Origin of the sequence: Virgibacillus senegalensis (genome assembly GCF_000821245.2) — a bacterium.
GTDB lineage: Bacteria > Bacillota > Bacilli > Bacillales > Amphibacillaceae > Sediminibacillus > Sediminibacillus senegalensis.
Genome location: NZ_LN611425.1, coordinates 898,084 through 954,627, shown reverse-complemented (window position 1 = coordinate 954,627; position 56,544 = coordinate 898,084). Strand labels below are relative to the sequence as shown.

Genomic DNA, 56,544 nt, shown 5'->3' with positions numbered 1-56,544 from the left:
CAAACCTGTCCGGCGTGTGGTAACCAGACTTCCCGCGTTCATGATTACCGAATACAGAAAATCCAGCACTTAAAGGTATTTGAACGAACCACCTATTTGTTTTACCGCAAACGACGCTATGCCTGTTCCTGTGGTAAACGATTCGCAGAAGCCAATCCGATGGTGGACCGTTATCAGCGTCATTCAAGAGAGTGGAACCAGGCACTTGGCCTTCGGGTGATCCAGGGGATGAACTTCAAGGATACCGCTGCGCAGTTCCGTACCTCACAAGCTACAGCCATTCGCCGGTTCGATCAGGTGGCCACACCAGAACTTCAAGAGGTGGAAGAGCTTCCAGAAGTGATTGCGATTGATGAATATAAAGGCGATACCAATGCGGGGAAATACCAGGTCATCATTGGCGATGGAGAGACCGGAAATCCAATAGATATCCTGCCTGATCGATCCGTCAAAACCGTCAAGCAGTACCTTCGGGAAAAAGGGGGTAATGTCCGGAAGGTCATCATGGACATGAGCTATAGTTTTAAGTCAGCTGTCCGGAAGGCGGTGGGAAGCCCCATCATTGTGGCCGATCGTTTCCATTTTTGTCGGTATATTTATTGGGCTTTGGAAAAGGTGCGCAGGCGAGTCCAAAAGAACTTCCATGAATACGACCGGAAAAAGTGTAAACGGATGAAACATATCTTTTACAAGAAGCAGGAGGAACTAACCGAGAAGCAGCGCTGGTATCTGAACCGATACCTCGATCTATCGGATGAACTACGAGTCGCCTATAAGCTGAAAGAGGCTTTTCGCAGCTGGTTTGAAGAGGCAAAAGCAATGGGGAAAACCGATATTGGCTATGTAAAACAACGATTGTATCAGTATTATGACCGAGTGAAGCAAAGTGGTATGGAAGAATATCTACAAGCGATTGGCACCTTGAAGAATTGGCAGACAGAGATTCTGAATAGCTTTGCGCTCGATTATAGCAATGGGTTTATTGAAGGATTGAACAACCAAACGAAAGTCATCAAACGGAATGCTTTTGGGTTTCGTCGTTACGATCGCTTAAGAACGAAAGTGTTATTACATCATCAACTGAAGGAATTCAGGGGCTTTCAAGTGGGTTAAGGAGTAGGAGCAAATTTCTCCCACCCCAACATTTGACGTAGAACCAATTTTTTACGGTCTGAGGATGGATTGGCTATCCGCTTTTCTTTTAAAAAAATCGTTTGACAAAATCACTGATAAATTCTGAAAATAAGTTGTTTTTATAGTTCAAGAAATGACAGACTTCTATTTTACAGTTCGCTATACTTGCTACAAGTCCCGATTGGTAGATTGAAAGGAAGAGTGTCCGTGACAATCTATTTAGATGCTATATGGCTTTTGAACTTTATGTTGGATTGGATGATTTTAATGCTCACCAGTTATTTAACGAAAAGACAGCATAACCGTTTAAGGCTGATATTAGGTGCATTAATTGCTTCATTACTCGTTCCGTTCACTATTTTTTTCCCGGAATTCCCGCTTAGTACGTGGTGGGGAAAAGGGCTATATTCTCTACTAATTGTCTGGACTGCTTTCGGCTGGCAGAATGTCAAGTCTTTCCGTGCTAGTGTTGGCTGGTTTTACTTCGTATCGTTTGTTCTTGGCGGCAGTTTGATTGCGCTTCACTTTTTGATCGGCCAACAGGTACTTGCATCTTCCAGCGGATTGCTGACATTTAAAACAGGGTTCGGGGACCAGGTTAGCTGGCTTTTTGTTTTATTCGGTTTTCCATGTGTCTGGTGGTTTACGAAAAACCGTATGGACAAGCACGCACTTGATAAACTGCAAGTCGATCATTTGTTTTCTATCACGTTGTCTTTTCTTGGTAAGAAGGTTTTGACTACAGGTTACATGGACAGTGGGAATTCACTTGTAGACCCAATCACGAAAGAGCCGGTCATCATTTGTGAACAGTCATTGCTGCTTTATTGGTTCAGCGAAGAAGAACTTGCTGCTTTTCAGAGGGTCCAGGAAAATCTCCAGCTTGATCGGCTTCCAGAGGTCTGGGAGGATAAATTACGTTTGGTTCCGTATCAAGGAGTAGGCGGCGGGCATTCATTTATGCTTGTCTTTAGACCTGATTCCATCGACACTACTTATCAAAATAAACAAATCGTCACCAATAAGGTGCTTATTGGTATGCAGTTTGGAAGGCTTGCATCAGATGGCAGTTATCACTGCCTGCTGCATCCAGGTCTTCTTAAATATTCAGCAGCAACATCTGCTTAATAATCGTAAAAAGGAGAGGATACAGATGGGGAAATGGAAGCTGAAGTTGCAATTNTTGTCGGTATATTTATTGGGCTTTGGAAAAGGTGCGCAGGCGAGTCCAAAAGAACTTCCATGAATACGACCGGAAAAAGTGTAAACGGATGAAACATATCTTTTACAAGAAGCAGGAGGAACTAACCGAGAAGCAGCGCTGGTATCTGAACCGATACCTCGATCTATCGGATGAACTACGAGTCGCCTATAAGCTGAAAGAGGCTTTTCGCAGCTGGTTTGAAGAGGCAAAAGCAATGGGGAAAACCGATATTGGCTATGTAAAACAACGATTGTATCAGTATTATGACCGAGTGAAGCAAAGTGGTATGGAAGAATATCTACAAGCGATTGGCACCTTGAAGAATTGGCAGACAGAGATTCTGAATAGCTTTGCGCTCGATTATAGCAATGGGTTTATTGAAGGATTGAACAACCAAACGAAAGTCATCAAACGGAATGCTTTTGGGTTTCGTCGTTACGATCGCTTAAGAACGAAAGTGTTATTACATCATCAACTGAAGGAATTCAGGGGCTTTCAAGTGGGTTAAGGAGTAGGAGCAAATTTCTCCCACCCCAACATTTGACGTAGAACCAATTTTTTACGGTCTGAGGATGGATTGGCTATCCGCTTTTCTTTTAAAAAAATCGTTTGACAAAATCACTGATAAATTCTGAAAATAAGTTGTTTTTATAGTTCAAGAAATGACAGACTTCTATTTTACAGTTCGCTATACTTGCTACAAGTCCCGATTGGTAGATTGAAAGGAAGAGTGTCCGTGACAATCTATTTAGATGCTATATGGCTTTTGAACTTTATGTTGGATTGGATGATTTTAATGCTCACCAGTTATTTAACGAAAAGACAGCATAACCGTTTAAGGCTGATATTAGGTGCATTAATTGCTTCATTACTCGTTCCGTTCACTATTTTTTTCCCGGAATTCCCGCTTAGTACGTGGTGGGGAAAAGGGCTATATTCTCTACTAATTGTCTGGACTGCTTTCGGCTGGCAGAATGTCAAGTCTTTCCGTGCTAGTGTTGGCTGGTTTTACTTCGTATCGTTTGTTCTTGGCGGCAGTTTGATTGCGCTTCACTTTTTGATCGGCCAACAGGTACTTGCATCTTCCAGCGGATTGCTGACATTTAAAACAGGGTTCGGGGACCAGGTTAGCTGGCTTTTTGTTTTATTCGGTTTTCCATGTGTCTGGTGGTTTACGAAAAACCGTATGGACAAGCACGCACTTGATAAACTGCAAGTCGATCATTTGTTTTCTATCACGTTGTCTTTTCTTGGTAAGAAGGTTTTGACTACAGGTTACATGGACAGTGGGAATTCACTTGTAGACCCAATCACGAAAGAGCCGGTCATCATTTGTGAACAGTCATTGCTGCTTTATTGGTTCAGCGAAGAAGAACTTGCTGCTTTTCAGAGGGTCCAGGAAAATCTCCAGCTTGATCGGCTTCCAGAGGTCTGGGAGGATAAATTACGTTTGGTTCCGTATCAAGGAGTAGGCGGCGGGCATTCATTTATGCTTGTCTTTAGACCTGATTCCATCGACACTACTTATCAAAATAAACAAATCGTCACCAATAAGGTGCTTATTGGTATGCAGTTTGGAAGGCTTGCATCAGATGGCAGTTATCACTGCCTGCTGCATCCAGGTCTTCTTAAATATTCAGCAGCAACATCTGCTTAATAATCGTAAAAAGGAGAGGATACAGATGGGGAAATGGAAGCTGAAGTTGCAATTATGGTGGTATAAATTACTGATCAAGCTGCGAGTGAAATCCAAAGAGGTTTATTATATTGGCGGGAATGAGGCTTTGCCGCCTCCACTTAGCAAGGAAGAAGAACACGAATTGTTAAAACGCCTGCCGGTAGGGGACAAAGCTGCCAGGGCAATGTTGATTGAACGGAATTTACGACTTGTCGTTTACATTGCCAGAAAATTTGAGAACACGGGGATAAATATTGAGGATTTAATCAGTATAGGTACCATCGGATTAATAAAAGCTGTGAACACATTCAATCCGGAAAAGAAGATAAAACTAGCTACATATGCTTCCCGCTGTATTGAAAATGAGATACTCATGTACTTACGCCGGAATAATAAGTTGAAAACAGAAATCTCTTTTGACGAACCGCTCAACATTGATTGGGATGGGAATGAATTATTGTTATCCGATGTGCTTGGGACGGATGAAGATATCACTACAAAAGATCTTGATGCCAATGTAGATAAAAACTTGCTGAGAAGTGCCCTGGAGCAGTTGAATGATCGAGAGAAACAAATTATGGAATTGAGGTTCGGCTTGATCGGTGAAGAAGAAAAAACCCAAAAAGATGTGGCTGATATGCTCGGCATATCGCAGTCTTATATATCGCGACTGGAAAAAAAGATTATCAGCAGGCTAAAGAAGGAATTTAATAAAATGGTCTGAACCTTTGGGAGGGCTGGATTTAAACCGCTCCCATGAGCGAAAGCAAGCTGAGTGAACTGCATAAAAATCCTTCCCGGGGAGATACTGTTCCATGAATAGCATCTCCAACAGGGAGGGTAAGACACATGACAAGACATAAAGTAGAAATTTGCGGAGTAGACACTTCAACATTACCTGTACTAAAAAACGATGAAATGCGTATTCTTTTCAAGAAAATGCAGGCAGGTGATTTAGCTGCCAGAGAAGAATTAGTCAATGGCAATTTACGGCTTGTTTTAAGTGTCATTCAACGGTTTAATAATCGTGGCGAATATGGGGATGATTTGTTTCAAGTTGGCTGTATAGGCTTGATGAAATCTATAGATAATTTTGATTTAAGCCAAAATGTTAAATTTTCGACTTATGCAGTTCCGATGATCATCGGAGAAATCAGAAGATACTTAAGGGACAATAACCCGATTCGTGTATCCAGATCGTTGCGTGATATAGCTTATAAAGCGCTGCAAGTAAGAGAAAAATTGATCAGTAAAACATCGAAAGAACCAACACCGATGGAGATCGCCGAAGAAATGGGGATATCCCACTCAGAAATCGTCTTTGCGATGGATGCTATCCAAGACCCCGTTTCTTTATTCGAGCCGATTTATAATGATGGCGGGGATCCCATATTTGTGATGGATCAATTAAGTGATAATAAGGATAAAGACAGTACTTGGTTAGATAATCTTTCCCTGAAGGAAGGCATGCAACGGCTGAACGAGAGAGAAAAAATGATTCTTAACAAGCGGTTCTTTCAAGGGAAAACCCAAATGGAGGTAGCGGAAGAAATCGGCATTTCACAAGCCCAGGTTTCCCGACTTGAGAAAGCCGCCATACAGGAAATGAATAAAGAAATGTTTGAATGATTGATTGTGTCTGATTCAAACGCAGTTATTTATTTAAACGCAAACCCCTGCTAATGCAGGGGCTTTTACTTTTTGTATACGATTAGTAGTGACAAGGGAGTGTAAACAAGAATTTTTTGAAAAACATAGCCTTCACCTGCATATAGTAGATAGAAAAGGCAGGTGTTGATATGATCACCCTTTCGGAACTGCAAATAAAAGATGTGATTGTGGTCGAAGACGGGAAAAGATTAGGTAATATTACCGACCTTGAAATCGATGTAGACCGTGGCAAAATCACTTTTCTTGTTATCGGTTTAAAAGGAAAAATGATGGGGTTGTTCGGTAAGGAGGAAGAAGTAGTCGTTCCCTGGGAGAGTATCGTGACAATCGGCTCTGATGTTATTCTTGTGAAAAAACAGAAGCAACTGACATTATATACCGAGAAAAAGGATTAATGGCAATCATGCAGCATAAATTCTTGAAAATATGATAAAATGGATGAAAAAATAAGGAGGAATCATTATGAAAAGTACTTTCCAACGTACGGATGATTCCGCTATTTTCATCGATGGCTGGAATGACCTGGCTCCAGGATTGATGGCTGGATTTACCACAAGGCGAGGCGGAGTTAGTGTGCCACCTTTTGATACTTTCAATCTAGGTTTACACGTAACAGACGATCAGGATGCAGTAATTGCAAATAGAGAAAGATTAGCAGGACTGACTGGCTTTCCTTTAGCTAATTGGGTGAGCGCCCAGCAAGTGCATGGAACCGAAATAGCAGTTGTTACAGAAGCAGATAAAGGCAGAGGAGCAAAGTCGACATCTGATGCCATTCAAGGTGCGGATGGTTTAATAACGAATGAAACGGGTATTTTTTGTACAGCGTTCTTTGCCGATTGCGTTCCGCTATATTTCCTCGACCCTGAAACCCGCTGGATAGGGATTGCACATGCTGGCTGGAGGGGAACCGTTAATGGGATGGCTGAAGAAATGATTGCCAAGTTGGAGAAAAATGGGGTCAAGGCGGAAAACGTTTTGGCAGCAATCGGCCCTTCGATCGGGCCATCTTCCTATCAAGTCGACGACAAAGTGATTTCCCAAATACCCGACGGTCTGAAGGGTGCTGTTGTGACTAGGAAAGAAACCGGCGCATTTTTGGACTTGCAGTTATTAAATGAACGTATTTTACAGCAGGCAGGAGTGCCGACTGAAAATATTAGCAGGACCACTCTTTGTACTTTTCAAGAAAACCATTTATTCTTTTCTCATCGCAGAGACCATGGTAAAACCGGCCGGATGCTAGGATTTATCGGTTGGCAAGAGTAAGCGGAAGGGAGACAATCTTATGGATGTAGCAGCCAATTTAAACCACATTCAGCAGAATATCGAGGATGCTTGCCGGAAGGCTGGTCGTAACCGGGAAGAAATAACACTCATAGGCGTAACAAAATATGTTACAATTGAGCGGACAATGGAAGCATTGGAAGCAGGAGTCCGTAATCTAGGCGAAAACAGGCTCCAAGGGTTCTCAGAAAAATATGAAGCGATCGGTGACAAGGCCAAGTGGCACTTTATTGGATCATTGCAATCCCGTAAAGTAAAGGATATGATAAATAAGATCGACATGCTGCATTCCCTTGACAGAATTTCTCTGGCAAAAGAAATAAACAAACGGGCAGAAAAACCGATCCCTTGCTTTGTACAAATCAATACTAGCGGGGAAGCGTCAAAGCAAGGCATGGAACCGAAAGAAGCACTGTCTTTTATTGTGGAACTTGCGAAATATGACAAAATCAAGGTTGTCGGCTTGATGACAATGGCACCTTTTGTCGAAGAGGAAACGGTCATCAGGGAAACCTTTAGCAGGCTGAGACAGCTTCGGGACGAAGTGAAAGAAAAACGATACAGCCATGCACCTTGTGATTATTTGTCTATGGGAATGAGTAATGATTATCAATTGGCCATAGAAGAAGGTGCAACCCACATACGGATTGGTTCAAAGCTTGTAGGCCAAAAATAGCACGAGGTGAAAAAAATGAGTTTCAAGAATAAACTAAAGACGTTTTTTACATTGGATGATGAATACGAATATATCGAGGAAGAGGAAGAACTGGAAGTTCCTGAAGCTGCTTCCAAGCAAAAAGGACAGGGACCGAATGTGGTTAGCCTGAAAAGTGTACAGCCAGCCTCCAAGGTAGTATTGCTAGAACCACGTACATATAGTGAGGCACAGGAGATCGCCGATAATATCGTAAATCGGAGAGCAGTTGTCATTAATCTGCAACGCGTTGACCACAATCAGGCAAAACGGATTGTCGACTTTTTGAGCGGAACAGTTTATGCCGTATCGGGTGATATCCAAAAACTCGGCAGTCATACCTTTCTTTGTACACCGGATAATGTGGATGTTTCCGGTACTATTTCCGATATGTTTGAAGAAGATTTTGATAAAAGGTGGTAGACGCTATGTATCAATTGTACACTTTGCTTTTTTATGCTATTGAAATTTACAGTTTTGCCTTGATTGCGTATATCTTGATGTCCTGGTTTCCAGGGGCAAGAGAATCTTCGTTCGGAAGTTTTCTGGCAAAAATTTGTGAACCGTATCTGGAACCGTTTCGGAAAATCATCCCGCCACTTGGTATGATTGATATTTCCCCGATTGTTGCCATCCTTGTGCTGAACTTCGCAACAAGAGGGTTAGCGGTATTGTTCGGCTTGTAATTTGTATCATTCCAATAGGAACAGTTAGGTGAACCAATGGATATATATCAACATTTTCGCAAAGAAGAACAGCCTTTTATAGACCAGGTAATATCCTGGCAGGAAGAGGTAGAACGCTCTTACCAGCGTAAGGTGACCGATTTTCTCGATCCGCGCGAACAATATATCTTCGGCTCAATCATCGGCAACAATGAAGATTTCCGCTGGAGCCTGTACGGAGGAAGTTCTTCCGCTGAAAGAAAGAGGGCAATCCTGGCCCCGTTCTACGAAGAACTAGAAGAGGAAGATTTTGAATTGGTCTTGCTTGAAGCATCTTATCCCGTTAAATTTGTCCAATTAGCCCATCGGGATGTGATGGGAGCGTTTCTTTCGCTGGGAATTAAACGCAAGAAACTCGGAGATTTGATCGTGAGGGATGGGCTCATTCAAATCATCACTGCTTCAGAAATCGCTCCGTACGTCAAAATGAATCTGACAAATATCAAAAAAGCTAGTGTCAGCTTTGAAGAAAAAACGTTGGACAGCTTGATGGCGAAGGAAGAGAACTGGCAGGAAAAAAATTTGACGGTCGCTTCCTTGCGCCTGGATGTGCTGATAAAAGAAATATACAACGTTTCCAGGCAAACGGCTGCGCAATTTATTCAAAAAGGAATAGTGAAAGTCAATTTCCGGGTCGTTGACACGCCAGCTTTTTTACTCGAACAAGGTGACTTGTTATCCTTAAGGGGAAAAGGGAGAAGCCATGTGAAAGAAATCCATGGTCTTAGTAAAAAGGAAAAATGGAAAATCACTGCAGAAATATTGAAATAAACGAATATCTGTGCAGGATTTATAATGATTTTGTCGAATTTATCTGTTAAACGTTTTTGCGAACTTATTAATTTAATGAGATTATTCTATCAGACAGGAGGTGGCCGATGTGCCATTGACACCACTCGATATTCATAACAAGGAATTCACCCGTAAATTTAAAGGATATGATGAAGATGAGGTAAATGAGTTCCTGGACCAGGTTATCAAGGATTATGAAACGGTCATTCGGGAGAAAAAGGATTTAAAAGAAAGGTTAGACCAGTTAAATGAGCGATTGGGCCATTTTACAAATATTGAAGAAACATTGAACAAATCGATTTTGGTAGCACAGGAAACGGCGGAAGAAGTAAAAGGTAACGCAACGAAAGAATCAAAATTGATCATTAAAGAAGCTGAAAAAAATGCAGATCGGATTATCAACGAGGCATTGCATAAATCCCGCCGTATAGCAATGGAAGTAGAAGAGTTGAAAAAACAGGCAAAAGTATTTAGAACCCGGTTGAAAATGCTTGTCGAGGCGCAACTCGATATGGTCGAAAACGATGATTGGGATGGATTACTGACTACAGAAATTGATCCGGAAACAGAATATGAAAAAGAGGCAGTTGAAAATAATTATTAAACTTGACGTTTTCATGAATTTTACATATAATTCATAAACATAAACGCTACTATTTTTCTGGAAAATAAATTGATTGATAAATACGAAGACAGGGACAGTACAGGAAGATACAGTCTGCCATAGCGATCCGGGGGCGGTGAGAGCCCGGAGCAGCGGCTTTCTGGAACATCACCCTTAAGTATCCGCTTTGAAATGAGTAGGAGCGGACGTCTTGTTCACGTTACGAATTTGAAGTGGAAGGGTTTGTTCGAAAAATCCTTCTAAAAGGGTGGTACCGCGAGTCCTTCTCGTCCCTTCGGGATGAGAGGGGCTTTTTTTATTGTATAGAAACGTTACATTTTGCTTAGTGTTAGGCAAAAATTATACCGCTTTTTAGATTTAACTGTCGTTCGTGAATTGTCTCGACTATTTTCATATGGATTTGCTAAGTTGAACAAGGAGGAAGGAAAATGGATTATAAACAAACATTATTGATGCCGCAAACAGCTTTTCCTATGCGGGGAAACCTGCCGAACAAAGAGCCGAAAATGCAGGAAGAGTGGGACGAGAAAAAAATGTACGAAAAAGTACAACAGAGGACGGAAGGCCGGCCGTTATTCGTTTTGCATGACGGACCTCCGTATGCAAACGGGGACCTCCATATGGGTCATGCTTTAAACAAGATTTTGAAGGACTTTATCGTTCGGTACAAGTCAATGTCCGGCTATCATGCACCGTATGTCCCGGGCTGGGATACCCACGGATTGCCGATCGAACAGGCATTGGCAAAAAAGAAAGTTAATCGGAAGAAAATGACGGTGGCAGAATTCCGCCAAAAATGTGCTGAATATGCCCTGAAGCAAGTCGATAATCAACGAACACAGTTTAAACAGCTAGGGGTCAGAGGTGATTGGGAAAATCCGTATATTACCTTGAAGAAAGACTATGAAGCTGCCCAAATCAAAGTGTTCGGGGAAATGGCCCGAAAAGGGTACATTTATAAAGGCCTTAAACCGGTATATTGGTCTCCGTCTTCTGAGTCCGCCCTTGCGGAAGCAGAAATTGAGTATCAGGATAAGCGATCTGCTTCCATTTATGTGACATTCGATGTGAAAGACGGAAAAGACTTGCTTTCGGGTGACGAGAAATTCATTATTTGGACGACAACTCCATGGACGATCCCTGCTAACTTGGCCATCAGTCTTCATCCTGACTTGGACTATGCTGTCGTCAAAGTGGAGGATAACAAGTACGTCATCGCTCATGACATGCTCGAAACTGTGGCGCAAGTGCTTGAGTGGAGTGAGCCGGAAGTAGTTAACACGTTTAAAGGACGTGAAGCAGAGCGAATTGTCACTAAGCATCCGTTCTATGACAGGGATTCCCTTGTCGTTCTTGGGGAACATGTCACTACCGAAAGTGGTACTGGATGTGTTCATACCGCTCCTGGACACGGGGAAGACGACTTTTTTGTAGGAAACAGGTACGGTCTTGAGGTACTTTGTCCCGTAGATGAAAAAGGAAACTTTACCGATGAAGCACCCGGATTTGAAGGGATGTTTTATGATTCAGCTAATAAAGAAATTACGCAAAAACTAGAAGAAGTCGGGGCTTTGTTAAAGCTTGAGTTTATTACACACTCTTATCCTCATGACTGGAGAACCAAAAAACCGACGATTTTCCGTGCGACTAATCAATGGTTTGCTTCTATTAAAGACTTCCGTAATGATATCCTGGACGAGATTCAACGGATCGACTGGTATCCTGGTTGGGGAGAAACAAGACTGTACAACATGGTTCGTGACCGGGAAGACTGGTGTATATCACGCCAGAGGGCTTGGGGAGTTCCAATTCCGGTATTCTATGGGGAGGACCGTACTCCGATTATTACGGAGGAAACGATCGAGCATGTATCCAACTTGTTTAGAGAACACGGTTCAAACATTTGGTTTGAGTGGGAAGCAAAAGATCTGCTTCCGGAAGGCTATACCTCTGAGCATAGTCCAAACGGCAAATTTACAAAAGAAACAGACATTATGGATGTTTGGTTCGATTCTGGTTCTTCACATGAAGCAGTATTGGAAGGGCGGCCGGAACTGCAGCGTCCTGCTGACGTCTATCTAGAAGGTTCTGACCAGTATCGCGGTTGGTTTAACTCCTCCATTTCTACTTCAGTCGCAGTTACTGGCAAGGCACCCTATGAAGCAATTATTAGCCATGGCTTTGTCCTGGATGGTCAAGGAAGGAAGATGAGTAAATCGGTTGGTAATATCGTTGTCCCTTCAAAAATCATGAAACAATATGGGGCAGATATTTTACGATTATGGGTTGCTTCGGTCGATTATCAGGCAGATGTACGGATTTCAGATGATATCATTAAACAAACTTCTGAAGGTTATCGTAAAATCCGTAACACGTTCCGTTTTATGCTCGGCAATCTGCAGGACTTTGATCCGTCTAACGACAAAGTTCTATATGAGGATCTGGAGGAAGTAGACCGTTATATGCTGATTCAATTGCAGGAATTGATTGAAAAAGTACGGTATGCTTACGACCATTATGAATTTTCGACTATCTATAACAATATTCATAACTTCTGCTCGATTTCATTAAGTTCATTCTATTTGGACTTTGCCAAAGATGTGTTGTATATCGAAGCGGCAAATAACCATAGAAGAAGAAGCATTCAGACCGTTTACCATGAAATATTGACAGCATTGGTCAAACTTTTGTCTCCGATTATTTCACATACCGCTGACGAAGTTTGGAATTACATTCCAGGTGTGGAAGCGGAAAGTGTTCAATTGACTGATATGCCGGAGGCTAAGCGATTCGAAGGACAAGACGAGCTGAAGGAAAAGTGGGACCATTTCATGAAGGTTCGGGATGATATCCTCAAAGCATTGGAAGAAGCACGTGCGGAAAAAGTGATCGGTAAATCACTAGAAGCTACTATTAAAGTGGTTCCAAACGATGAGGATACAAAGGATTTACTCAACAGTATTGAACATCTCCAGCAATTACTGATTGTTTCGGGATTGCAAATCGAAGAGAGCAATACGGCAGCTAAACAATACGAGTATGTTTCTGTATTGGTTGAAAAACATGCAGGCGACAAGTGTGAACGCTGCTGGGTGTCCTCGGAGACAGTAGGAGGAGATGAACAGCATCCAGAGTTGTGTACGCGTTGTGCAGAGGTTGTAAAGGAGCATTATTCAGATATCGTTTAATCCACAAAGCTATACCATGCATAGAATGTAGAGGAAAAAGGCAGCTGATAAGCAGCTGCCTTTTTCTATGCAGAAACCGTAGCATGCTCCATTCAAGCATGTATTTTTTCGATTCAAGCCGGGCTATGCTTTTCTAAAAAGGGCCAATGGGTCATAGGAGAAATCTTTAGTAGGGGATGAACAGATGCTTTTTTGCCTGCTAAGCTAAAAGAGGAAAAGACATTTGCCGGGATAAATTTTCTTTCTTACTCCTATTTGTGGTAAACTTTTAATTGGTTAAAGACAGCAATAAGAACGGGGGAAGCAGGGTGCAATTTTACATATTGGCAGTAATCATTGTTTTGGCCGATCATATATCGAAATGGTGGATTGTGAAAAACATGGAAATCGGCGAACAAATTCCGGTTATAGAGAATGTTTTCTATATTACATCCCATCGTAATACGGGAGCGGCATGGGGCATACTGGCTGGCCAAATGTGGTTTTTCTATATCATTACGACAATTGTCGTAATCACTGTTATTTACTATATCCGGAAATATGCGCGGACAAGCAAATGGATGGGTTTGGCACTGGCGCTCATTCTAGGTGGAGCTCTTGGTAATTTCATCGACCGTTTGTTTCGGAAAGAGGTCGTTGACTTTTTTGATATCTATTTTGGAAGTTATGACTATCCAATATTTAATGTAGCGGATTCTGCCCTTGTTTGCGGAGTCGTCATTGTATTGATTATGACATTTTTCGACGAGAAAAAGAAAGGAAGAACCACAGAATGACGAAATTAAGTCATACCGTACAGGAAAACCAGGCGGGTTTAAGAATTGATAAATTGTTAACCGATGTAAATGAGGAAGCTTCAAGATCTCAGGTGCAAGGATGGATTAAAGACGGACATGTCTATGTCAATGATAATCCTGTAAAGAGCAATCACAAATGCCAGGCCGGAGAACGAATCTCCTGGGAAGTGCCAGAACTGGAAGAACTGGATATAAAGCCGGAGAATATTCCATTGGAGATTGTGTACGAAGATTCCAGCCTTTTGGTTGTAAATAAGCCGAAAGGAATGGTTGTCCATCCATCCGCGGGACATTATAACGGAACAATGGTTAATGCGCTGCTTTACCATTGTGATGATTTGTCCGGTATTAATGGGGTTATTCGGCCGGGAATTGTCCATCGTATTGATAAAGATACGAGCGGACTGCTGGTAGTGGCTAAGAATGATCAAGCCCATTTGTCATTGGCAGAGCAACTGAAAGACAAAACGATGTCCAGGAAATATGAGGCGATTGTCCATGGTGATATCCAGCATGAATACGGAACGATCGATGCACCGCTCGGCAGAGATCCGAAAGACAGGCAAAAACAGGCGGTTGTACGGGATGGAAGGCCGGCTGTTACACACTTTCAAGTGATTGACCGGTTCGGCAGCTTTACTCACGTAGAATGTGTGCTGGAAACCGGCCGTACCCACCAAATCAGGGTACACATGAAATATATTGGTCATCCATTAGCGGGCGACCCGAAATATGGTCCGAGAAAAACCATGGACATCGAAGGGCAGGCATTGCATGCTGGATTGCTTGGATTCAACCATCCACAAACAGGAGAGTGGATGGAATTCGAGGCTCCGTTACCTGATGAATTGAAGCGCATTTTAGCGAAAATGAAAAAATGAGGTTGACAGCACACGACTATTTTGAAATAATCATTAATAGAAAATAAAGTGCAAAACTTCTTAATTAAATAATCTCCTTTAAAACAGCCCCGTGAGGCTGGAAAGGAACGGATATGATCGATGATGATAGCAGAAGTATATCCAAATCCCTTCTTTCCTTGCGGAAGAAGGGATTTTTTTATGTGCATACAGGCAGGAGGAGATACGATGAATAAAAAGGCTACAGTCTTAGATGATGCTGCAATCCGCAGATCGCTTACTAGAATAGCTCATGAAATTTTAGAAAAAAACAAGGGTGTAAAAGGCTTGATGCTTGTAGGGATAAAAACCCGAGGTGTACCGCTTGCTAAGCGCCTTCAAGAAAAGATCGCCCAAATCGAAGGGGTAGAAGTACCGATCGGGGAGCTGGATATTACCCTCTATCGGGATGACCTTTCCAATATCGATGAAAGTCGCGATCCACAGTTGAAAGAAACCAAAATAGGCGAGGATATTTCGGGGAAAACCCTTGTCCTTGTGGATGATGTCCTGTTTACTGGTAGAACGGTCCGGGCTGCGATGGATGCAATAGTTGACCAGGGAAGACCTGAACAAATCCAGCTTGCAGTTTTGGTAGATAGAGGCCATCGTGAGCTTCCGATTCGGGCTGACTTTATCGGGAAAAACATCCCTACCTCCAAGGAAGAAATTGTCGTGGTAGAACTGGATGAAACAGACAGCCGGGATGATGTAAGCATTTATGAAAAATAATAGAATAAACAATTGAGACCTTTAAATTGAGTCCCGTGAGGCTTGCAAGGTCGCGACAGGATACGTGTGTATTTTCGGCACGTCTACCTCCTTGCGGCCATGCAAGGAGGTTTTTTTATGGGCATAGCAACCAATGTCAGTGATTAAGAGAAAAGCTATGCAAACAACAGAGGAGGAAACAAAATGAGCAGTAAACAAATTGTCATGGACGTACAAGATATACCAAAAATTCACAAGTGGCTTACCTTAAGTTTACAGCACTTATTTGCCATGTTTGGATCAACGATTTTAGTACCTTTTCTAACAGGATTATCTCCAGCCATTGCCCTGGTTTCCAGTGGTTTGGGAACCTTAGCCTACCTGTTGATTACAAAAGGAAAAGTACCCGCCTATTTAGGTTCAAGCTTTGCCTTTATCTATCCATTGACTGTAGTCAGTGAGTCTAGCGGTATTCCTGGCGCGATGATCGGAAGCTTTTTAGCCGGTTTGGTTTACGGACTTATAGCTCTTTTAATCCGCACTTCTGGCCTGAACTGGTTGATGCGGATCCTGCCACCTATCGTCGTAGGACCTGTTATCATCGTTATCGGTTTGAGTCTCGCTTCTACAGCCATCGATATGGCAATGTATGTACCGGGACTGGATGAGCAAGTGTACAGCGGGAAGCATTTATCGGTCGCATTGGTAACATTGGCGATTACCATCATAGCAACCATGTTTTTCAGGGGGTTCTTCGGTCTGATACCGATTCTGACAGGGATTATCGGGGGATACGTATTCGCCTTGATTCAAGGCATTGTCGATACAAGTGAAATTGCTGCTGAATGGGCTTCTCTGACTTCTGCAGGTTCGATTGGCGAGTTTTTCGGAGCCTTATTTCAAAATCCCGGCTTTGTTCTGCCATTTATTGATTATTCGCCAATTGAGGTGATCAGTTGGCAGATTGCTTTCGCCATGGTTCCGGTTGCCCTTGTAACAATTGCAGAGCATACAGGAGATCAAATGGTTTTATCCAAGGTAGTTGGCCGGAATTTCATCAAACAACCGGGACTGCATCGTTCTATTCTTGGGGATGGTACAGCCACTATCATTGCGGCCTTTCTTGGTGGACCGCCAAACACAACTTATGGAGAAAATATTGGAGTGCTGGCAATAACGAGAGTATTTAGTGTATTTGTGATAGGAGGCGCAGCTTGTCTTGCCGTCCTGTTCGGTTTTGTCGGAATCATTACCTCCGTAATAGGTGCCATTCCTTCTGCGGTGATGGGCGGGGTATCGATTCTGTTATTTGGCATTATTGCCTCCAGTGGTCTGCGTATGCTGGTTGATAATCAAGTTGATTTAGGAGATAAACGAAATTTAATCATTTCTTCCGTGATTTTGGTAATCGGAATTGGCGGAGCGTTCGTTAAAGTAACGGATGATTTGCAGATTGCTGGCATGGCACTTTCAGCCATTATCGGTGTATTGCTGAACCTGATTCTTCCCGGAAAAGAAAAGGGATATGGGAATGGGAATATGTTCAGCGATACGGAGGAGGATCAAGAAGTCCGAAACAGGGCTTGATCTGGTTTAAGAATAGAGGGGCTGTACTCTTCTTGTAATAGAGAGGGACAGTCCCTTGTTATAAAAGGAGGAGAACTAACCAATGGATCACTTTTTATCTATGAAGGATTTATCCGAACATGAGATTTTACGGTTAATCAAAGAAGCAGAAGCAATAAAAGCAAAAAAGCATGAACCTTTTGGTAAGCAATTGTTTGCCGGAAATCTTTTTTTCGAACCGAGCACCAGGACGAAAATGAGCTTTACCATTGCTGAACGGAAGCTTGGGATGGAAAGTCTGGATTTCACTGGGGAATTCTCCAGTCTGCAAAAAGGTGAAAGCTTATATGACACGGCCAGAACCTTTGAAGCTTTAGGTGCTTCTGTACTGGTAATCAGGCATCCACTTGAAAATATGGCGGCAAAATTGGCAGCTGACTTGTCCATCCCCGTCATAAACGCCGGTGATGGAAAAGGGGAACATCCGACTCAGTCACTGCTCGACCTGATGACCATCTACCAGGAGTTCAACCGATTTTCCGGGCTGAGGATAGCGATAGCAGGTGATATCAAACATAGCAGAGTGGCCAGATCGAATGCTTTTGCTCTGAGAACCCTTGGTGCTGAAGTCTGTTTATCCTGCAAGCCGGAATGGGAGGACAGCTCGCTTCCTTATTCATATGTATCGATTGATGAAGCGGCAGAAACCTGTGATGCAATTATGCTGTTAAGAATTCAACACGAGAGACATGGGGAGGACAAAGGAATGGATCCTACAGATTATTTACAGCAATTTGGTTTGACAATCGAGCGGGAACGTAAGATGCAGCCACACGCAGTCATTTTGCATCCTGCCCCGGTCAATCGGGGCGTAGAAATAGAAGATGAACTGGTGGAAAGCCCAAAATCGAGAATTTTTAAACAAATGGAAAATGGCGTCTTTGCCAGAATGGCAGTTATCAAGCACTTATTAATAGATAGGGGGATTATCGATGCAGTTAACGTTGATCAACGGGATGCAATTGTCAGCAGATAATCAATGGAAATCTTGCGAAATAATGATTCAGGATGGGGTGATCACGCAAGTGGCAGAGAAGCTCGATCGTCATGCAGGAAAGGTGATAGATTGTGAGGGTCGATTGATCACGCCGGGTTTTATCGATGTGCACGTTCATTTAAGAGAACCTGGGGGAGAGGCAAAGGAGACAATTGCAACAGGGACTTTGGCTGCAGCACGAGGTGGCTATACGACTGTTTGTGCCATGCCAAATACTAGACCGGTTCCCGATAAAGTGGAGACGATGCATGAGCTTCAGATAAAGATTGAGGAAAACGCCCTGATTCGAGTGCTGCCATACGCCTCCATAACAGAAAGATTACTTGGAAAGAAACTGACCGATATGGAAGCTTTGGAGAAAGCCGGAGCTTTTGCTTTTACAGACGATGGTGTAGGAATTCAGTCGGCAGATCAAATGCTTCAGGCCATGGAACAGGCTGCGGCTATCGACAAACCGATCGTCGCCCATTGTGAGGATAATAGTTTGATACATAAAGGTGTCGTCCATGAGGGGCTGGTCAGTAAGAAGCTCGGGTTACCGGGAATCCCGTCGGTATGCGAATCTGTGCAAATAGCGAGGGATGTCCTTTTGGCGGAAGCTGCCGGCTGTCATTACCACGTCTGCCATGTCAGCACCAAAGAGTCTGTCCGTGCAATCAGGGATGCCAAACGGGCAGGAATTGCAGTGACAGCGGAAGTAACCCCGCATCATTTGTTACTGAATGAAGAAGACATTGTAAAGGATGACGCCAACTTTAAGATGAATCCGCCTCTGCGTTCACGGCAAGATCAACAGGCATTGCTTGAAGGATTGCTGGATGGCACAATCGATTTTATCGCAACCGACCACGCCCCACATACAAAGGATGAAAAAGACCGGGGTATTTTAGCTGGACCATTTGGCATTGTAGGGTTGGAAACTTCTTTTGCTCTCCTTCATAGCAAATTTGTGAAACAAGGATTCTTCTCTTTGAAGCAGTTGGTTGAGTGGCTGACAGTAAAACCTGCAGAGGTGTTCGATTTACCTTTTGGAAGGATGGAGGCTGGAGCGAAGGCAGATTTGACTATCCTTGATTTGGATGAGGAATGGATGATAGACAGTACCGAGTTTTCATCGAAAGGAAAAAATAGTCCTTTCACAGGGTGGAAGGTGACAGGAAAGCCGAAGTACACCATTTTTGGCGGTGAAATCGTTTATGAGGAGGATGAATATGTTCAAACGGCAGCTCGTACTTGAGGATGGAACAAGCTTCATAGGAAAAGGATTCGGAAGTGATCGACAAATAAGTGGAGAAGTTGTCTTCAATACAGGAATGACAGGATACCAGGAAATTCTGTCGGATCCTTCCTATTGCGGCCAATTGGTAACCATGACTTATCCTTTAATCGGAAATTATGGCATCAACCGCGATGATTTCGAATCGATAACCCCTTCGGTCCATGGACTAATTGTCAAAGAGGCTTGTGACTCACCGTCCAATTACCGATCGGAAGAAACGCTTGATCGTTTTTTGAAGGCGCATGATATACCCGGACTGGCAGGAATCGATACAAGAAAGCTGACTAGATTGATTCGGAACCATGGGACTATGAGAGGGCTGTTTACATCTGCTGATCATCCGGTTACAGATGCTTTACAACTGCTTGAACAGCAAAAGGTGTTTTCCAATCATGTCGAGCGGGTTTCCACTGTAAAACCGTACGTAGTTCCTGGACGAGGTAGAAGGATTGTCCTTGTCGATTTCGGAATGAAACATGGTATTTTGCGGGAACTGACCAAACGCAATTGCCATATTACCGTTGTCCCCTATCATTATTCGGCTGAAAAAATTAGAAGACTGAAACCGGAGGGGGTTATGTTATCGAACGGACCAGGCGATCCAAAGCATGTCCAGCTTGCTATTCAAATGATTAAAGAAATCATCTCTGACATCCCGATATTTGGCATTTGCCTAGGCCATCAATTGATTGCCCTTGCGTGTGGTGCAAACACAGAGAAACTGCGCTTCGGCCATCGAGGTTCCAATCATCCGGTTAAGGACTTGCAAACGGGCAAGACGGTCATGACTTCCCAAAACCATGGCTACACCGTTACGAAAGAATCGCTTGCTGACACAGACTTGGAACTGACGCAAATAGCATTGAACGATGGGACAGTCGAAGGACTTACCCATATACGTTTTCCGACTTTTTCGGTCCAATACCATCCAGAGAGTTCGCCGGGACCGGAAGATACTTATCAATTATTCGATCGATTTATTGCCAACATAGACGCCCATATTCCGGCTGAAAATAAGGAGGAAGAACGATGCCAAAGCGTACTGATATAAACAAGATTTTAGTGATTGGTTCCGGTCCAATTGTGATTGGGCAGGCAGCCGAGTTTGATTATTCGGGAACACAGGCATGTCAATCCCTGAAAGAAGAAGGATACCAAGTGATATTGGCGAATTCCAATCCAGCAACCATCATGACTGATGATACGGTTGCAGACACGGTTTATATGGAGCCACTGACTACGGAATTTCTTATTAAAATTATTCGCAAAGAACAGCCGGATGCAATTCTTCCTACATTAGGAGGACAAACGGGACTAAACATGGCAATGGCATTGGAGGAAACCGGCATTCTAGCTGAATACAATGTGGAATTGCTCGGAACGTCCCTTTCTGCCATCCGGAAGGCGGAAGACAGAGAAGTATTCCGCAGCTTGATGCATGAGCTCGGCGAACCTGTTCCGGAAAGCCAAATTGTCCATTCCATCGATGAGGCTCAGAAATTCGCTGAAAAAATCGGCTTTCCATTGATTGTTCGCCCTGCCTACACGTTGGGTGGAACAGGTGGAGGCATGTGCTATAACGAAAAAGAACTAGTCGAAATTACAAGAAACGGACTTGCTTTGTCTCCTGTTACACAATGCCTGGTTGAAAAAAATATTTCTGGCTTTAAAGAAATCGAATATGAAGTGATGAGAGACAAGCAAGACCAGGCGATCGTCGTCTGTAATATGGAGAATGTCGATCCAGTAGGTGTTCATACCGGAGATTCGATTGTAACGGCTCCTTCCCAAACGTTAAGCGACCGGGAGTATCAAATGCTGCGTAACGCTTCGTTGAAAATCATCCGGGCTCTCGAAATCGAAGGTGGCTGTAATGTGCAGCTGGCAATTGATCCGGAAAGCTTTCAATACTATATTATCGAAGTGAATCCGCGGGTCAGCAGATCCTCGGCCTTAGCTTCAAAGGCGACAGGGTATCCAATAGCCAAATTGGCGGCAAAGATTGCACTCGGATTAACGCTTGATGAAATGATCAACCCAATAACAGGAACTACCTATGCATGTTATGAACCTGCGCTTGATTATGTGGTCACTAAGCTGCCGCGCTTTCCGTTTGATAAGTTTGTAACCGGCAACCGCAGTCTTGGAACTCAAATGAAAGCTACCGGAGAAGTAATGGCCGTTGGTAGGAGTTTTGAAGAATCCCTTTTAAAGGGAGTCCGTTCCCTCGATATCGGAACGGAGGAACTATGGATGGAAAAATATACAGTTAAATCGCTGGATGAATTGTTTGCATGCCTGAAGCATCCAGATGATGAACGAATTTTTGTCATAGCCGAGGCTTTCCGCCGGGGCTGTACGGTGGCAGCGTTGTTTGAAGCCACGAAAATCGATCCTTTCTTTCTATCGAAGATTCATGGATTAATAAGATTGGAAGATAAAGTGGCAGTACATAAAAATAACTTGGAAGTATTGAAGGAAGCGAAACAAACTGGATTTTCAGATGTGCAGATTGCCAGGTTGTGGGAGACAAAAGTTGATGAGGTGTATAATCTGCGCCAGCAACATGGTCTGTTACCGGTTTATAAAATGGTCGATACATGTGCAGCAGAATTCGAGTCAGAAACGCCTTATTATTACAGTACCTTTGAAGAAGAAAACGAATCGATTGTTTCCGAACGACAAAAAGTACTGGTTATCGGCTCCGGTCCTATACGGATTGGCCAGGGGATCGAGTTTGATTATGCCACGGTACATTCCGTACTTGCTTTAAAACAGGCCGGTTACGAAGCGATCATCATGAATAGCAATCCGGAAACAGTCTCCACCGATTTTAGTATTTCGGATAAATTATATTTTGAGCCGCTGACACTGGAGGATGTTATGCATGTCATTGAGTGGGAGAAGCCGATCGGGGTAATTGTCCAATTTGGCGGCCAGACAGCAATCAATCTTGCCGAGGGGTTGCAGAGGAGAGGGGTCACTATTATGGGTACCAATCTGGAGGCTATTGACGCAGCTGAGAATCGGGACAAATTTGAACAGCTATTGAAGGAGCTGGATATATTGCAGCCCCAGGGAAAAAGCGTGCGTCATCTTGATCAGGCGATAGAAGCTGCTGAACAGATTGGTTATCCGGTGCTAGTCAGGCCTTCCTACGTTATTGGCGGGAGCCAAATGGAAATTGTTTATAACCAAGACGAATTAGCTGCATACCTCCAAAAGAGCAATCATATCAAACATACCCACCCGATATTAATCGATAAGTATTTAACCGGAATGGAACTGGAGGTCGATGCGGTAAGTGATGGGGAAAATGTTGTCATTCCCGGAATGATGGAACATATTGAACGGGCTGGAGTGCATTCTGGTGACTCTATTGCTGTCTATCCGCCACAGCGTTTATCAGATACCGCAAAGCAACAATGTGTGGATATTACCACGAAGCTGGCGAGAAGGCTTCAAGTAAAAGGTCTGATCAATATTCAGTTTGTCATTCATGAAAAGCAAGTCTATGTATTGGAGGTTAATCCCCGTGCAAGCAGGACCATTCCTTTCTTAAGCAAAATAACCGGTGTGCAGATGGCTGCACTGGCAACAAGGTGTATCCTGGGAGAAAGCTTGACAGAAGCAGGATTTGAAAATGGATTGCTTCCGGAGCAGTCTCAGGTCTCGGTGAAAGTGCCTGTATTTTCTTTTGCAAAACTTCGCAGTGTCGATACAATGCTCGGACCGGAAATGAAATCTACTGGAGAAGCAATCGGAAGGGACAAAACATTAGAAAAAGCCCTTTATAAAGGGCTGATCGCTTCTGGACTGTCAGTCCCGCAGGAGGGTGCAGTATTATTGACGGTTGCTGATAAAGATAAGCAGGAAATGATTGAAATAGCCAGCAGATTTCACCAACTCGGATTCAAACTTTACGCAACCGAAGGTACGGCAGAGTTCACTGCGAATGCAGGGATTCCTGTGCAAAAAGTCGGCAAAGTCGGCACTGCTGGAGAAACGGTTTTGTCTATTATCGAGGAGGGCAAGGTGCAGTTCGTGATCAACACGTTAACTTCTGGTAAACAGCCGCGCTCAGATGGTTTCCGGATCAGGAGGGAAGCAGTTGAACATGGCATTGCTTGCTTGACAAGCCTGGATACCGCCATGGCCATTTTAAATGTGATCGATTCAACTACATTTACGGCCCAGCCTGTGTCCCAAAAAAGGGGAGAATTGGTAATATGAAGCAGGCGGAATTAACCGTTTTGACAAACGAGAGAATTGCCGAAGGTACGTTTGAGATGCGTCTATCCTGTGAAGGAACAGGTTTTGACCTGGAGCCTGACCGGTTTATTCCCGGTCAGTTTCTCCATATAAAGGTAGGGGAAGCGGAAAGGCATATGCTTAGAAGACCAGTTTCTATCGCTGATTTTGATCATAACTGCATTTTAACGATTATATTTAAAGTTTCGGGAACCGGAACCGAGCAATTGAGTAAACAAACACCAGGGAGAAGGGTCAACGCGTTGCTTCCATGCGGAACCGGTTATCCGGTTGACAGCATGGAACTCGATACAGCGCTGTTAATAGGGGGCGGAATCGGGGTTCCTCCGCTATATTATCTAGGGAAAACATTGGCATCCAAGGGAACAAAGGTGCTTTCTGTTCTTGGCTTCCAGCAAGCAAGTCATGTCTTTTACAAGGAAAAATTTGAGGAACTCGGCCAAACCATCATTGTAACCGATGACGGGAGCGAGGGAGAGAAAGGGCTTGTAACGGACAGCTTAGCCCACCTGGAGGAAGACTTTGATTACTTTTTTTCTTGTGGACCAACACCGATGCTCCGAGCAGTTACAAACAAGCTTTCCGGTCGCAATGGCTATATTTCCGTTGAACAGCGGATGGGTTGCGGAATAGGTGCTTGTTATGCCTGTGTAGTGCCAACTAAGGAAGGAAACGGTTATAGAAAAATCTGCAAAGACGGACCAGTGTTTGCAGCCGGTGAGGTGACGCTATGATGTCATTAGAGACCGCTTTGCCTGGATTGCAGCTAAAAAATCCTGTCATGCCAGCATCGGGTTGCTTTGGATTTGGGCGGGAGTTCAGTGAATTATATGATTTGAATGCATTGGGAGCTGTCACGATCAAAGCTGCTACAGAAAAACCGAGGTACGGAAATGATACTCCGCGAGTTGCTGAAACCACTGCAGGCATGCTTAATGCTATTGGACTGCAAAATCCAGGAGTGGAGGCGATTTGTTCAGATGAACTACCGTTTTTGTCTCGATACAATACCCCAGTCATTGCAAATGTAGCTGGTGGGTCCATCGAAGAATACGTTAAGGTTGCCAAAAGGCTGGAAGAGACCGGCTTGGTACATGCATTGGAACTGAATATATCCTGCCCGAATGTAAGAGAAGGAGGAATCCAGTTTGGTATGGATCCGGCTCTTGCTTCCGAGGTAACAGCACAAGTAAGAGAGGCGGTTCTACTACCGGTTTATGTAAAACTGTCACCTAATACTGGCGATATAGTGAACATGGCTCAAGCCGTGGAAGCTGCTGGAGCGGACGGATTATCAATGATTAATACGCTGACAGGTATGCAGATCAACCTATCTGCACGTAAGCCCTTGTTGGCCAATCAAACTGGGGGGCTTTCCGGTCCTGCAATCAAACCGATCGCCATTCGAATGATTTATGAAGTAAAGCAGCACAGCAGCCTTCCAATCATCGGTATGGGTGGTATAACAAGTGCAGAGGATGTGCTCGAATTTCTTGTTGCAGGAGCAAATGCTGTAGCTGTTGGGACCGCCAACTTTCAAGATCCGTTTACTTGTGTGAACATCATTGACAGACTTCCTGCCGTATTGGAGAAGTACGGTTTCCATTCTGTTCAGGAAGCAATAGGGGGAGGGAATAACCGTGAAGCCGATTTATCTCGCGCTTGATTTTGCGGATTGGCAGGAAACGGAGTTGTTTATCCAAAGCAATCACCTTCAAGGGGTACCAGTTAAAGTAGGCATGGAACTTTTTTACCGGGAAGGACCAAAAGTGATTGAAAAATTGAAGGACAACGGCCATTCCGTGTTTTTAGATTTAAAATTACATGACATTCCGAACACAGTTTATCGAGCAATGAAAAATCTGGGTAAATTAGGAGTCGATTTAGTCAATGTCCACGCCTGGGGAGGAAGTGATATGATTCGTGCTGCCAAACAGGGATTCCTGGAAGGGAGCAGGCCGGGAAGTGATGGTAAATTAATCGCTGTTACCGTGCTGACTTCCATGAACACGCGGATACTTTCAGAGGAACTGGGGGTTCCGGCAGGTGTTGATGATGCAGCCCTTCATCTGGCCGTCCTTGCCAGGGACAGCGGAGCCGATGGTGTTGTTTGTTCACCATTGGAAGTTCCGATGATCAAACGGCACTGTGGATTTTCCTTTTATACTGTAACACCTGGTATCCGTTTAAAAAATGATGAGGATCAAGACCAACAGCGGATAACAAGTCCCGCTGAAGCAAGGGAATATGGCGCTGATGCCCTCGTCATAGGTCGCAGTGTCACCAGAGCTTTTGAGCCGAAAAGAACGTATGAGAAAGTGGTGAAGGAGTGGAATGATGGAAATGAAAAAGGAAATAGCTAAAGATTTACTCCACATCGGAGCGGTAAAAATTAGTCCGGACCAGCCATTTACTTGGAGTTCGGGCATTAAATCGCCAATTTATTGCGATAATCGGTTGACGATGTCTTATCCTGAAATACGGAAAAAGATTGCCAAGTCTTTCAGCCAAATGGTTGATGAGCTCGAAAGATCGCCAGATGTGATAGCCGGGTGTGCAACTGCCGGTATCCCCCATGCAGCCTGGTTAGCTGATCTGCTTGGATTACCTATGGTTTATGTCCGTTCCAAACCAAAGGGTCATGGAAAAGGCAACCAAATCGAAGGGAAAATAGAGAAAGGTCAGCGCGTGATTGTAATAGAAGATTTAATTTCAACTGGTGGCTCTGCTCTAAAAGCAATTCAAGCATTACAAGAGGCTGGAGCAGAAGTCGATGCGGTATTCGCCATCTTTACATATGGAATTTCCGGTGCTGATAAAGCCTTCACTCAACAAGGAATAAAATTATCTACCATTTCGGATTTTGACTCTTTAGTAAACTCCCTGGAGGAGGTAGAAGGATACACAAAAAATGATCGTCAGCAACTGCTTGATTGGCGCGATAGCTTTTCATTGGCAAGTGCCCCATTCCTAACGGTTTAAGAAAAGGAAGGTTGTCCGTTTCCTGGATTGATTGTTTAGCTAGACGAGTTAGGTGGTACATGTATTAATGAAATGGAGAAAAAAGTCCACCAAAGTCTACAAAAGGAGTGACAGATATGCAAAACCAACAACAAAACGGAAATAAACTAATCGTAGGTATGGCTGCTGGTGCATTGGCAGGTGCTGCCTTGGCAATGCTAAACTCCAATACACGGTCCAATGTGAAACAAAATGTGAGCGGAATGAAAGAGTCGATGACCAGTCTCGCAAGCGATGTAAAAGAAAATCCGAGAGAAACAAAGGATCAGCTGATGGAAAGGGTAAAAGCAGCCAGCGATGTACTAAAGGATGCTGCCAACAATGTCCAGGAGCTTTATAATAAAGTCAACGGGGATTTTAAAAATGAACTGAAAGACGTACAAAACGATACCCAAGAGGCTGTATCAACTGCTAAAGAGGTAGGCAGCAAAGTCAAGGATGCGAAAGAACAGTTGGTAAACGGTTCTGGTTCTTCCGAATCAAGCCAATATAGTCAACCTCATTAAGTATCGAAAAAGAATAGCGCCCGCGGTTCTGATAGGGAACCATGGGCGCTTTTTATGTGGAGGCAGCCATCTAAACATTTTAGAAAAGTTTGTTAACATAGGGTTTCTATTTAATTTTTTTCAAGGGATGCAATCGCAATTTGTTCCACGGTTCCGATCCCGTTATCACGGATTTTCACTTCCATTTCGACTCTGTCACCCTGCTGTAAGAAGATGGCAAGCGGTGCTTTACTGGCATTCACGGTGTAAATCGTCGTGTCATCATTCAATATAAATTGAACAGACTGTCCTGAAGATGTGGAGGTAACCAATGAACGATTCACCTCGCCACTTATTGTCTCTAATTCGACATCTTCGCTAGCTTCTGGGTTACTAGTCTCTTGTGCCAACTGCATGCGGTAGGCTGCCAAGGTCTCCTGGGCGGTTTCTCCGAATACGACAAAGTCGGAATCATTAGCTTTGATATAGGCGTATTGCTTGAACAGTCCATTTGGATCCAATACATTCACGATCCAAGTTGGATTCCCGTCGACATTGTACAAAATAGGCATAGATCCTTCCCAATTCTTTTCAGGAAATTCTTTGTTTACGATTTGTTTAGCCCCTTTACTATCCATGATACCGTTATTGTTCTTGCCATTATAATAGGTCAACTCTGCAGTCCTCGCATTAATAAGTGTATAACCTAAAGCAGAGTCGATATTTTCCTTAGGAGAGGCCATATCCGTAAAGTAATACATTTCCCCTTTATTGTCGAAAATAGGTGTGACGATATTTTCTGTCCCGGATTCATTCGGTATTTTGACATCCTTTTTCCCGAATAAGGCATTTAACCATCCATGTACATATTTACCAAAATAATTGTTCTGTTTACCAGCCATTTCTGAGCTGACAGGACTATCGATGAAGGCTGGTGCTTCTTTAGGATCATAGATTTGCAAATCTCCGGATACCGGGTCGACTACTGCTACTTTTAATTGATCCATATCTGGTTTGTTCGTTAGCTTGATCGGTTTATACAAGGTTTGAATATACCAAGGCTTTCCTTCATCATCCACCTCAATCTGTGCTTCGCCACTCTGCACATAATTGGGATGTTCATTATAAATGGTCCGCTGTACGTTATGGTTAAAATAGCTTGAATTGGTGTATTGCATTTTACTTTGGACGAATTCAGGCTCCGCGTTTATATCGGCGGCTGGAATGGTGAAAAAGCCCTCTGTCTCTTTTCCGCGAAGATATTTCCAAAGGCCGGTGAATTCGACAGGTGCAACATACATAATTTCATTATCTATTTTTTGCACTTGCAACTTACCTAAATCATAGAACTGAGTGTTCGGGACAACACTCATTGCTTTTTGTACTTTATTACGAGCGGATTCCGGTGAAACAGTAACAGGCGTATCCTCTTCATCAAATGGTTCTGCTTCTCCAGACTCTTGTTTGGCAATCGATTGATAAGAGTTATCGAGTGCTGCCAAGCCAATAAAAAAGCTGACTGGAAGAGCCAGTATCACAAGAATGATTAAAAATCCGGATGCGGACCGGTGAGGCTTTTTATAGGAAAAAGGCATGCCGATTTTGTAATAGAGAAGTGGAACAAGCACCAGACAAACGATAAAGTTCTCGACTAAAAGGTTTGGTACTGTCAGTGCCGGCAATGCAAGGTAATTGAAAAGGCCGCATAGAACAAAGCCTGCAAGGAAAATAATAATCCAGTTTAGAATCATCCCTGGTGTCTTCTTTTTTCTTATGAGGGCTAATGCGCTAAATAAGAAAAATAAAGGAAAGGATAAAATAGTTGCCAGTAGTATTCCCATCATGTAAATTCTCCTAACTATTAATCTTGATAATTGCTGCAGCTTATCTATCTTTACGGATAAGACGAGGGTTATGTTTCATTTTTTAAGTAAATATAATTAGCGGAAGTCATGGCATAGGGCAGGAATTTGATTGATATAAACCCCTTCAAGAATTAGATAAACTTTCTGTTTTATGAGAAGTACCTTACAACGCTACGGCAAGATACTACGCTTTCCACGGGCACGGCTTCAACTTCCTCAGAAAGCACCAAACGCTTTCTTGCGGGATTTTCAGCTCGTGCTGTTCCCGTAGGAGTCTCCGTATCTTGCCTTCGCTAAGTAAGATACTCTGATCAAAGAGGAAAGGATACAATTTTAACAAAGCTGTTTTCATAGAGTGGATAACCAAAACCAAACGTTTAATGTTTCTAATTTTCTCTTTAAATGAACGGGGGTCAACACGTCACATCTTTAAGTTGAAGATTCACAATAGAAAAACCGAACGAGTTCGAGTGCTTAATCGGTGGCTTTCCCAAAAGTGGGGGCCATTGATATCGACTCATCGTTCGGTTTCTGCTTTGGTCACTATGCTGTTTTCCCGGACATGTAACTTACTGCGGTTTTTTCTTTAATTTTTCAATTAAATCAGCTTCAGGCGTCACAAACAACGTTTTCTGATTATCATACGTGACGTATCCCGGTTTGGCTCCATTCGGCTTTTTAACATGACGAATCAATGTATAATCTACCGGAACAGACGAAGAATTCTTTGATTTGCTGAAGTTTGCAGCCAGTTGTGCTGCCTCATACAACGTTTGTTCGCTTGGATTGCGATCCCGGATGACTACATGGGAACCGGGAATATCCTTTGTGTGAAGCCAAATGTCATCCCGTGCTGCCAAACGGTTGGTCAAGTATTCGTTTTGTTTGTTGTTCTTCCCGACAAGAAGCAGGGTGCCATCGGTCGCGTAGAACTGCTCGGGATCCGGTTTTGCCGGTTTGTTGTTCTTTTTTCGTTGGGCCGGCTTTGTTTTTAAATAACCTTCTTCCCGAAGTTCCTGCCGTATTTCTTCAATATCCTGTTCTCTCGCACCTTCAATTTGCTGAATAAGATCATCCAAATAGTTTATTTCCTTCTCTGCTTTAGAAATTTCTTCGATAACTACTTGTTTCGATTTTTTTAATTTTTGATAGGTTTTAAAGAAACTCTGGGCATTTTCACTCGGTGTTTTATTGGCATTCAACTCAATGGTAATTTGCTTTTGCTCCGGGTCATAATAATCTATTACTTCTACTTTTCTGTCACCTGTTTTTACCAAGTGCATATTAGCCGTCAGCAATTCACCAAGCCGCTGATACTTATCGGCTTGTTCGGCCTTTTTCAACGTTTGCTCGTGTTTTTTGATTTTACGGATATTTTTGTCCCGTTCATTTTTTAAGAAGCGCGAAAGGTCTCCGGACTGTTGCTTCACACGATCCCGTTCCGCTTTGCCGGAATAATAGGTATCGAGCATTTGACTCACGGAATCATAGTTGACAGGTTTACCGGCTTTTGAATCAAGCGGCAACACATAAAAGTCCTCTTTGTTTTCCCGATAAATTCCGGGTTGATAATCGTGTTCCAGAAGGTTGGTCTGTATTTCTGTAAAAGCCTGGAGAAAAGCATCGCTTCCACCGAGCCCTGCCCGATGAACGATTTCTTTGGCGATTACCGGAGAAAAACCCATGAATTGATTCACGANTCACATCTTTAAGTTGAAGATTCACAATAGAAAAACCGAACGAGTTCGAGTGCTTAATCGGTGGCTTTCCCAAAAGTGGGGGCCATTGATATCGACTCATCGTTCGGTTTCTGCTTTGGTCACTATGCTGTTTTCCCGGACATGTAACTTACTGCGGTTTTTTCTTTAATTTTTCAATTAAATCAGCTTCAGGCGTCACAAACAACGTTTTCTGATTATCATACGTGACGTATCCCGGTTTGGCTCCATTCGGCTTTTTAACATGACGAATCAATGTATAATCTACCGGAACAGACGAAGAATTCTTTGATTTGCTGAAGTTTGCAGCCAGTTGTGCTGCCTCATACAACGTTTGTTCGCTTGGATTGCGATCCCGGATGACTACATGGGAACCGGGAATATCCTTTGTGTGAAGCCAAATGTCATCCCGTGCTGCCAAACGGTTGGTCAAGTATTCGTTTTGTTTGTTGTTCTTCCCGACAAGAAGCAGGGTGCCATCGGTCGCGTAGAACTGCTCGGGATCCGGTTTTGCCGGTTTGTTGTTCTTTTTTCGTTGGGCCGGCTTTGTTTTTAAATAACCTTCTTCCCGAAGTTCCTGCCGTATTTCTTCAATATCCTGTTCTCTCGCACCTTCAATTTGCTGAATAAGATCATCCAAATAGTTTATTTCCTTCTCTGCTTTAGAAATTTCTTCGATAACTACTTGTTTCGATTTTTTTAATTTTTGATAGGTTTTAAAGAAACTCTGGGCATTTTCACTCGGTGTTTTATTGGCATTCAACTCAATGGTAATTTGCTTTTGCTCCGGGTCATAATAATCTATTACTTCTACTTTTCTGTCACCTGTTTTTACCAAGTGCATATTAGCCGTCAGCAATTCACCAAGCCGCTGATACTTATCGGCTTGTTCGGCCTTTTTCAACGTTTGCTCGTGTTTTTTGATTTTACGGATATTTTTGTCCCGTTCATTTTTTAAGAAGCGCGAAAGGTCTCCGGACTGTTGCTTCACACGATCCCGTTCCGCTTTGCCGGAATAATAGGTATCGAGCATTTGACTCACGGAATCATAGTTGACAGGTTTACCGGCTTTTGAATCAAGCGGCAACACATAAAAGTCCTCTTTGTTTTCCCGATAAATTCCGGGTTGATAATCGTGTTCCAGAAGGTTGGTCTGTATTTCTGTAAAAGCCTGGAGAAAAGCATCGCTTCCACCGAGCCCTGCCCGATGAACGATTTCTTTGGCGATTACCGGAGAAAAACCCATGAATTGATTCACGATTTGCTGGTCCAGTTTGCCGGCATTAAAATCGAGCTTCCGTACAAACTCCTCTTTATCGAGTTTTAGAGGGTTGGTTTTACCATGGTCAGGAGGAAGTTTGTAGACACTTCCAGGCATGATCGTCCTGTAACGGTTTTGTGCAGGCGGTACATGCTTGATACTGTCCTGAATGGTTTCTTTTTGTCTGTCGATCAACAGAATATTACTGTGTTTTCCCATTACTTCCATAATCAGCGATTTCTCGGTTTCATCACCGATTTCATTTTTTCCTCTAAAATGAAGCATGACGATTCGTTCATTTTCATATTGGACGATTTCCTGTAAAAAACCTCCAGATAAATGCTTTCTTAACAGCATGCAGAACATCGGTGGCGTTTTGGGATTCTCGTATATATCTTCCGTCAAATGAAATCGTGCATAACTTGGGTGGGCGGACAACAGCAATGACTTGTTGCTTCCGTTACTTCTGATTGTCAAAATCAGTTCTGTTTCAGTTGGTTGATAAATTTTTAGTAGCCGCCCTGCTGCCAGTTCTTTGTGTAATTCATGTACCGCAGCCCGGGTGACTATTCCATCAAAAGCCATGGAATCACCTCGTTCGTAATTATAGCATTTTTTAGGACGAGTCTGAATACATATACAACAGACAGACTAGGATTTGGAGGAATGCGATGTGAAATGGTACCAATTAAAATCGGAGGAAACAGCACAAAAACTAGGAGTCGATCTAGAAAAGGGACTTTCAAATGCGGATGCGGAAAATAGAAGGAAAAAAATGGGCGCCAATGTCCTGGAGGATGGAAAACAGACACCTCTGTGGCTTGTATTCCTGAAACAGTTTCAGGATTTCATGGTGCTCGTCTTATTAGCTGCTACACTCGTTTCCGGCATGCTCGGAGAATATATCGATGCGATCGCCATCATGGTTATTGTCTTGATCAATGGTTTTATTGGATTCTTCCAGGAACAACGTGCAGAGAAATCACTTGCCAAACTGAAAGAACTTTCGGCTCCGCTTGCCCATGTGAAAAGAGAAGGTGAGTGGATCAAGATACCTTCCAAAGAGATTGTAGTCGGAGATTACATTAAAATATCCAGCGGAGACAGGGTGCCGGCGGATGTCCGGTTGACGAAGATGTCAAGTTTGGAAATGGAGGAATCTGCTTTAACAGGAGAATCATTACCTGTAGCAAAAGCAACCGCTGCTATGGGGAAGGGCCATTTGGAGCCGCAGGACCAGAAAAATATGCTGTTTATGGGGACACTGGCAAGCAGAGGAACTGGAGAGGGCATCGTCGTTGCAACGGGAATGAATACTGCCGTGGGCCAAATCGCTTCCTTGTTGGTAAAAACGGAACAGATGGCGACTCCATTAGAGAAGAAATTGGCAGAACTCGGGAAAATACTAATTATCATCGCCCTTTTATTAACCCTTTTTGTTGTTGTAATTGGAGTTTATCAGGGCCATCCGCTATATCAAATGTTTTTAGCCGGCGTTTCATTGGCAGTAGCTGCTATTCCGGAAGGACTTCCGGCAATCGTAACGGTGGCATTGTCCTTGGGAGTCCAACGGATGATCAAACGGAAAGCAATCGTGAGGAAGCTATCCGCTGTGGAAACACTAGGCAGTGCATCGGTGATATGCTCTGATAAAACCGGAACGATGACAGAAAACCAAATGACGGTAAAAGAAATATATATGCCTGGTAAATGGTATCACGTCACCGGTGAAGGGTATGACACCAATGGTGCTTTTTTCGAAGGCAAAAAAGAAGTACTCCCGGACCAGCTCCGTTCCATGATGCTTTTTGGAACCATTTGCAATCATGCCTCGCTAGTGGACAAAAAAGGAAAATGGACAGTGGATGGCGACCCGACAGAAGGGGCAATCCTGGTGGCTTCACGCAAAGCCGGGGTGACAAAGGAGGCAGCCGCCTCCTTTAAAATCATTAAAGAAATTCCTTTTGACTCAGATAGAAAACGGATGACAGTCCTGGTCGAGGATGAGAAGCAAAACCGATTTGCCATAACAAAAGGAGCACCCGACGTGTTATTGGAAAGGACTGCATTTATTGTAGATGGGCAGCGAAGAGCAATGAAGGCGGCAGACCGTTCCGCCTTCGAACAGGCAGTATCGAGAATGGCGGGAAATGCACTGCGAACGATTGCCATTGGTGTGAAATCTGTTCCATCTGACCAGATTCCCGACGATTTCAGCCTTGAAAAAGATTTAACCTTGCTCGGTATTACAGGGATGATTGACCCTCCACGCAAGGAAGTAAAAGGGGCAATAGCCGAGTGCCGGCAAGCTGGTATAAAAACAGTGATGATTACAGGCGATCATGCTCTAACCGCCAGAGCGATAGCCAGGGATTTGGAGCTTTTACCCGAAGATGGACTGGTGCTGGAAGGGAGCCAGCTCAGTACGATGAATGAAAAGCAGTTAAGCGAGGTTATTGATGATGTTTACGTGTTTGCAAGGGTAACACCGGAGCATAAATTGAAAATTGTCAAAGCCTTTCAGAAAAAGGGACATGTCGTAGCAATGACTGGTGACGGAGTAAACGATGCACCAGCCATCAAGGCTAGCGATATTGGCATTAGCATGGGCAATAGCGGGACAGATGTAGCAAAAGAAGCATCCTCTCTAGTATTGCTGGACGACAATTTTGCAACCATTAAGTCTGCCATCAAAGAAGGACGAAATATATACGAAAATATTCGGAAGTTTATCCGTTATTTACTCGCTTCCAACGTAGGTGAAATTCTCGTCATGCTTTTTGCGATGCTGCTCGCTTTACCGCTGCCTCTAATTCCTGTTCAGATTCTTTGGGTCAACCTGGTTACAGATGGTCTGCCGGCAATGGCGCTCGGACTTGACCAGCCAGAGCAGGACGTCATGCGCCGGAAGCCGCGAAGCCCTAAGGAAGGAATATTTTCTCGTGGGCTTGGTTTTAAAATTATCAGCCGTGGGCTATTGATTGGTCTGGTGACGCTCGTTGCGTTTATGACTGCCTACCAGGACAACCCTGACAACCTCCGATATGCCCAGACGATGGCTTTTACGACATTGGTGATGGCTCAATTGATTCATGTATTTGATTGCCGGTCAGAGCGCTCCGTATTTTCCAGGAATCCCTTTCAAAACCTCTATCTGGTCGGAGCTGTTATCTCTTCGATGTTGTTATTGCTAGTTGTACTTTATGTAGATCCACTGCAGGAAGTTTTTCACACGATGGACTTGTTGTTAAAAGATTGGGTGCTGATCATTGCGCTCTCCGCAATTCCGACAGTACTTTTCGGTTTCACAAAAAAATAAAGTGTATGCGAAAGAAACAAAGGGACTTTGACAAATGCATCGTGACCAATATAAGAGCCGGACGTTCACCAATTCGTTCGGTTTTTTTGGTAGAAGGTAGACCGTTCTAGCATTCACTTTTAAAAAGAGCAACGCTCCACTCCGGCAAGGTACTTCGCTTTTCGCGGGCACGGCTTCAGCTAACTTGGCAAAGAAGAATGCTTTGCCAAGTGGATCTTCAGCTCGCGTTCATCCCCCCGCGGGAGTTTGTGTACCTTGCCTCTGTTCGTTGGAGATACTTTCTTTTCTGGCATGATTTCCGTGTTGTCATTGAAGTTAAGGGTAGAAAGTGAAGCCGCATAAAAACAAGGAGTACTTCTTTATCCATTTTATACTGTTGGTCAGCCCCTTTATATTTCGAATAATAAGGGTCCCCTATATGCTGCCTTTACGTCTTCGACACTGTTTGGGATCCCAATCAGCAATAGAAGAATACGGTTCTATTCAACTTGTCTTGTTGATGGAAATTAGACAACGAAAACGTAACGAAGGCAAGATACGGAGACTCCTAAGGGAACAGCACGAGCTGAAAATCCCGCAAGAAAGCGTTTGGTGCTTTCTGAGGAAGTTGAAGCCGTGCCCGTCCGAAAGCGTAGTGTCTTGCAGTAGCGATACGAAGCACGCATCAAACAACAGGATAAAAGAAAGTCTATCTAAGGAACAAAAAAACGGAATTAAGTTGGATTGGTAGTTTTAATTCGTACGTTATTTACTTTGGTGCTTTTCTTTTGTCCTGGCTTCTTTGTTGTATGGCCAGATTCGATCTGATAAGGAAAATGTCCAGCCTATTCTCAGTGATTAATAGGTTAGATGATAGGCAGAATGATAAAATTTTGTTATGATAAAGTATGGTTGATTGCAGTGGTTGGAAAAAAAGAATCTTACGAAACGGATTCAGTTTTAGCAAAAAGGCGTGATATCATGGTTCGGAGTATGACAGGCTATGGCAGAAAGGTATGTGCCATTGATCGAATGGATATTACTGTAGAAATAAGGAGTGTCAATCACCGTTTTTTAGATATTTCAGCTAAAATCCCGCAGACCATTTTATACTTGGAAGAGGAAATAAAGCAGAAAATCAAGGAATATTTCAACAGGGGGCGCGTAGAAGTTCACATCCATCTAGAGGGGGGCGCATTGGTTAGCAGAAACCTCGTAGTTGATTGGAAATTGATGGATCAATACATAGAGCACTTACGAACCATAAAGGATACATATCATCTGGCTGGTGAAATCCCCCTTGAAATGGCGACCGGGATTTCTGATTTGTTCCAAGTCGAAGAAGTGGGACAGGAGTTCGACGGATTGTCCGAATCGCTTCTCGAAACCGTACAAGGTGCCTGCAGCCAGGCATATCAAATGCGAGAGAAGGAGGGCGGTGAATTAGCTAAAGATTTGCTGTCCAGGGTTGAAAACATTGAAAAGCTTTCAAAATGGTTGGGAGAACGACGAGATATTGTTATAATGGAGTATCGAGATAGAATAATCAATCGGATTCAAGACTATTTGCAAGGTGAAATCAAGGAAGATGCGAGAATTATCCAAGAGGCTGCTTTACTCGCAGAGAAGGGCGACATAACGGAGGAGGTAACCAGGCTCTTAAGTCATGTGAACCAATTCAGACATACGCTTCTTCAGCAAAGTTCGGTTGGCAGGAAACTAGATTTTATCGTTCAGGAGATGCACCGGGAAACGAATACGATTGGTTCTAAATCGAACGATATACAGATTAGCGAGAAGGTCGTCGATTTAAAAAGCGAAATAGAAAAAATCAAAGAGCAGGTTCAAAACATTGAATAATGTTTCAGCCGATTGTATAAGGTTCCATTTACGGTAATGAAAAATAGTGAGACTGGGCAGAGAACCTGGAAAAGGGGGAATACATGGTGAGCTTGCGATTGATAAATATAGGATTTGGCAATGTGGTTTCGGCCAATCGGATTATTTCGATTGTTTCGCCGGAATCCGCTCCAATCAAGAGAATCATAACAGTAGCACGAGATAATAATAAATTGGTGGACGCCACGTATGGTCGACGTACAAGGGCAGTCATTATAACGGACAGTGATCATGTCGTGTTATCAGCTGTCCAGCCGGAAACAGTTGGACAACGGGTGATCAGTAATGATGAGATTTCGGATGAATAGCTAGGAGGAAGCATTTTGATCAAAGAGAAAGGGATATTATTTATTTTGTCAGGACCTTCGGGTGTTGGAAAAGGGACTGTAAGAAAGGCTTTGTTCGAAAAAGATACGGAATTGAAATACTCTATTTCCATGACTACTCGAGGTAAACGTGAAGGAGAAGTCGATGGTGTCGATTATTTCTATAAAACGAGGGATGAATTCGAGGAGTTAATAAACGGCAACCGCTTGCTGGAGTATGCAGAGTATGTCGGGAATTATTATGGCACGCCTCGTGATTATGTGGAAGAGACGCTGGATTCTGGGAAAGATGTGTTTTTGGAAATCGAGGTCCAGGGAGCACTTCAGGTTAAGAAAAATTTCCCGCAAGGTGTGTTCATCTTTTTGTTTCCACCAAGCCTGCAAGAACTTGCGAACAGAATCATCAATAGGGGAACGGAGACAGAGGATATTGTGAACAACAGATTGACAGAAGCCAAAAAAGAAATTGAAATGATGGATGCTTATGACTATGTTGTCGTAAATGATCAAATAGACAAAGCTGTCGATAAAATACAATCAATCGTAAAGAGTGAACATTGTAAACGCGACCGAGTCGCAAAACAATATAAAAAAGTACTGGAGGCTGAACTGGGATGATGTTAGAACCGTCTATCGACGCACTGCAAGAGAAAATCAACTCGAAATATACGTTGGTGACACTTTCTGCTCGGCGAGCCCGTCAAATGCAGGAAACAAAAAGTTATTTGGTAGAAAAGCCGAAATCAAACAAGTATGTAGGTATCGCCCTGGAAGAAATCCAGAATGAAAAACTTACATTCAGCCGGGACGAAGAGTAGATAGTTCACGGTTTCGGTTATGATATTTTTCCCCGTGAAGAGGAAACCATTATCCGCCCTTGCTGCCTTCCAGCTGCAAGGGCTTCCTTTTGTTAACGAGGCGGTTTCCGATGGGTATCCGTATTGGCCATTCGGAGAGAATACACAGTAACCAATTTGCTTGACTGCAATCTGGCCGGATATTCGTATTATGGCTTTACAATTATCAAAAAAATATAGCTGATCGATGCAGAAATAGCAAAATGTTGCAGCAGTTTGTTGCATGAAAGGGGAGAATAATATGGTTAACGGCAAGAAAATCGTCTTGGGAGTAACAGGTGGCATTGCTGCTTATAAGGCTTGCACACTGACAAGCAGGTTGACGCAGGCTGGAGCCGACGTGAAGGTAGTGATGACGGAAAGTGCAGCCAAGTTTGTATCACCTTTGACGTTCCAGGCACTTTCACGGAACCCCGTTTTTACAGACACATTTGATGAAAAAGATCCCGCAAAGATAGCCCATATAGACCTTGCTGATTGGGCCGATCTTGTTTTGATAGCGCCTGCGACAGCAAATATCATTGGAAAAATGGCGAACGGGTTGGCGGATGATATGTTGTCCACGATGCTACTGGCAACCCAGGCTCCTGTCTATATCGCTCCTGCCATGAATGTCCATATGTATGCTCATCCTGCAGTAATAGAAAATATGAAAACTTTGGAAGGATGGAGGTACCGTTTTATAGAACCTGGAAATGGATTGCTTGCCTGTGGTTATGTTGGCAAGGGACGCCTCGAAGAGCCCGAAGCGATAGTCGAAGTCATCAAAGATGACTTGAATAAGCGAGAGACAACTCCCACCTTGAAAGGAAAGCGGGTACTCGTATCTGCAGGACCGACTAAAGAAAAAGTCGATCCGGTTCGCTATTTTACCAACCATTCCAGCGGGAAAATGGGATTTGCCATCGCATCCGAAGCAGCTAAGATGGGGGCGGAAGTGACGCTGGTAACTGGCCCTGTAGGCTTAGAAACTCCTGTTGGTGTCCGGAGGATTGACGTTGAGTCAGCCGAGCAAATGTATCAGGCTATGCTGGAACAATATGAAGGAAAAGATATTGTCATCAAAGCGGCAGCCGTTGCAGATTATCGTCCGGCTTTAACCTATGAAGAAAAAATGAAGAAACAACCAGGTGCCTGGACAGTAGAAATGGAAAGAACGAAAGATATTTTACTAGAATTGGGAAAACGGAAACAGAGTCAATACCTGGTGGGCTTTGCTGCAGAAACAACGGACCCTCTGGAATACGGCCGGAAAAAACTCGAATCGAAAAACCTGGATGCGATCGTCGTCAACAATATAAAAACAACAGGTGCAGGTTTTGGGTCCGATACCAATGCAGTTACGTACATTTCCAAACATGGATTGGAAAAAACGATAGAGCTTGCAGCAAAGACGGAAGTGGCAAAGCAATTGTTGGTATTGATCGGGTCGACCATGAAGGATGAGAGCCGGTGAATATTGCCAAAGTAGTGGTAGATGTACCTGCAAGTCAAACCAATCGTTTATTCGATTATCTGGTCCCCGACCATTTCGTTGGTACTGTTCGTCCCGGAATGCGGGTGATCGTTCCATTTGGCCCTCGTAAAATCATGGGCTTTGTATTGGAACTGACAGATCGTTCAGACTTTGACCGGTTAAAAAATATAAGTGAAGTGATGGATGTTATCCCCGTCCTGACCCCGGAGCTATTGGAGCTTGGAAAATGGATTTCGGAGAAGACACTTAGTTTTTATATTTCCGCCTACCAGGCAATGCTGCCGCAAGTACTAAAAGCGAAATATAAAAAAGAATTGCAGCGGTTGACTGATGATACGTTGCCTGTTGCTTTAGAGGAAATCTTTGCAGGTCGCGATGTTCTTGCCTATGAAGAGTTCGTAGAGCGGCAGGGGAGTCTGGCAGCATTACAAAAAGCGATCCAAGAGGGTTTAATTGAAGCCCGTTATCTGGTTAAGTCAAAAGAAACCAAAAAAACGGAAACCATGATAAAGGCTGAAAAAAGTTCCATGGAATTAGAAGCAGCCATTGCCGAACTTCCTCCACAGGCTTCCAAACAAAAAGAAATACTTTCTTATATGGCGGAGATTTCAGAACCAGTTAGCCAGAAAAAGCTGTGTTCCATTCTGCAAACAACTAGGGCAACCATTAAGCAGTTAATAGCACGTGGTCTGCTGTCCGATTATCAACAGGAAGTATATCGCAATCCGTATGAAGATGAAAACTATCAACGGACGCTCCCATTACAGTTGACGGAAGAACAGGCGGAAGCCATCGCCCCGATAAAAAATGACATAGCCGCCGATAAGCATGATGTGTTTTTACTGCACGGGGTTACTGGGAGCGGAAAAACAGAAGTATATCTGCAGTCCATTCAGAAAGTTATTGACAAGGGACAAGAAGCCATCGTATTAGTGCCGGAAATTGCCCTGACGCCCCAGACGGTCCAGCGGTTCAAGGGACGGTTCGGATCGAATGTGGCCGTCCTGCATAGTGCGCTTTCTGCAGGTGAGAAATTTGATGAGTGGCGGAAAATTCAACGAAAAGAAGTACAGGTCGTGGTCGGAGCGCGCTCTGCCGTATTTGCCCCGTTCGAAAACCTTGGCATCATTATTATCGATGAAGAACACGAAACTAGTTACAAGCAGGAGGATCATCCACGCTACCATGCCAGAGATGTGGCTATTTTCCGCGGAAAGTACCATCACTGTCCGGTAGTGCTAGGCAGTGCTACTCCGTTACTGGAAACTTATGCGAGAGCTCAAAAGGGAGTTTATCAGCTGCTGACGTTAAACAAGCGGATGAATAATGCAAGCATGCCTGCCGTCGATTTGGTAGATATGCGGCAAGAACTGCATGAAGGCAACCGTTCGATGTTTTCAAGACGGCTAAAAGAAGCGATAGAGGACCGGTTGGAGAAAAAAGAGCAAATCGTACTATTTCTCAACAGGCGCGGTTACTCTACTTTTGTTATGTGCCGTGACTGTGGACATGTTGTCGAGTGTCCTCATTGCGACATAGCTTTAACCTATCATCGCAAAAATGAAAGACTGAAATGCCATTATTGTTCTCATGAAGAACCAATGCCCGCTCAATGTCCTTCTTGTCAAAGTGATACAATCCGTTATTTCGGTACAGGGACACAAAAGGTGGAGGAATCACTCACAAAACTCCTACCCCATGCCCGCATCATCCGGATGGATGTGGATACGACCAGGAAAAAAGGGGCGCATGAGAAACTGTTGAATCAGTTCGGCAATGGGGAGGCGGATATCTTGCTGGGTACCCAAATGATTGCCAAGGGGCTGGACTTTGCCAATGTCACACTTGTAGGCGTATTGGCTGCAGACTCTCTCCTCCATCTGCCGGACTTTCGGGCGGCCGAGAAAACATTTCAACTATTAACACAGGTCAGCGGCAGGGCTGGTCGCCATACCCTGCCGGGAGAAGTAGTCGTTCAGACATACACGCCCGAACATTATAGTGTGGAATTGGCGAGTCAATACGATTACCCAAGTTTTTACCAAAAAGAAATGGAAATGCGCAGGGTTTTTCATTATCCACCTTATTTTTTCCTTGCGTTGATTACCGTATCACATCCCAATCAGGCTAAAACGATTGAAGTAACTAAAAAAATCGCTTTATTGCTGAACAATCAGTTGTCACCTCAGACATCGATTTTGGGGCCGACGCCATCGCCTTTGGCAAGGATCAAAGATAGATATCGATATCAATGCATGATAAAATACAGAAATGAACCAGGGCTAGGTAAGTCCATTCGTGAAGTTTTAGCAATGTTTGAAGAAGACATACGACAAAATGAATTATTAATTAATGTAGATATGCAACCATACCAATTAATGTAGAGAGGGGACTTACATGAAACGAATAATATTTATGGGAACGCCAGATTTTGCTGTACCTGTCTTAAGACAGCTTGTCGATGACGGGTATCAAGTAGTTTTGGCCGTGACACAGCCCGACCGTCCTAAAGGAAGAAAAAAAGTGATGACACCGCCGCCTGTCAAAGTGGAGGCGGAAAAGCTGGGAATACCAGTTTATCAACCGGAAAAGATAAAAAATGAATATCAATATGTCCTTGATCAAAACCCGGATTTAATTGTCACAGCAGCTTTCGGACAGATTCTGCCTAAAGCTATCCTGGAATACCCAGCTTTTGGGTGTATTAATGTCCATGCTTCGTTGCTGCCTGAGCTGCGTGGTGGCGCGCCCATTCAATATGCAATCTTGCAAGGCAAACCGGAAACCGGCATTACGATTATGTATATGGCTGAAAAATTGGATGCAGGCGCTATCTTAACGCAGAAAAAAGTCGTTATCGAGGAGAAAGATCATGTAGGGACTCTTCATGATAAACTCTCGGAAGCAGGTGCGGATCTGTTAAGCGAAACGCTGCCTAAACTGTTGGCCGGAGAGTTGCAGGCAACGGAACAAGATGAAACAAAAGCTACGTTTGCTCCGAATATCAAGCGCGGAGATGAAAGGATCGATTGGTCCAAGCCGATGAGAGAAATCTATAATCAAATTCGAGGTTTACATCCATGGCCGGTAGCCTTCACTACGTATCAGGATAAAATCATGAAGGTATGGTGGGCAGAACCGGTTGAAAAGTCATTTGACGGAGAACCGGGAGAAATTGTGGACTTGTCTGAAGATGGCATCTTTGTACTTTGCGGGGATCAACAAGCTGTTAAAGTGACCAAACTTCAGCCGGCAGGGAAAAAACAAATGGAAGCAGGGGACTTTTTAAGGGGTACCGGAAGCAGTATGAAGCCCGGTGAAAAGTTAGGAGCAGAAAATGGCTAAATATCAATTGCGAAAAACGGCCCTCGATATCCTGATCAGAGTAGGTGAAAATGGCGGATTCAGTCATTTGCTGATCGATCAGGCTATCCGAAAACAAGGGTTTGACCAAAGAGATGAAGCGTTGCTAACAGAAATCGTTTACGGAACGATACAACGGAAACTCACCTTAGATTATTTTTTGGACAGTTTTCTGGACCGCAGGAAAAAAATTGATGGCTGGGTGAAATGGTTGTTATATATGTCGATTTACCAGATGCACTATTTAAATAAAGTGCCTGATCATGCCATCATCCATGAGTCAGTCGAAATTGCCAAACAAAAGGGGCATAATGGGATCTCCTCTTTTGTGAATGGGATATTGCGAAATATGCAGCGGAACGGCTTCCCTGATTTTTCCACCATTGATGACCAGGCAAAAAAATTGTCGGTTGAAACGAGTCATCCGTTATGGCTCGTCGAGCGCTGGATTAGTTTGTATGGGGTAGATACCACTGAAAAAATGTGTCTGGCTAATTTACAGCATAAATCAATCAGCGTCAGGGTGCAGCCGATGAAAATAGCACGTGACAAGGCGATGCAGGAACTAATGGAAGAGGGATACGAAGTTGAATCTTCCATTTTCTCGCCGCAGGGTATCAATGTGTTATCCGGGAATGTGTTGAAAAGCCGTCTATTCCATTCAGGAGCATTAACTGTTCAGGACCAGACTTCCATGCTGGCAGCAGAAGTGTTAGCAGCTGAACCGGAAATGACCGTGCTCGATGCTTGTAGTGCGCCAGGCGGAAAAACAACCCATATTGCTGAAAAAATGAACAACCGTGGAGAAATCCATGCATACGACCTTCATAGCAAGAAAGCAAAGCTCGTTACCACTCGTGCGGCGGAACTGGACTTGACGATTATAGATGCGAAACAAGCTGACTCGAGAAAACTCGGTGAGGTATATGAAGCTGAGCATTTTGATCGGATTTTATTGGATGCGCCTTGTTCCGGTTTAGGAGTACTTCGTGGAAAACCGGACATTAAATACCATAAAAACGAAAAAGATATCCATACATTATCCGCCATCCAGATTGAATTGTTGGAAAAGGTGTCCGCATTATTAAAAAAAGGTGGTAAACTGGTATATAGTACGTGTACAGTTGATAAAGCTGAAAATGAAGCAGTTGTACAAGCATTTTTGTCTAACCATGAAGAATTTAAAGTTGACACGGAATTTGTAAATGAATTGCCGGAAGCTTTAACGAAGGCAGAGGGGCTCAGTAAGTGGGGGCTGCAAATCTTTCCATATGAATTTGACACGGATGGATTCTTTCTAACCCGTTTGACAAGAATGTGATCAGACAAATCAGTTACACGCATAGATAATCGGGCAAATAAAGCGATGCTTGAGGAGAGAAGGTGAACAGATGAACGGTTATTATTCGACCGACCAAGGGAAAGTAAGAGCGCACAATGAAGATGCCGGCGGTTACTTCAGCAATGCAGATGGCCAGGTGCTTGCAGTGATAGCTGACGGTATGGGAGGTCATAAGGCTGGAGATGTAGCCAGTCAAATGGCGACTTCATTGCTTAGCGATATATGGGGAAAAACAACAGCATTTACATCTCCGGAAACTGCAGAGACATGGCTGGCTGAGACATTGACCCAGGTGAATCAGTCGATATTGGAATACTCCCGGAGTAACGCAGATTGTGAGGGAATGGGTACAACGATCGTGGCGGTGATTTGCTCCGTTGATTTCATTACGATTGCTCATGTGGGAGACAGCAGGTGTTACCTAGTCAACGAACAGGGCTTCAAGCAGGTCACCGAAGACCATTCATTGGTAAACGAGTTAGTCCGTTCCGGACAAATTTCCAAGGAAGACGCAGAGCACCATCCAAGGAAAAACGTCCTGTTAAAAGCGCTTGGTACAGAAGAGGGTGTTCAGGCTGACATTCAGTCGATTGGTTGGGAAAAAGGAGATAAATTGCTTCTTTGTTCCGATGGACTGACGAATAAATTGCGAGATGAGGAACTAGAAAACATATTGAACAGTTCCGAAGCGTTACAGGATTCTGCCCGGCGATTAATCGAATTGGCCAATGAGCGAGGCGGAGAGGATAATATCTCCGTAGTTTTGGTGGACTATGATGATTCAGCGGGAGAAGGTGAATCATAGTGCTAAATGGCAGAATCTTGAATGAAAGGTATAAGATAAAGCAAACGATCGGCGGAGGCGGAATGGCCAATGTCTATCTTGCAAGGGATATTATCTTGGAACGGGAAGTGGCCATCAAGGTACTGCGGCTCGAATATGCTAACGATGAAGAATTTATTGCCAGATTTCATCGGGAAGCGCATTCTGCAACAAGCCTTTCTCATCCGAACATTGTCAATATTTACGATGTCGGAGAAGAAGAAGGCATTTACTATATGGTAATGGAATATGTGGATGGGATGACGCTGAAAAAATACATACAAACGTATGGCCCAATTGCTGTTGAAGAAGCTTTATCGATCATGAAACAAGTAACATCGGCAATTACACATGCCCATGCAAATGATATCGTACACCGAGACATAAAGCCGCAAAACATCCTGATCGACAGCTATGGCAATGTGAAAGTGACCGATTTTGGCATTGCTGTTGCATTGAGTGCTACTTCATTGACACAAACAAATTCCGTCCTTGGCTCTGTCCATTATTTATCACCGGAGCAGGCGCGAGGAGGAATGGCGAATAAGAAATCGGACATCTACTCCCTGGGAATTGTCCTGTTTGAACTTCTCACCGGCAGGCTGCCGTTTTCCGGGCAATCAGCGGTTTCCATTGCTTTGAAACATTTGCAGAGTGAAACACCTTCCGTAAAAAGGTGGGAGCCGGATATACCGCAAAGTGTGGAGAACATTGTCTTGAAGTCGACAACAAAGGATCCATTCTATCGTTACGACACGGTCCATGATATGGAAGAAGATCTAGAAACCGCTCTTGATCCGGAAAGACTCGATGAAGAAAAGTTCCAGACTCCGGAGGAAAATGGAGAGGAAACCAAAGCCATTCCAATCATTACTGAAGACGCATTCCAAACAAATCCCTCAGAAGAAACGATTGTGCATGATCAAACGAAAAACAACGGCGTAAAAGGGAAAGCGAATAAAAAACGAAAGCGGAAAAAAACACTCATTTGGATTTTGATCAGTATGCTTGTTCTGATAGGTGGAGTGATTGCCGCCTTATTTTTCATTCCTGGTCTTTTGCAGCCTAAAGATGTCGAGTTGATTGACGTAAGCGGATTGGAATATGAAGAAGCACTAAGCAAGCTGGACAATTTGAATTTAGAAGTGGAACGGGAAAGCATGTTTTCGGATGAAGTACCTGAGGGAAATGTCATCAGTACAGATCCGGAAGCAGGTACCACCGTGAAGGAAGGCTCCACGGTTACTGTTTTTACCAGCGATGGGAAGGAAAAAGTGACGTTCGACGATTATCTCGGAAGGGATTTCAGTCAGGTAGAGAGTCTGCTGGAACAATCCGGTTATAAAAATATCAATGCTTACGAGAAGTTTTCTGACAGACCAGTTGGTGAAATCATCACGCAAATACAGCCTCAGCCAGACGCAGAAGTAGTTCCTGACGAAACCAATGTGATTTTTGAGATAAGCAAAGGGCCGGAAACGGTAACACTGCCATCCTATCAGGGGATGTCAGAATCGGAGGCGCGTGAGGCAATTGAAGACGATGGACTTCGGGTAGCAGTATCGGAAGAGCACTCGGAAGACGTGAAGGAAGGTAATGTCATCCGGCAGAAGCCAGAACCATACAGTGATGTGAACCTCGATTCAGAAGTGGAAATATTCGTCTCGACTGGTCCCGAGCAAAAACCGCCTGTAAATCACTCGGTTACTTTTACCGTACAATACACAGGTGATGAATCGGTTCCAGACGACGAGCAAGGAGAAGTAGAGCATCCTGAGCAGGAAGTAAGGATATATGTAGGAGATTTAGATCGGGACATTACGGAGTTGTTCAAACAGGAAACGATCACGGAAGATACCGAATTCACGATTAAATTGACGATTCCTCCTGGAGATAGTGCGGAATACCGGGTGATGCGTGATGATGAAGTGATTACCGAAAAAACGGTGCCATACGAGGACGGGGAAGGTGACTAAATGACAACCGGCAAGATCATAAAAGCATTGAGCGGCTTTTATTATGTCAAAGCAGAAAATGGAGAAATATTTCAGTGCCGCGGCAGAGGGGTTTTTCGAAAAAATAAAGTAACACCTCTGGTCGGTGACATTGTTGATTTTGAAGAAAGCAATCCGGGTGAAGGGTATGTCCTGGATATCAAGTCTAGAAAAAACGAATTGGTACGGCCGCCAGTAGCTAATATAGATCAAGCGATCATCGTTGTTTCAGCAGTAAAACCTGCTTTCAGTACATTATTACTCGATCGTTTTCTTGTTTTGGTCGAGTCAAAGCAAATCCAGCCGGTTATTTTTATTTCCAAGATGGATATGGTTGACCAGAGGGAAAAAGCAGCTATCCTTCGTTACCAAGAGGATTACCAGAGAATCGGATACTTGGTTCAATTGGTTTCGTCGAAACAGGAGGAAGGTCTGGCTGAAGCGGAAAAGTTGATAAAGGACAAGATATCGGTGATAGCCGGCCAGTCTGGTGTTGGGAAATCGTCATTACTAAATGCGGTCAACCCCCGTCTTAACCTTGAGACCAATGAAATTTCAGAGAGTCTCGGCCGCGGGAAGCATACAACCAGGCATGTTGAATTGGTGGAGATCAATGGCGGTTTTGTTGCAGATACGCCCGGATTCAGCTCACTGGAATTCGCGGACATTCTTTTAGAGGACCTTCCGGATTGTTTTCCGGAAATGAGAGAGAGACAGGGAGACTGTAAGTTTCGAGGATGCATGCATCATAAAGAACCGAAGTGTGCCGTGAAAGCGGCTGTTGAAATGGAAGAGATACCGGAATACAGGTATCAGCATTATCTGCAGTTTTTTGAAGAAATTCAGAATAGAAAGCCGAGGTATTAACGATGAAGACAAAAATTGCCCCATCTATCTTGTCTGCTGATTTCGCAAAATTGAAAGAAGAGATAGAAGAAGTAGAAGCAGCAGGTGCAGATTATATTCATGTCGATGTCATGGATGGGCATTATGTTCCGAATATTACCATAGGTCCTCTAGTGGTGCAGGCCATAAGACCAGTCACAAGCCTTCCGCTTGATGTGCATTTGATGATAGAAAATCCTGACCAGTATATACAAGCATTCGCTGATGCAGGGGCAGATATACTGACTGTTCACCAGGAGGCGTGCACCCATTTGCACCGCACGTTGCAATTGATAAAAGACACAGGTGTGAAAGCCGGTGTTGTCATCAACCCGGCGACACCAGCGGAGTTGATCAAACCGGTGTTGCATAAAGTAGATTTGGTGTTAGTAATGACCGTTAATCCTGGCTTTGGAGGACAAAGTTTTATCCCGGAAGCGCTGGAAAAAGTGGAGAAAATCTCTGGCTGGAGAGGCGAGATGGGATTAGATTTTGAAATCGAGGTAGATGGCGGAGTCAATAAGGAAACGGCTGCTGCCTGTGTGAATGCCGGTGCAAATGTGCTAGTGGCAGGGAGTGCGGTTTTTTCAAAAGAGGACCGAAAGCAGGCCGTTCAAGAGATAAGAAGTGCCTATTAACATCAGGCTGCCGGACAGGCAGCCTTTTCGCTTTTAACATGGATTCAGCCTGTTGTCAGCGTAAAACAGATGAACGGTTCAATGGAAAGGGGACGAAAAATAACATGGCAATCGCAATTGTGGGAGGCGGACCTCCAGGCTATGTACCCGACTTAACCGATTATCGGGAAGTAGATTATTGGATTGGGGCAGATCGGGGGGCTGTTACACTGGTACAGCAAGGTATCGTCCCTGACTTGGCTATCGGGGATTTCGATTCGGTGATGAAAGGGGAAATGAAAGAAATTCGCGCACACTCGCGTGAAGTAAAAACATTTCCTCCTGAAAAGGATGAGACGGATTTGGACTTAGCAGTAATGGAAGCCATCAAACTCGGATTCACCTCGATTTACTTTTTTGGCGTTACAGGTGGACGTGTAGACCACAGCCTGGCTAATGTTCAGCAACTATATAAATTGAGAAATCGAGGAATTCACGGAACCATCATCGATAAAGGAAACCAGATATCCCTTGCTTTACCTGGTGACCATCAAGTGGGGAAAGATGAAGTTTATACGTACATTTCCTTTCTTCCCTTTTCCAGCAATGTAACTGGTTTAAGCCTGCGTAATTTTTATTATCCTCTGGAGGATGCAAAATTGGAATGGGGATCAACTTTATGCATATCCAACCACCTTCTTTCAGAAATAGGTACTTTTTCTTTCCGTGAAGGCATATTAATGGTTATAAAGAGCCGTGATGTACTTAAAGATGAATAAAGTCATACACGAATCAAAGTGACTGCACAGCCATCCGGAAAAGAGGAGGGGGATTTCATGAAGTTCTATACCTTTAAACTCCCGAGGTTCATTGGAGGATTCGTCCGAGCAATCATTGGTACGATTAAAAAAGATTGAGCAACTAAACATTAGTGCGGCACCAGACTTTCTCAAAAAGCAAAAAGCACCCTTAAACAGGGTGCTTTTTGCTTTTCTCATCCATTTTTAAAAAGTGTAAAGACTCAGGAGTCCCTGCACGAACGAATGGTTTCTTTATACGCGATTATACGCGTTCTACTTTGCCGGATTTCAAAGCACGAGCAGAAACATATACACGCTTCGGCTTGCCGTCTACCATAATGCGCACTTTTTGAACATTTGCTTTCCAGTTACGTTTATTTGCGTTCATGGCATGAGAACGGGTATTACCTGAACGAGTTGTACGACCTGTAACAACACATTTACGTCCCATGTTTATCCCTCCTAAAACCGTAAATATCTTCACATACTTGTTTAATTTATCATAGGACAACAAATAATGCAATCGATGTTTTCCTGATTATCAAGAAAATCAGCTTGACAGATGTTTCGTTTTCGTCCATTGTATAAAGGGGTTTGTATATAGTGAAACTGCTTTCATCCAGACATATGTTATAATAAAATTACTTAATACTTATCAGATACAAGGAGGAGTCATGATGTCCATTGAACTGACGACGAATGATGGTCACGTAACCATCACCAATGATGTGGTTTCCACCATAGCTGGCGGTGCAGCAATAGAATGTTACGGGATTGTTGGAATGGCCTCTAAAAATCAACTTAGAGATGGATTGGCAGAAATTCTTCGCAAAGAAAACTTTTCCCGGGGTGTTGTAGTAAGGCAAGATGGGGAAAATCTTCACATAGATATGTATATTATTGTTAGCTACGGTACAAAAATCTCGGAAGTTGCCCACAATGTACAATCCCAAGTAAAATACACACTTGATAAGACACTGGGATTGTCTATTAGCTCGGTAAACATCTATATTCAGGGTGTCCGGGTAACGGTCGATTAAGCAGAGATCTCTGGCATGGATGAACATGGCATACAACACAGACAGGAAAACCAGCTGTCTTCGGATAGTACTCCGGATGCTGGTCAGTTAGTGGATAGAAGGAGGAAGTATTAGTGACGGTTAGGACGATAGACGGTGCTGCTTTTGCACAAATGGTTTTAGCAGGGGCGCAGCACTTGACGAATAATGCGAAAATGATCGATTCTCTCAACGTGTTTCCGGTGCCTGATGGGGACACGGGGACAAACATGAATTTATCGATGACTTCTGGAGCGAATGAGGTCAAAAACACTGTTTCCGATCAAGCAGGTGAAATCGCACAGGCTTTGTCTAAGGGATTATTGATGGGAGCGAGAGGAAATTCAGGTGTTATTCTATCTCAACTCTTCCGCGGTTTCGCCAAAGGTGTCGAAGGAAAAACCGTATTGGATGCTGCTGCATTCGCGGAGGGCTTCGATATAGGTGTTAAAACAGCTTATAAAGCCGTAATGAAGCCGGTTGAAGGGACCATTTTGACTGTGGCGAAGGACGCAGCTGCCAAAGCAGCAGAAACCGCTCCTATAGCAGGGGATTTAACCGATTTTATGGAGGCGGTATTGGAAGAAGCAAAGGCCTCCCTGAAAAGGACGCCCGATTTACTTCCTGTTTTGAAGGAAGTGGGAGTCGTGGATAGTGGTGGTCAAGGATTGGTAACCATCTATGAAGGAATGCTGGCTTCCCTGAAAGGCGAAGAACTTCCTCAAAGCCTCGAGTCGACGGTTGACTTAGATGACATGGTAAACGCTGAGCATCATAAAATGGCTCAGGATTTCATGAATACAGAGGATATAGAATTCGGCTATTGTACGGAATTCATGGTTAAATTGGAAGACGAAAAACTGCAGGAGCACCCTTTTGAAGAGGAAACCTTCCGAAACGAGTTGGGGGAGCACGGTGATTCTCTTCTCGTTGTGTCCGATGACGAAATTGTCAAAGTCCACATTCACGCTGAATATCCAGGGGAAGTTTTATCGCTTGGCCAGCGGTTTGGCAGCTTAATCAACTTGAAGATTGAAAATATGAGAGAACAGCATACCTCTATTGTCGGAGATAAGAAGAACAACAAGAAGTCAGAGGAGCCTGTTTCAGAATTTGGAATCGTTACGGTTGCCATGGGAGATGGGTTGAAAACGTTATTTGAAAGCCTTGGTGCATCGGTTGTTATACAGGGCGGACAAACGATGAATCCGAGCACACAAGATTTAGCTGATGCCATCAAACAGGCAAATGCTCGCAATGTGCTTATCCTCCCAAACAACAAAAATATTATTATGGCTGCCGAACAGGCGGCCGATCTTGCAGAAAAAAACGTCGCTGTTGTAGCAACCAAAACCATTCCACAAGGGATGAGTTCTTTGCTTGCTTTTCACCCTGATGCAACCATTGAAGAGAACCAGAAAAACATGTTGGAAGCAAGCAAACATGTGAAAACCGGACAGGTAACCTATGCGGTGAGAGATACGCAAATAGATGGTCTGGCGATAGAAAATGGCAATTTCATGGGTCTCGCAGACGGTAAAATTAAGTCGACAAACAAGGACAAGCTTACTGTCGTGAAGGAACTTTTAGAGGGCATGATAGAGGGCGAAGATGAAATTGTCACCATATTGCAAGGGGAAGATGCCTCGCAGGAAGAAGTGGAAGCCCTTGAAGCCTTTTTGGAAGAGAACTATGAAGACATAGAAGTTGAAATTCATGAAGGCAATCAACCGATATATGCTTTTATAATAGCAGTCGAATAAAAGTACAGGCCCTCCTCTCGTTTGGGAAGAGGGCTTTTTTTGCCCGCGATTGCTTTCCGGACACTGGTAGTTTCTGTTTGACAATGCATAATTAGCTGGCATTCCTTTACGGCTGGCTTTACAATAAAAGGGAAAGGAGATGGNGGTGGTCAAGGATTGGTAACCATCTATGAAGGAATGCTGGCTTCCCTGAAAGGCGAAGAACTTCCTCAAAGCCTCGAGTCGACGGTTGACTTAGATGACATGGTAAACGCTGAGCATCATAAAATGGCTCAGGATTTCATGAATACAGAGGATATAGAATTCGGCTATTGTACGGAATTCATGGTTAAATTGGAAGACGAAAAACTGCAGGAGCACCCTTTTGAAGAGGAAACCTTCCGAAACGAGTTGGGGGAGCACGGTGATTCTCTTCTCGTTGTGTCCGATGACGAAATTGTCAAAGTCCACATTCACGCTGAATATCCAGGGGAAGTTTTATCGCTTGGCCAGCGGTTTGGCAGCTTAATCAACTTGAAGATTGAAAATATGAGAGAACAGCATACCTCTATTGTCGGAGATAAGAAGAACAACAAGAAGTCAGAGGAGCCTGTTTCAGAATTTGGAATCGTTACGGTTGCCATGGGAGATGGGTTGAAAACGTTATTTGAAAGCCTTGGTGCATCGGTTGTTATACAGGGCGGACAAACGATGAATCCGAGCACACAAGATTTAGCTGATGCCATCAAACAGGCAAATGCTCGCAATGTGCTTATCCTCCCAAACAACAAAAATATTATTATGGCTGCCGAACAGGCGGCCGATCTTGCAGAAAAAAACGTCGCTGTTGTAGCAACCAAAACCATTCCACAAGGGATGAGTTCTTTGCTTGCTTTTCACCCTGATGCAACCATTGAAGAGAACCAGAAAAACATGTTGGAAGCAAGCAAACATGTGAAAACCGGACAGGTAACCTATGCGGTGAGAGATACGCAAATAGATGGTCTGGCGATAGAAAATGGCAATTTCATGGGTCTCGCAGACGGTAAAATTAAGTCGACAAACAAGGACAAGCTTACTGTCGTGAAGGAACTTTTAGAGGGCATGATAGAGGGCGAAGATGAAATTGTCACCATATTGCAAGGGGAAGATGCCTCGCAGGAAGAAGTGGAAGCCCTTGAAGCCTTTTTGGAAGAGAACTATGAAGACATAGAAGTTGAAATTCATGAAGGCAATCAACCGATATATGCTTTTATAATAGCAGTCGAATAAAAGTACAGGCCCTCCTCTCGTTTGGGAAGAGGGCTTTTTTTGCCCGCGATTGCTTTCCGGACACTGGTAGTTTCTGTTTGACAATGCATAATTAGCTGGCATTCCTTTACGGCTGGCTTTACAATAAAAGGGAAAGGAGATGGAAGTATGAAATACAAATCTGTGTTTGATATAATTGGTCCGGTAATGGTCGGCCCTTCCAGTTCTCATACGGCGGGTGCGGCCAGAATCGGCAGGGCTGCAAGAAACTTGTTTGGCAGGGAACCTTCCTGGGCGGAAATCCATCTCTATGGATCTTTCGCAAAGACATATAAAGGCCACGGAACAGATGTCGCCATTGTTGGCGGTTTACTGGACTATGATACAGACGACCAGCGGATTGGCAAATCGATTGAAACGGCAGAAAAAAAGGGGATGAAAGTCTCGTTTCATGAAGATGAGGCTGCTACAGAACATCCCAATACAGCCCGCATAAAAATAGGCGACGGTGACGGTGATTTGGAGCTTGTCGGAATATCAATCGGTGGTGGGAAAGTCGAAATCACGGAATTAAATGGCTTTGAGCTACATTTGTCCGGTAACCACCCGGCGATTCTTGTCATGCATAACGATCGTCATGGGGCTATTGCTTCCGTTACCCAAATCCTTGCAAAACATGAGATCAATATCGGACGGATGGAAGTTTCGCGTAAAGATATCGGAAAAGAAGCATTGATGGTGATCGAAGTCGATCAAAACGTGGAAGATGAAGTGATGCGTGAATTGGAGAGTGCATCACATATTTTGCAGTTGGCGAAAATCGTAGATTGATAGAGTAACATCATGCAATGTGTGTGAGCGGGAAAGCGCCATACTCAACAGAGAGGAGTTTTGAATGTGTTCCGAAATGCTGCTGAATTAGTCGGGATTGCAGAGAACGAAAACATTAAAATCTCAGAAGTAATGATCCGCCAGGAAATGGATGTCAAGGAGAAAACGCGTGAAGAAGTCTTTGCCCAAATGGAAACTAACTTGTCGGTAATGGAAAAAGCGGTGGAAGAAGGACTGCAAGGAGTCAAGTCCCATTCTGGACTGACTGGTGGAGACGCTGTTCTCCTGCAAAAGTACATGCAAGAAAAACAGCCGCTGTCCGGAGAGCTTCTCTTGGATGCCGTAAGCAAAGCTGTGGCAACGAATGAGGTAAATGCAGCCATGGGGACCATTTGTGCCACTCCTACTGCGGGGAGCGCTGGCTGTGTTCCAGGCACCTTGTTCGCTGTCAAAAACCGTCTACACCCAACGAGAGAAGAAATGATCCGCTATTTATTTACTGCAGGAGCATTTGGTTTTGTTGTTGCCAATAATGCATCGATTTCAGGTGCTGCAGGTGGTTGTCAAGCCGAGGTTGGTTCTGCAGCAGCCATGGCAGCTGCAGCTATTGTCGAAATGGCTGGAGGAACTCCTCAACAGAGTGCCGATGCATTCGCTATTACGTTGAAAAACATGCTCGGTCTTGTCTGTGACCCGGTCGCAGGCCTTGTAGAAGTTCCCTGTGTAAAACGGAATGCGGCTGGCGCCTCGAACGCGATTGTTTCAGCCGACATGGCGTTGGCCGGAGTGACAAGCAGGATACCGTGTGACGAAGTGATCGGTGCTATGTATCGAATCGGAAGAGCTATGCCGTCTGCCCATAAAGAAACGGCAGAAGGCGGTTTGGCGGCGACCCCTACAGGCAGGTCGCTGGAAGCCAAGATTTATGGAATTCCTATGAAGAAAGAGTGAAAAACGTGTTGAATGATCCGGTAGTAAATGTGAAAGGAATCGGAGAAAAACTGGAGCAGGGATTGAACAGTTTAGGAATTTACACAGTCGAAGACTTGCTGTTTTATTTTCCTGCTCGCTATGATGTCTATGAAATCAAACCACTGAGTGAATTGATACATGATGATAAAGTAACGATTGAGGGAAAGGTGAGCAGTGAACCTTCCCTTACTTTTTATGGAAAAAGAAAATCCCGTCTCAGTTTTAATTTGCAAGTAGAGCACGTAACAGTCAAAGCTGTCATGTTTAACCGGGCTTTTGCCAAAAAACAACTACAAGTGGGGGATATGGTGACACTTACGGGAAAGTGGGACCAGCACCGTTTACAGATAACTGTAAGTAATTACCAAAAGGGCAGAGCAAAAAGCGATGCGAAAATCCAGCCGATTTATGCGTTAAAGAGCGATGTCTCGAATATTCAGATTAAGAAAGCTGTCACGACAGCTCTTTCTCAATATCAGGATGACTTGCAGGAAATTTTGCCGGAGGAATATTTGTCTGCTTACAAACTGCCCGGTCGTTTGGAAGCTGTAAAGCACATGCATTTTCCCGATAACCATCAAGTTTTGAAACATGCAAGAAGACGTTTTACATACGAGGAATTCCTGCTTTTTCAGCTGAAAATGCAGCTGCTCAGAAAGCGTAAACGGGAATCGACGTTTGGCAATAGTCAGGATTATCAAGCGAAAGACGTTGAAAAATTTGTGGAAGCATTGCCGTTCCAGCTAACTGCAGCCCAGTCGCGCTCCTTGAACGAAGTAATGACCGATATGCGTTCCCCATACCGGATGAACCGGCTGCTGCAAGGAGATGTTGGCTCCGGGAAAACGGCTGTAGCCGCTATCGCCTTGTATGCCACGATAACAGCAGGAAAGCAGGGGGCATTGATGGTGCCGACCGAAATTCTGGCTGAGCAGCATTTTCAGTCCTTACAGGAACTGTTTGCCGACAAGGCTTCCGTCGTGTTGTTGACAGGATCTGTGAAAGGGAAACGCAGGAAGCAAGTGTTACAGGAAATAGCCGATAAACAGGCGGACATCATTATAGGGACTCATGCCTTAA

50 protein-coding genes, 2 pseudogenes and 1 other annotated feature (1 of these 53 only partly in view) are annotated in these 56,544 nt (G+C 43.8%); of the genes and pseudogenes, 48 read left to right on the top strand and 4 right to left on the bottom strand.

Going from position 1 to position 56,544, the window contains the following annotated elements:
* From BN1067_RS15585 to BN1067_RS15455, 27 genes and pseudogenes are all read left to right on the top strand, one after another.
* Positions 1-1,113 (top strand): ISL3 family transposase (locus BN1067_RS15585; RefSeq protein WP_053219748.1); only part of this gene is annotated, 1,113 nt, incomplete at its 5' end.
* Positions 1,114-1,341: 228 nt separating this feature from the next.
* Positions 1,342-2,262, top strand: a complete 921-nt coding sequence (gene spoIIGA, locus BN1067_RS15580) for a sigma-E processing peptidase SpoIIGA (RefSeq protein ID WP_053218958.1) — start codon at positions 1,342-1,344, stop codon at positions 2,260-2,262.
* Positions 2,263-2,321: 59 nt separating this feature from the next.
* Positions 2,322-2,846, top strand: a pseudogene (locus tag BN1067_RS15575) (transposase); the annotation flags it as partial.
* Between the two features lie 228 nt (positions 2,847-3,074).
* Positions 3,075-3,995 (top strand): sigma-E processing peptidase SpoIIGA, encoded by a 921-nt coding sequence (gene spoIIGA / locus BN1067_RS15570; RefSeq protein WP_053218958.1) that lies wholly within the window; start codon positions 3,075-3,077, stop codon positions 3,993-3,995.
* Between the two features lie 25 nt (positions 3,996-4,020).
* Positions 4,021-4,740, top strand: a complete 720-nt coding sequence (gene sigE / locus BN1067_RS15565; protein ID WP_053219746.1) for an RNA polymerase sporulation sigma factor SigE — start codon at positions 4,021-4,023, stop codon at positions 4,738-4,740.
* A gap of 125 nt (positions 4,741-4,865) precedes the next feature.
* Complete coding sequence (gene sigG / locus BN1067_RS15560) at positions 4,866-5,645, top strand: RNA polymerase sporulation sigma factor SigG (protein WP_053219745.1); 780 nt, start codon at positions 4,866-4,868, stop codon at positions 5,643-5,645.
* Between the two features lie 170 nt (positions 5,646-5,815).
* Entirely contained in the window at positions 5,816-6,082 is a 267-nt protein-coding gene (locus BN1067_RS15555) for a YlmC/YmxH family sporulation protein (RefSeq protein ID WP_053219744.1), read from the top strand.
* A gap of 67 nt (positions 6,083-6,149) precedes the next feature.
* Entirely contained in the window at positions 6,150-6,956 is an 807-nt protein-coding gene (gene pgeF / locus BN1067_RS15550) for a peptidoglycan editing factor PgeF (protein ID WP_053219743.1), read from the top strand.
* A 19-nt stretch (positions 6,957-6,975) separates the two neighbouring features.
* Positions 6,976-7,650: a YggS family pyridoxal phosphate-dependent enzyme gene (locus BN1067_RS15545; protein ID WP_053219742.1), complete on the top strand. Its 675-nt coding sequence runs from the start codon at positions 6,976-6,978 to the stop codon at positions 7,648-7,650.
* A 15-nt stretch (positions 7,651-7,665) separates the two neighbouring features.
* Complete coding sequence (locus BN1067_RS15540) at positions 7,666-8,091, top strand: cell division protein SepF (protein ID WP_053219741.1); 426 nt, start codon at positions 7,666-7,668, stop codon at positions 8,089-8,091.
* 5 nt (positions 8,092-8,096) lie between these two features.
* Positions 8,097-8,354, top strand: coding sequence for a YggT family protein (locus BN1067_RS15535; protein ID WP_053219740.1), 258 nt, complete (start codon positions 8,097-8,099; stop codon positions 8,352-8,354).
* A gap of 36 nt (positions 8,355-8,390) precedes the next feature.
* Positions 8,391-9,164, top strand: coding sequence for a YlmH family RNA-binding protein (locus BN1067_RS15530; protein WP_053219739.1), 774 nt, complete (start codon positions 8,391-8,393; stop codon positions 9,162-9,164).
* Positions 9,165-9,273: 109 nt separating this feature from the next.
* Entirely contained in the window at positions 9,274-9,789 is a 516-nt protein-coding gene (locus tag BN1067_RS15525) for a DivIVA domain-containing protein (protein WP_053219738.1), read from the top strand.
* Positions 9,790-9,865: 76 nt separating this feature from the next.
* Positions 9,866-10,087: a binding site (T-box leader), on the top strand.
* 151 nt (positions 10,088-10,238) lie between these two features.
* Positions 10,239-12,998, top strand: coding sequence for an isoleucine--tRNA ligase (ileS, locus tag BN1067_RS15520; RefSeq protein WP_053219737.1), 2,760 nt, complete (start codon positions 10,239-10,241; stop codon positions 12,996-12,998).
* Between the two features lie 308 nt (positions 12,999-13,306).
* Positions 13,307-13,774 carry a signal peptidase II gene (gene lspA / locus BN1067_RS15515; RefSeq protein ID WP_053219736.1) on the top strand — a complete coding sequence of 156 codons (468 nt, stop codon included), beginning with the start codon at positions 13,307-13,309 and terminating at the stop codon, positions 13,772-13,774.
* The gene (locus BN1067_RS15510; RefSeq protein ID WP_053219735.1) at positions 13,771-14,676 is read left to right on the top strand and encodes an RluA family pseudouridine synthase; all 906 of its coding nucleotides are present in this window, start codon (positions 13,771-13,773) and stop codon (positions 14,674-14,676) included. The genes lspA and BN1067_RS15510 overlap by 4 nt, the downstream gene beginning before the upstream one ends.
* Positions 14,677-14,883: 207 nt before the next feature.
* Positions 14,884-15,426 (top strand): bifunctional pyr operon transcriptional regulator/uracil phosphoribosyltransferase PyrR, encoded by a 543-nt coding sequence (gene pyrR, locus BN1067_RS15505; RefSeq protein ID WP_053219734.1) that lies wholly within the window; start codon positions 14,884-14,886, stop codon positions 15,424-15,426.
* A 183-nt stretch (positions 15,427-15,609) separates the two neighbouring features.
* Positions 15,610-16,992: a solute carrier family 23 protein gene (locus BN1067_RS15500; RefSeq protein WP_053219733.1), complete on the top strand. Its 1,383-nt coding sequence runs from the start codon at positions 15,610-15,612 to the stop codon at positions 16,990-16,992.
* Between the two features lie 82 nt (positions 16,993-17,074).
* On the top strand, positions 17,075-18,007 hold the full coding sequence (locus BN1067_RS15495; RefSeq protein WP_053219732.1) for an aspartate carbamoyltransferase catalytic subunit: 933 nt from the start codon (positions 17,075-17,077) through the stop codon (positions 18,005-18,007).
* Positions 17,964-19,265: a dihydroorotase gene (locus BN1067_RS15490; RefSeq protein ID WP_053219731.1), complete on the top strand. Its 1,302-nt coding sequence runs from the start codon at positions 17,964-17,966 to the stop codon at positions 19,263-19,265. The genes BN1067_RS15495 and BN1067_RS15490 overlap by 44 nt, the downstream gene beginning before the upstream one ends.
* Complete coding sequence (locus BN1067_RS15485) at positions 19,240-20,358, top strand: carbamoyl phosphate synthase small subunit (RefSeq protein ID WP_053219730.1); 1,119 nt, start codon at positions 19,240-19,242, stop codon at positions 20,356-20,358. Before BN1067_RS15490 ends, BN1067_RS15485 begins: the two co-directional genes overlap by 26 nt.
* Complete coding sequence (gene carB / locus BN1067_RS15480) at positions 20,337-23,540, top strand: carbamoyl-phosphate synthase large subunit (RefSeq protein ID WP_053219729.1); 3,204 nt, start codon at positions 20,337-20,339, stop codon at positions 23,538-23,540. Before BN1067_RS15485 ends, carB begins: the two co-directional genes overlap by 22 nt.
* Positions 23,537-24,313 (top strand): dihydroorotate dehydrogenase electron transfer subunit, encoded by a 777-nt coding sequence (locus tag BN1067_RS15475; protein WP_053219728.1) that lies wholly within the window; start codon positions 23,537-23,539, stop codon positions 24,311-24,313. Before carB ends, BN1067_RS15475 begins: the two co-directional genes overlap by 4 nt.
* On the top strand, positions 24,313-25,245 hold the full coding sequence (locus tag BN1067_RS15470) for a dihydroorotate dehydrogenase (RefSeq protein WP_053219727.1): 933 nt from the start codon (positions 24,313-24,315) through the stop codon (positions 25,243-25,245). The genes BN1067_RS15475 and BN1067_RS15470 overlap by 1 nt, the downstream gene beginning before the upstream one ends.
* Complete coding sequence (gene pyrF, locus BN1067_RS15465; protein ID WP_053219726.1) at positions 25,220-25,942, top strand: orotidine-5'-phosphate decarboxylase; 723 nt, start codon at positions 25,220-25,222, stop codon at positions 25,940-25,942. The genes BN1067_RS15470 and pyrF overlap by 26 nt, the downstream gene beginning before the upstream one ends.
* Entirely contained in the window at positions 25,917-26,561 is a 645-nt protein-coding gene (gene pyrE, locus BN1067_RS15460) for an orotate phosphoribosyltransferase (RefSeq protein ID WP_110943517.1), read from the top strand. Before pyrF ends, pyrE begins: the two co-directional genes overlap by 26 nt.
* Positions 26,562-26,677: 116 nt before the next feature.
* Positions 26,678-27,106, top strand: a complete 429-nt coding sequence (locus BN1067_RS15455; RefSeq protein WP_053219725.1) for a hypothetical protein — start codon at positions 26,678-26,680, stop codon at positions 27,104-27,106.
* A gap of 110 nt (positions 27,107-27,216) precedes the next feature.
* Here the strand turns inward: BN1067_RS15455 and BN1067_RS15450 are convergent, their stop codons facing one another.
* The 3 genes from BN1067_RS15450 to BN1067_RS15440 all read right to left on the bottom strand — a co-directional run bounded on the left by BN1067_RS15450 (position 27,217) and on the right by BN1067_RS15440 (position 32,514).
* Entirely contained in the window at positions 27,217-28,929 is a 1,713-nt protein-coding gene (locus BN1067_RS15450; protein ID WP_053219724.1) for a DNA-binding protein, read from the bottom strand.
* 590 nt (positions 28,930-29,519) lie between these two features.
* Positions 29,520-30,647 carry an Rqc2 family fibronectin-binding protein gene (locus BN1067_RS15445; RefSeq protein WP_053219723.1) on the bottom strand — a complete coding sequence of 376 codons (1,128 nt, stop codon included), beginning with the start codon at positions 30,645-30,647 and terminating at the stop codon, positions 29,520-29,522.
* A gap of 151 nt (positions 30,648-30,798) precedes the next feature.
* On the bottom strand, positions 30,799-32,514 hold the full coding sequence (locus BN1067_RS15440; RefSeq protein ID WP_053219722.1) for an Rqc2 family fibronectin-binding protein: 1,716 nt from the start codon (positions 32,512-32,514) through the stop codon (positions 30,799-30,801).
* An 88-nt stretch (positions 32,515-32,602) separates the two neighbouring features.
* Between BN1067_RS15440 and BN1067_RS15435 the strand changes: the two genes are divergently transcribed.
* The 15 genes from BN1067_RS15435 to spoVM all read left to right on the top strand — a co-directional run bounded on the left by BN1067_RS15435 (position 32,603) and on the right by spoVM (position 49,727).
* Positions 32,603-35,248 carry a calcium-translocating P-type ATPase, PMCA-type gene (locus BN1067_RS15435; protein ID WP_053219721.1) on the top strand — a complete coding sequence of 882 codons (2,646 nt, stop codon included), beginning with the start codon at positions 32,603-32,605 and terminating at the stop codon, positions 35,246-35,248.
* Positions 35,249-36,109: 861 nt separating this feature from the next.
* Positions 36,110-37,087 (top strand): YicC/YloC family endoribonuclease, encoded by a 978-nt coding sequence (locus tag BN1067_RS15425; protein WP_234400715.1) that lies wholly within the window; start codon positions 36,110-36,112, stop codon positions 37,085-37,087.
* A gap of 86 nt (positions 37,088-37,173) precedes the next feature.
* Positions 37,174-37,434, top strand: coding sequence for an extracellular matrix/biofilm regulator RemA (gene remA / locus BN1067_RS15420; protein ID WP_026570417.1), 261 nt, complete (start codon positions 37,174-37,176; stop codon positions 37,432-37,434).
* A 15-nt stretch (positions 37,435-37,449) separates the two neighbouring features.
* On the top strand, positions 37,450-38,070 hold the full coding sequence (gmk, locus tag BN1067_RS15415; protein ID WP_053219719.1) for a guanylate kinase: 621 nt from the start codon (positions 37,450-37,452) through the stop codon (positions 38,068-38,070).
* Positions 38,067-38,270, top strand: coding sequence for a DNA-directed RNA polymerase subunit omega (gene rpoZ, locus BN1067_RS15410; RefSeq protein ID WP_110943516.1), 204 nt, complete (start codon positions 38,067-38,069; stop codon positions 38,268-38,270). Before gmk ends, rpoZ begins: the two co-directional genes overlap by 4 nt.
* Positions 38,271-38,550: 280 nt before the next feature.
* Positions 38,551-39,765 carry a bifunctional phosphopantothenoylcysteine decarboxylase/phosphopantothenate--cysteine ligase CoaBC gene (gene coaBC / locus BN1067_RS15405; protein ID WP_053219718.1) on the top strand — a complete coding sequence of 405 codons (1,215 nt, stop codon included), beginning with the start codon at positions 38,551-38,553 and terminating at the stop codon, positions 39,763-39,765.
* Positions 39,762-42,170 carry a primosomal protein N' gene (gene priA / locus BN1067_RS15400; RefSeq protein WP_053219717.1) on the top strand — a complete coding sequence of 803 codons (2,409 nt, stop codon included), beginning with the start codon at positions 39,762-39,764 and terminating at the stop codon, positions 42,168-42,170. The genes coaBC and priA overlap by 4 nt, the downstream gene beginning before the upstream one ends.
* Positions 42,171-42,183: 13 nt before the next feature.
* Entirely contained in the window at positions 42,184-43,131 is a 948-nt protein-coding gene (fmt, locus tag BN1067_RS15395; RefSeq protein WP_053219716.1) for a methionyl-tRNA formyltransferase, read from the top strand.
* Complete coding sequence (gene rsmB, locus BN1067_RS15390) at positions 43,124-44,470, top strand: 16S rRNA (cytosine(967)-C(5))-methyltransferase RsmB (RefSeq protein ID WP_053219715.1); 1,347 nt, start codon at positions 43,124-43,126, stop codon at positions 44,468-44,470. The genes fmt and rsmB overlap by 8 nt, the downstream gene beginning before the upstream one ends.
* A 70-nt stretch (positions 44,471-44,540) precedes the next feature.
* The gene (locus BN1067_RS15385; protein WP_053219714.1) at positions 44,541-45,296 is read left to right on the top strand and encodes a Stp1/IreP family PP2C-type Ser/Thr phosphatase; all 756 of its coding nucleotides are present in this window, start codon (positions 44,541-44,543) and stop codon (positions 45,294-45,296) included.
* Positions 45,296-47,290, top strand: coding sequence for a Stk1 family PASTA domain-containing Ser/Thr kinase (pknB, locus tag BN1067_RS15380; RefSeq protein ID WP_053219713.1), 1,995 nt, complete (start codon positions 45,296-45,298; stop codon positions 47,288-47,290). The genes BN1067_RS15385 and pknB overlap by 1 nt, the downstream gene beginning before the upstream one ends.
* Entirely contained in the window at positions 47,291-48,175 is an 885-nt protein-coding gene (gene rsgA, locus BN1067_RS15375; RefSeq protein ID WP_053219712.1) for a ribosome small subunit-dependent GTPase A, read from the top strand.
* A 2-nt stretch (positions 48,176-48,177) separates the two neighbouring features.
* A complete protein-coding gene (gene rpe / locus BN1067_RS15370; protein ID WP_053219711.1) occupies positions 48,178-48,831 on the top strand; it encodes a ribulose-phosphate 3-epimerase in 654 nt (217 codons plus the stop codon).
* Between the two features lie 104 nt (positions 48,832-48,935).
* Entirely contained in the window at positions 48,936-49,589 is a 654-nt protein-coding gene (locus BN1067_RS15365) for a thiamine diphosphokinase (RefSeq protein ID WP_053219710.1), read from the top strand.
* A gap of 57 nt (positions 49,590-49,646) precedes the next feature.
* Entirely contained in the window at positions 49,647-49,727 is an 81-nt protein-coding gene (gene spoVM, locus BN1067_RS15360; protein WP_053219709.1) for a stage V sporulation protein SpoVM, read from the top strand.
* Positions 49,728-49,872: 145 nt separating this feature from the next.
* Here the strand turns inward: spoVM and rpmB are convergent, their stop codons facing one another.
* Positions 49,873-50,061 carry a 50S ribosomal protein L28 gene (gene rpmB, locus BN1067_RS15355; RefSeq protein ID WP_026570405.1) on the bottom strand — a complete coding sequence of 63 codons (189 nt, stop codon included), beginning with the start codon at positions 50,059-50,061 and terminating at the stop codon, positions 49,873-49,875.
* A 226-nt stretch (positions 50,062-50,287) separates the two neighbouring features.
* Between rpmB and BN1067_RS15350 the strand changes: the two genes are divergently transcribed.
* The 6 genes and pseudogenes from BN1067_RS15350 to recG form a co-directional block, all read left to right on the top strand.
* On the top strand, positions 50,288-50,650 hold the full coding sequence (locus BN1067_RS15350; RefSeq protein ID WP_053219708.1) for an Asp23/Gls24 family envelope stress response protein: 363 nt from the start codon (positions 50,288-50,290) through the stop codon (positions 50,648-50,650).
* Positions 50,651-50,763: 113 nt separating this feature from the next.
* A complete protein-coding gene (locus tag BN1067_RS15345; protein WP_053219707.1) occupies positions 50,764-52,431 on the top strand; it encodes a DAK2 domain-containing protein in 1,668 nt (555 codons plus the stop codon).
* Between the two features lie 129 nt (positions 52,432-52,560).
* Positions 52,561-53,682 (top strand): annotated as a pseudogene (locus tag BN1067_RS15340) (DAK2 domain-containing protein); the annotation flags it as partial.
* Positions 53,683-53,829: 147 nt separating this feature from the next.
* Entirely contained in the window at positions 53,830-54,492 is a 663-nt protein-coding gene (gene sdaAB, locus BN1067_RS15335) for an L-serine ammonia-lyase, iron-sulfur-dependent subunit beta (protein WP_053219706.1), read from the top strand.
* A gap of 66 nt (positions 54,493-54,558) precedes the next feature.
* Entirely contained in the window at positions 54,559-55,443 is an 885-nt protein-coding gene (sdaAA, locus tag BN1067_RS15330; protein WP_053219705.1) for an L-serine ammonia-lyase, iron-sulfur-dependent, subunit alpha, read from the top strand.
* Positions 55,440-56,544, top strand: the 5' portion of a protein-coding gene (gene recG / locus BN1067_RS15325; protein WP_407701374.1) for an ATP-dependent DNA helicase RecG. It continues 941 nt past the right edge of the window; the window shows 1,105 of its 2,046 coding nt (coding positions 1-1,105); the start codon lies at positions 55,440-55,442; its stop codon lies off the right edge, out of view. Before sdaAA ends, recG begins: the two co-directional genes overlap by 4 nt.

Excerpts from the sequence above, each read along its gene's own strand:
- rpoZ (WP_110943516.1), top strand. The coding sequence starts at position 38,067 with ATGATGTTAGAACCGTCTATCGACGCACTGCAAGAGAAAATCAACTCG.
- BN1067_RS15555 (WP_053219744.1), top strand. The coding sequence starts at position 5,816 with ATGATCACCCTTTCGGAACTGCAAATAAAAGATGTGATTGTGGTCGAA.
- BN1067_RS15455 (WP_053219725.1), top strand. The coding sequence starts at position 26,678 with ATGCAAAACCAACAACAAAACGGAAATAAACTAATCGTAGGTATGGCT.
- BN1067_RS15510 (WP_053219735.1), top strand. The coding sequence starts at position 13,771 with ATGACGAAATTAAGTCATACCGTACAGGAAAACCAGGCGGGTTTAAGA.
- BN1067_RS15440 (WP_053219722.1), bottom strand. The coding sequence starts at position 32,514 with ATGGCTTTTGATGGAATAGTCACCCGGGCTGCGGTACATGAATTACAC.
- BN1067_RS15365 (WP_053219710.1), top strand. The coding sequence starts at position 48,936 with ATGGCAATCGCAATTGTGGGAGGCGGACCTCCAGGCTATGTACCCGAC.
- pyrE (WP_110943517.1), top strand. The coding sequence starts at position 25,917 with ATGGAAATGAAAAAGGAAATAGCTAAAGATTTACTCCACATCGGAGCG.
- pgeF (WP_053219743.1), top strand. The coding sequence starts at position 6,150 with ATGAAAAGTACTTTCCAACGTACGGATGATTCCGCTATTTTCATCGAT.
- BN1067_RS15540 (WP_053219741.1), top strand. The coding sequence starts at position 7,666 with ATGAGTTTCAAGAATAAACTAAAGACGTTTTTTACATTGGATGATGAA.
- BN1067_RS15350 (WP_053219708.1), top strand. The coding sequence starts at position 50,288 with ATGTCCATTGAACTGACGACGAATGATGGTCACGTAACCATCACCAAT.
- sdaAB (WP_053219706.1), top strand. The coding sequence starts at position 53,830 with ATGAAATACAAATCTGTGTTTGATATAATTGGTCCGGTAATGGTCGGC.
- BN1067_RS15490 (WP_053219731.1), top strand. The coding sequence starts at position 17,964 with ATGCAGTTAACGTTGATCAACGGGATGCAATTGTCAGCAGATAATCAA.
- BN1067_RS15500 (WP_053219733.1), top strand. The coding sequence starts at position 15,610 with ATGAGCAGTAAACAAATTGTCATGGACGTACAAGATATACCAAAAATT.
- carB (WP_053219729.1), top strand. The coding sequence starts at position 20,337 with ATGCCAAAGCGTACTGATATAAACAAGATTTTAGTGATTGGTTCCGGT.
- BN1067_RS15530 (WP_053219739.1), top strand. The coding sequence starts at position 8,391 with ATGGATATATATCAACATTTTCGCAAAGAAGAACAGCCTTTTATAGAC.
- BN1067_RS15385 (WP_053219714.1), top strand. The coding sequence starts at position 44,541 with ATGAACGGTTATTATTCGACCGACCAAGGGAAAGTAAGAGCGCACAAT.
- rpe (WP_053219711.1), top strand. The coding sequence starts at position 48,178 with ATGAAGACAAAAATTGCCCCATCTATCTTGTCTGCTGATTTCGCAAAA.
- BN1067_RS15495 (WP_053219732.1), top strand. The coding sequence starts at position 17,075 with ATGGATCACTTTTTATCTATGAAGGATTTATCCGAACATGAGATTTTA.
- sigE (WP_053219746.1), top strand. The coding sequence starts at position 4,021 with ATGGGGAAATGGAAGCTGAAGTTGCAATTATGGTGGTATAAATTACTG.
- rsmB (WP_053219715.1), top strand. The coding sequence starts at position 43,124 with ATGGCTAAATATCAATTGCGAAAAACGGCCCTCGATATCCTGATCAGA.
- BN1067_RS15450 (WP_053219724.1), bottom strand. The coding sequence starts at position 28,929 with ATGATGGGAATACTACTGGCAACTATTTTATCCTTTCCTTTATTTTTC.
- spoVM (WP_053219709.1), top strand. The coding sequence starts at position 49,647 with ATGAAGTTCTATACCTTTAAACTCCCGAGGTTCATTGGAGGATTCGTC.
- pyrR (WP_053219734.1), top strand. The coding sequence starts at position 14,884 with ATGAATAAAAAGGCTACAGTCTTAGATGATGCTGCAATCCGCAGATCG.
- fmt (WP_053219716.1), top strand. The coding sequence starts at position 42,184 with ATGAAACGAATAATATTTATGGGAACGCCAGATTTTGCTGTACCTGTC.
- rpmB (WP_026570405.1), bottom strand. The coding sequence starts at position 50,061 with ATGGGACGTAAATGTGTTGTTACAGGTCGTACAACTCGTTCAGGTAAT.
- coaBC (WP_053219718.1), top strand. The coding sequence starts at position 38,551 with ATGGTTAACGGCAAGAAAATCGTCTTGGGAGTAACAGGTGGCATTGCT.
- BN1067_RS15475 (WP_053219728.1), top strand. The coding sequence starts at position 23,537 with ATGAAGCAGGCGGAATTAACCGTTTTGACAAACGAGAGAATTGCCGAA.
- BN1067_RS15535 (WP_053219740.1), top strand. The coding sequence starts at position 8,097 with ATGTATCAATTGTACACTTTGCTTTTTTATGCTATTGAAATTTACAGT.
- rsgA (WP_053219712.1), top strand. The coding sequence starts at position 47,291 with ATGACAACCGGCAAGATCATAAAAGCATTGAGCGGCTTTTATTATGTC.
- BN1067_RS15470 (WP_053219727.1), top strand. The coding sequence starts at position 24,313 with ATGTCATTAGAGACCGCTTTGCCTGGATTGCAGCTAAAAAATCCTGTC.
- BN1067_RS15485 (WP_053219730.1), top strand. The coding sequence starts at position 19,240 with ATGTTCAAACGGCAGCTCGTACTTGAGGATGGAACAAGCTTCATAGGA.
- BN1067_RS15425 (WP_234400715.1), top strand. The coding sequence starts at position 36,110 with ATGATAAAATTTTGTTATGATAAAGTATGGTTGATTGCAGTGGTTGGA.
- sigG (WP_053219745.1), top strand. The coding sequence starts at position 4,866 with ATGACAAGACATAAAGTAGAAATTTGCGGAGTAGACACTTCAACATTA.
- ileS (WP_053219737.1), top strand. The coding sequence starts at position 10,239 with ATGGATTATAAACAAACATTATTGATGCCGCAAACAGCTTTTCCTATG.
- BN1067_RS15545 (WP_053219742.1), top strand. The coding sequence starts at position 6,976 with ATGGATGTAGCAGCCAATTTAAACCACATTCAGCAGAATATCGAGGAT.